Source organism: Chamaesiphon sp., from assembly GCF_041737865.1.
In the GTDB taxonomy this organism is placed as follows: Bacteria; Cyanobacteriota; Cyanobacteriia; order Cyanobacteriales; family Chamaesiphonaceae; genus Chamaesiphon.
Map to the genome: position 1 here is coordinate 1 of NZ_JBGSQZ010000318.1, position 52,423 is coordinate 52,423.

At 45.9% G+C, this 52,423-nt stretch carries 36 protein-coding genes and 2 pseudogenes; 16 read left to right on the top strand and 22 right to left on the bottom strand.

The genetic code is table 11. From position 1 onward, the window contains the following. Nucleotides 1–156: 156 nt before the first annotated feature. The 6 genes and pseudogenes from ACEW9J_RS24700 to ACEW9J_RS24725 all read left to right on the top strand — a co-directional run. A pseudogene (locus tag ACEW9J_RS24700) lies at nucleotides 157–2,322 on the top strand (NHLP family bacteriocin export ABC transporter peptidase/permease/ATPase subunit); the annotation flags it as partial. A 249-nt stretch (nucleotides 2,323–2,571) separates the two neighbouring features. Then, the gene (locus tag ACEW9J_RS24705; protein WP_373547722.1) at nucleotides 2,572–4,809 is read left to right on the top strand and encodes an ABC transporter transmembrane domain-containing protein; all 2,238 of its coding nucleotides are present in this window, start codon (nucleotides 2,572–2,574) and stop codon (nucleotides 4,807–4,809) included. A 51-nt stretch (nucleotides 4,810–4,860) separates the two neighbouring features. Continuing rightward, a pseudogene (locus tag ACEW9J_RS24710) lies at nucleotides 4,861–5,508 on the top strand (ATP-binding cassette domain-containing protein); the annotation flags it as partial. A 338-nt stretch (nucleotides 5,509–5,846) separates the two neighbouring features. Further along, nucleotides 5,847–6,785 carry a hypothetical protein gene (locus tag ACEW9J_RS24715; protein ID WP_373547723.1) on the top strand — a complete coding sequence of 313 codons (939 nt, stop codon included), beginning with the start codon at nucleotides 5,847–5,849 and terminating at the stop codon, nucleotides 6,783–6,785. A 182-nt stretch (nucleotides 6,786–6,967) separates the two neighbouring features. Then, nucleotides 6,968–7,861: a bile acid:sodium symporter family protein gene (locus ACEW9J_RS24720; protein ID WP_373547724.1), complete on the top strand. Its 894-nt coding sequence runs from the start codon at nucleotides 6,968–6,970 to the stop codon at nucleotides 7,859–7,861. A 341-nt stretch (nucleotides 7,862–8,202) separates the two neighbouring features. Next, nucleotides 8,203–9,369: an FAD-dependent oxidoreductase gene (locus ACEW9J_RS24725; protein ID WP_373547725.1), complete on the top strand. Its 1,167-nt coding sequence runs from the start codon at nucleotides 8,203–8,205 to the stop codon at nucleotides 9,367–9,369. Between the two features lie 100 nt (nucleotides 9,370–9,469). Here ACEW9J_RS24725 and ACEW9J_RS24730 read toward each other — a convergent pair whose 3' ends face one another. Next, a complete protein-coding gene (locus tag ACEW9J_RS24730; RefSeq protein ID WP_373547726.1) occupies nucleotides 9,470–10,384 on the bottom strand; it encodes a DUF3365 domain-containing protein in 915 nt (304 codons plus the stop codon). Between the two features lie 57 nt (nucleotides 10,385–10,441). Next, nucleotides 10,442–11,761, bottom strand: coding sequence for a serine/threonine protein kinase (locus ACEW9J_RS24735; protein WP_373547727.1), 1,320 nt, complete (start codon nucleotides 11,759–11,761; stop codon nucleotides 10,442–10,444). Between the two features lie 391 nt (nucleotides 11,762–12,152). Here ACEW9J_RS24735 and ACEW9J_RS24740 point away from each other — a divergent pair, with 391 nt between their 5' ends. Further along, on the top strand, nucleotides 12,153–13,043 hold the full coding sequence (locus ACEW9J_RS24740) for a phosphate/phosphite/phosphonate ABC transporter substrate-binding protein (protein WP_373547728.1): 891 nt from the start codon (nucleotides 12,153–12,155) through the stop codon (nucleotides 13,041–13,043). A gap of 124 nt (nucleotides 13,044–13,167) precedes the next feature. On the opposite strand, the gene ACEW9J_RS24745 is transcribed toward ACEW9J_RS24740, so the two are convergent. From ACEW9J_RS24745 to ACEW9J_RS24775, 7 genes are all read right to left on the bottom strand, one after another. Continuing rightward, nucleotides 13,168–13,821, bottom strand: a complete 654-nt coding sequence (locus ACEW9J_RS24745) for a Coq4 family protein (protein ID WP_373547729.1) — start codon at nucleotides 13,819–13,821, stop codon at nucleotides 13,168–13,170. Between the two features lie 15 nt (nucleotides 13,822–13,836). After that, nucleotides 13,837–15,159: an MFS transporter gene (locus ACEW9J_RS24750; RefSeq protein WP_373547730.1), complete on the bottom strand. Its 1,323-nt coding sequence runs from the start codon at nucleotides 15,157–15,159 to the stop codon at nucleotides 13,837–13,839. A gap of 10 nt (nucleotides 15,160–15,169) precedes the next feature. Further along, nucleotides 15,170–15,340 (bottom strand): hypothetical protein, encoded by a 171-nt coding sequence (locus ACEW9J_RS24755; protein WP_373547731.1) that lies wholly within the window; start codon nucleotides 15,338–15,340, stop codon nucleotides 15,170–15,172. 382 nt (nucleotides 15,341–15,722) lie between these two features. Further along, the gene (locus ACEW9J_RS24760; protein WP_373547732.1) at nucleotides 15,723–17,135 is read right to left on the bottom strand and encodes an NCS2 family permease; all 1,413 of its coding nucleotides are present in this window, start codon (nucleotides 17,133–17,135) and stop codon (nucleotides 15,723–15,725) included. A gap of 43 nt (nucleotides 17,136–17,178) precedes the next feature. After that, nucleotides 17,179–17,904, bottom strand: coding sequence for a pentapeptide repeat-containing protein (locus ACEW9J_RS24765; RefSeq protein ID WP_373547733.1), 726 nt, complete (start codon nucleotides 17,902–17,904; stop codon nucleotides 17,179–17,181). Nucleotides 17,905–18,118: 214 nt separating this feature from the next. Further along, nucleotides 18,119–18,910: a DUF3598 family protein gene (locus ACEW9J_RS24770; RefSeq protein WP_373547734.1), complete on the bottom strand. Its 792-nt coding sequence runs from the start codon at nucleotides 18,908–18,910 to the stop codon at nucleotides 18,119–18,121. 321 nt (nucleotides 18,911–19,231) lie between these two features. Further along, nucleotides 19,232–20,302 (bottom strand): IS630 family transposase, encoded by a 1,071-nt coding sequence (locus tag ACEW9J_RS24775; RefSeq protein ID WP_373547735.1) that lies wholly within the window; start codon nucleotides 20,300–20,302, stop codon nucleotides 19,232–19,234. Between the two features lie 148 nt (nucleotides 20,303–20,450). On the opposite strand from ACEW9J_RS24775, the gene ACEW9J_RS24780 reads away from it, so the two are divergent. Next, a complete protein-coding gene (locus ACEW9J_RS24780; RefSeq protein ID WP_373547756.1) occupies nucleotides 20,451–21,296 on the top strand; it encodes a transposase in 846 nt (281 codons plus the stop codon). 85 nt (nucleotides 21,297–21,381) lie between these two features. On the opposite strand, the gene ACEW9J_RS24785 is transcribed toward ACEW9J_RS24780, so the two are convergent. From ACEW9J_RS24785 to ACEW9J_RS24830, 10 genes are all read right to left on the bottom strand, one after another. Then, nucleotides 21,382–22,062 (bottom strand): response regulator, encoded by a 681-nt coding sequence (locus ACEW9J_RS24785; RefSeq protein WP_373547736.1) that lies wholly within the window; start codon nucleotides 22,060–22,062, stop codon nucleotides 21,382–21,384. 288 nt (nucleotides 22,063–22,350) lie between these two features. Further along, nucleotides 22,351–23,457, bottom strand: a complete 1,107-nt coding sequence (locus ACEW9J_RS24790; RefSeq protein WP_373547737.1) for a response regulator — start codon at nucleotides 23,455–23,457, stop codon at nucleotides 22,351–22,353. A 236-nt stretch (nucleotides 23,458–23,693) separates the two neighbouring features. Beyond that, entirely contained in the window at nucleotides 23,694–26,447 is a 2,754-nt protein-coding gene (locus ACEW9J_RS24795) for a DAHL domain-containing protein (protein ID WP_373547738.1), read from the bottom strand. Then, nucleotides 26,444–27,481 (bottom strand): cytochrome-c peroxidase, encoded by a 1,038-nt coding sequence (locus tag ACEW9J_RS24800; RefSeq protein ID WP_373547739.1) that lies wholly within the window; start codon nucleotides 27,479–27,481, stop codon nucleotides 26,444–26,446. The genes ACEW9J_RS24795 and ACEW9J_RS24800 overlap by 4 nt, the downstream gene beginning before the upstream one ends. 2 nt (nucleotides 27,482–27,483) lie before the next feature. Further along, nucleotides 27,484–28,095 carry a hypothetical protein gene (locus ACEW9J_RS24805; protein ID WP_373547740.1) on the bottom strand — a complete coding sequence of 204 codons (612 nt, stop codon included), beginning with the start codon at nucleotides 28,093–28,095 and terminating at the stop codon, nucleotides 27,484–27,486. Nucleotides 28,096–28,258: 163 nt separating this feature from the next. Further along, a complete protein-coding gene (locus ACEW9J_RS24810) occupies nucleotides 28,259–29,317 on the bottom strand; it encodes an alpha/beta hydrolase family protein (protein WP_373547741.1) in 1,059 nt (352 codons plus the stop codon). Nucleotides 29,318–29,484: 167 nt separating this feature from the next. Then, nucleotides 29,485–29,610 carry a hypothetical protein gene (locus ACEW9J_RS24815; protein WP_373547742.1) on the bottom strand — a complete coding sequence of 42 codons (126 nt, stop codon included), beginning with the start codon at nucleotides 29,608–29,610 and terminating at the stop codon, nucleotides 29,485–29,487. After that, on the bottom strand, nucleotides 29,607–30,971 hold the full coding sequence (locus ACEW9J_RS24820; protein ID WP_373547743.1) for an SGNH/GDSL hydrolase family protein: 1,365 nt from the start codon (nucleotides 30,969–30,971) through the stop codon (nucleotides 29,607–29,609). The genes ACEW9J_RS24815 and ACEW9J_RS24820 overlap by 4 nt, the downstream gene beginning before the upstream one ends. Before the next feature lie 719 nt (nucleotides 30,972–31,690). Then, the gene (locus tag ACEW9J_RS24825; RefSeq protein ID WP_373547744.1) at nucleotides 31,691–32,905 is read right to left on the bottom strand and encodes an alpha-1,2-fucosyltransferase; all 1,215 of its coding nucleotides are present in this window, start codon (nucleotides 32,903–32,905) and stop codon (nucleotides 31,691–31,693) included. A gap of 141 nt (nucleotides 32,906–33,046) precedes the next feature. Then, nucleotides 33,047–34,441, bottom strand: coding sequence for a cytochrome P450 (locus ACEW9J_RS24830; RefSeq protein WP_373547745.1), 1,395 nt, complete (start codon nucleotides 34,439–34,441; stop codon nucleotides 33,047–33,049). A gap of 171 nt (nucleotides 34,442–34,612) precedes the next feature. On the opposite strand from ACEW9J_RS24830, the gene ACEW9J_RS24835 reads away from it, so the two are divergent. Next, complete coding sequence (locus ACEW9J_RS24835; RefSeq protein ID WP_373547757.1) at nucleotides 34,613–35,989, top strand: AAA-like domain-containing protein; 1,377 nt, start codon at nucleotides 34,613–34,615, stop codon at nucleotides 35,987–35,989. A gap of 103 nt (nucleotides 35,990–36,092) precedes the next feature. On the opposite strand, the gene ACEW9J_RS24840 is transcribed toward ACEW9J_RS24835, so the two are convergent. The 3 genes from ACEW9J_RS24840 to ACEW9J_RS24850 are packed head-to-tail and all read right to left on the bottom strand — an operon-like array spanning nucleotide 36,093 to nucleotide 41,194. After that, a complete protein-coding gene (locus ACEW9J_RS24840) occupies nucleotides 36,093–37,256 on the bottom strand; it encodes a SagB family peptide dehydrogenase (protein ID WP_373547746.1) in 1,164 nt (387 codons plus the stop codon). Between the two features lie 6 nt (nucleotides 37,257–37,262). Then, entirely contained in the window at nucleotides 37,263–39,524 is a 2,262-nt protein-coding gene (locus ACEW9J_RS24845) for a TOMM precursor leader peptide-binding protein (RefSeq protein ID WP_373547747.1), read from the bottom strand. After that, nucleotides 39,521–41,194 (bottom strand): Dyp-type peroxidase, encoded by a 1,674-nt coding sequence (locus tag ACEW9J_RS24850; protein WP_373547748.1) that lies wholly within the window; start codon nucleotides 41,192–41,194, stop codon nucleotides 39,521–39,523. Before ACEW9J_RS24850 ends, ACEW9J_RS24845 begins: the two co-directional genes overlap by 4 nt. A 210-nt stretch (nucleotides 41,195–41,404) precedes the next feature. On the opposite strand from ACEW9J_RS24850, the gene ACEW9J_RS24855 reads away from it, so the two are divergent. The 7 genes from ACEW9J_RS24855 (at nucleotide 41,405) to ACEW9J_RS24885 (ending at nucleotide 52,204) form a co-directional block, all read left to right on the top strand. After that, the gene (locus ACEW9J_RS24855; RefSeq protein WP_373547749.1) at nucleotides 41,405–41,707 is read left to right on the top strand and encodes a hypothetical protein; all 303 of its coding nucleotides are present in this window, start codon (nucleotides 41,405–41,407) and stop codon (nucleotides 41,705–41,707) included. A gap of 143 nt (nucleotides 41,708–41,850) precedes the next feature. Beyond that, nucleotides 41,851–42,564: a phytanoyl-CoA dioxygenase family protein gene (locus ACEW9J_RS24860; protein WP_373547750.1), complete on the top strand. Its 714-nt coding sequence runs from the start codon at nucleotides 41,851–41,853 to the stop codon at nucleotides 42,562–42,564. A 338-nt stretch (nucleotides 42,565–42,902) separates the two neighbouring features. Continuing rightward, nucleotides 42,903–49,064 (top strand): AAA family ATPase, encoded by a 6,162-nt coding sequence (locus tag ACEW9J_RS24865; protein ID WP_373547751.1) that lies wholly within the window; start codon nucleotides 42,903–42,905, stop codon nucleotides 49,062–49,064. 118 nt (nucleotides 49,065–49,182) lie between these two features. Beyond that, complete coding sequence (locus ACEW9J_RS24870) at nucleotides 49,183–49,599, top strand: element excision factor XisH family protein (protein ID WP_373547752.1); 417 nt, start codon at nucleotides 49,183–49,185, stop codon at nucleotides 49,597–49,599. Further along, complete coding sequence (locus ACEW9J_RS24875; RefSeq protein ID WP_373547753.1) at nucleotides 49,587–49,922, top strand: XisI protein; 336 nt, start codon at nucleotides 49,587–49,589, stop codon at nucleotides 49,920–49,922. Before ACEW9J_RS24870 ends, ACEW9J_RS24875 begins: the two co-directional genes overlap by 13 nt. 18 nt (nucleotides 49,923–49,940) lie before the next feature. Then, complete coding sequence (locus tag ACEW9J_RS24880) at nucleotides 49,941–50,915, top strand: tyrosine-type recombinase/integrase (protein WP_373547754.1); 975 nt, start codon at nucleotides 49,941–49,943, stop codon at nucleotides 50,913–50,915. 251 nt (nucleotides 50,916–51,166) lie between these two features. Next, entirely contained in the window at nucleotides 51,167–52,204 is a 1,038-nt protein-coding gene (locus tag ACEW9J_RS24885; protein ID WP_373547755.1) for a tyrosine-type recombinase/integrase, read from the top strand. Nucleotides 52,205–52,423 lie beyond the last annotated feature (219 nt).

Below are 52,423 nucleotides of genomic sequence, written 5' to 3' on the forward strand. Positions count from 1 at the left end.
TCAAGGGTGTCTGTTCTACAAATTTTTCAAAGATGTCACTAATCATCTTTAATTCCCTCTCTGCTTAGGTTTTTAGCTTTTGAATAAAATTATACTCGGCTTTTTGCCCCATAGTACAACAGCTCACCTTAACAGGGGTACGCCAAGCCACCCAAACAATTCAGTCGCAAGCGTACTCCCACAGTATTGCAAATGGAGGCGGTCGAATGCGGGGCGGCGGCACTAGGCATTATCTTGAGCTATTACGGTCGGATCGTGCCCCTGACAGAATTGCGAGTCGAATGTGGCGTATCCAGAGATGGTAGTAAAGCATCGAACGTCCTCAAGGCTGCTCGGTTGTATGGTTTAGATGCCAAAGGATTTAAAAAATCGCTCGAAGATGTCCAAACCATGAAACCGCCGTTTATTGCCTTCTGGAACTTCAACCACTTTTTGGTGGTTGAAGGATTTGTCGGCAAAAATGTCTATCTTAATGACCCAGCCTCAGGGCCAAAAAAAGTTACTTTCGATGAATTCGATCGCGGATTTACTGGCGTAGTGCTAGTAATGGAACGAGGGGCGGAGTTTCACAAAGGTGGAAAAAAAAAGGGACTGCTCCCTAGTTTAGCCTCCCGCTTGAAAAGCTCGCGGCAGGCTTTGATTTTCTGCTTGCTGACCGGACTACTCCTGACGATTCCCCGAATGGCAGTGCCCGCCTTTATGCAGGTATTTATCGATGAAATCCTCATCGAAAATCGCACTGATTGGTTGCGTCCGCTGCTAATTGGGATGGTGTTTACCGCATTGCTGACGGGACTATTAGCACGCTTGCGGCTGACTTATCTGCGCCGATTATTGCTCAAGCTTTCTGTTACTCTATCAGGTCAATTTTTGTGGCATACGATCCGCTTGCCAGTTGGGTTTTATGCCCAACGCTTTGCGGGGGAAATTAGCAATCGCGCTCAACTCAATAATAAAGTGGCAGCAATCCTCTCTGGCTCGTTAGCAACCACGGTCATCGATGCGATCGCGATGATTTCTTATGCCATCATTATGTTCTTCTACGATCCGCTGTTGACCTGGATTGCGATCGTGTTTGCCGCTGCCAACTTCATCGCATTGCAAGCCCTCTCTCGCAACCGCGTCGATGCCAATACTAGACTATCTCAAGAAACGGGCAAAGTTGCTGGGGTAGCGATTAGTGGCATTCAAACGATCGAAACAGTCAAAGCCAGCGGTTTAGAAGCTGACTTATTTGCCAAGTTTGCCGGATACTATGCCAAAACCATCAACGCCCAGCAAGAATTAGGACTCTTCACCCGATTGCTAGGGGCATTACCCACCGTATTAACATCGCTGGCTGTCACCTCGATTTTAGTCCTCGGTGGCTTCCGAGTGATGGAAGGTACCCTCACTATCGGGCGACTGATTGCTTACCAAGCCCTCACCCAAGAATTTCTCAAGCCTGTCAACAGCTTGGTAAATTTTGGTAGCACCTTGCAAGATCTAGAAGCCGACTTAACCCGCTTGGATGACGTATTAGAAAATCCGATCGATCCCGAAGCCGATCGAGAAATCGATGCTGGGAGTAGCTTACAAGTCTATAGCCAAGATTCCTTTAAATTGTCAGGCTATGTGGAATTGCAAAACCTCACCTTCGGCTACAATCGCCTGGGAGAGCCACTGATCCAAGATTTGAATCTAACTCTCAACCCTGGGCAAAGAGTCGCCCTCGTCGGCGGTAGCGGTTCGGGTAAGTCTACTGTGGCTAAGTTAGTAACCGGACTCTATCAATCTTGGTCGGGAGATATTCTTCTAGACGGGATTCAACGCCACCAAATTGCTCGCCCCGTCCTCGCTAACTCCCTCGCAATGGTCGAACAGGAAATATTTTTGTTTGCTGGCACTATCAGAGAAAATCTCACCCTCTGGGATCCCACAGTACCCGAAGCAGATCTGATTAAAGCCTGCGAAGATGCCGCCATCCACGATCTGATTTTGAATATGCCAGGGGGCTACAACTGCAAACTGATTGAAGGCGGCCAGAATTTAAGTGGCGGACAACGCCAGCGGCTAGAAATTGCCAGAGCTTTAGTCAGAAATCCAGCCGTATTGGTACTCGACGAAGCAACAAGCGCGCTTGATGCCGAAACCGAACAAATTATCGATCGCAATCTCCGCCGTCGCGGTTGTTCCTGTATCGTCGTCGCCCACCGACTCAGTACTATCCGCGATTGCGATGAAATTATCGTCTTAGCACAGGGGAAGGTGGTACAGCGCGGCACCCACGAGGAATTACGCAGCAGCTCTGGCGTTTATACCCAATTAATTGGCACTCATTAAAGGTTGGATAAATTCGATCGGGATAAGGAAAATCAATCTGCTTCGTTCATGCACCGCCCTGAACTAGAAGTTCGGGCTAATAGCTCAAGTTCTCTGAAGAGAACTACCAGATCGATTAGTTCGTTTTAACGAACTTTTGCTATTAGCCCCAAATTTATTTGAGGGCGGTGCAGAAACGAAGCTAGTAGCCGTTAAGTGGATTTCCTCCGAACTTTCAAGAAACAAAATAATTAATTTTGGATAAATACTATGACTACTTCTATCCAAGGACGAATTGTTAAAAACAACGAACCATTATTATTAAACGATCCTCAAACAATTTGGATCGTTAAATCTGGATCGCTAGTACTGCACGGCGTTTCGATCGACCATCAAGAACTAGTCGGCAATCGGCGATTTTTATTTAATATCGGTGCAGGCGAAGCCCTCTTTGGCTCCACCTTTGCCCCAACCGCCAAACCGGGCGAACGTCGAGGGATGATGGCAGTCGCGATCGAACAAACAGAACTGCACCAAATTCGCTTATCATATTTAGTTGAAAAAGTCAAAGCTGGAGATCGAAACGCGATCGATTTAATCGAAGGCTGGCTGTGTCATTTGGGTAGATGGTTGAGCGCACAACCCACCATCACCCCCGCGCCGACAAATAGTGTCGTCGCCGCAGGCACCCACTACTTATCATTGCTCGAAGACCAAACCCTGATTCCACCGCGCCCGTCCCCAAATAACGGACAGGTTCACCAAGCAGTTGCCTGGGTAGATGTCCGGCAGGGAATTACCCACTGGCAAGGCATCCCAGATCTCCCCGTCGATGGAGATAACCCACCGATGCCGCTGATGTTCGGCACCTGGTTGACGGCGGAAAATGCTGTCGAAGTATACACAACGCCCACCCAAGAACTCGAATCGCTCGATTTACTCCCCGCCAGTCTCCGTCAGTTACACGCTTATTTTTGGCACTGTTTCAACCTGCTAGAACAGCAGCAGATCGAGTCAGAATTTCATCGCTTCCAGGCTCGACAACAGCTCAATCGCCAGACGATCGACAGCTCGATGGCAGAATTGACTGGAGTATTGGAAGTCACAGCCACCGAAGTTGCTCCCGTCGGCAGTCACTTGTTAATGGCGGCGGGGGCAGTCGGCAAAGCAATGGGGATTGAGATCTTACCGCCACCAGCATCCGAAGACACAGCTCGGATCAAAGATCCGGTAGAAGCGATCGCCCGTGCTTCTCGTTGCCGCACTCGCCGCGTATTATTAAGTGGCGAGTGGTGGAAATCCGAACACGATCCCTTGCTCGCCTACACCAAAGACGATCTGCCAGTTGCTTTATTACGATCGGGATCTCATTATCTAATCTTCGATCCAGAACAAGCGACCAAAACGAGTGTAGATGCCGATGCAATTGCCAATCTCAAGCTCGAAGCATACACATTTTACCGACCGCTACCCCCATTTGTCACCAACGCGATCGAGATTTTTCGGTTTGGGACTAAGGGCTATGAAAAAGATATTGTCGCTATTTTTGCCCTGGGGATCTTCGCATCGCTACTGGGGATGGTGACACCCCAAGCCACCGCAATTTTAGTCAACGATGCCATCCCCGACAGCAATCGTACCCTCTTAACCCAACTCGGATTGGCTTTATTTGCCGCCGCTTTCGGCCAAGCCGCTTTTGGTTTAGCACAGCAAATTATTACCTTGCGCGTAGAAAGTGCCGCCGATGCAGCACTCCAGCCCGCTGTCTGGGATCGGATTCTCAAATTGAGTCCCGCCTTTTTTCGCGAGTATTCCTCTGGCGATCTCGTCAATCGGCTGCTGGCGATTGGTCAAATTCGCGCTCATCTGAGCGGTTCTACCCAGCGGACGCTTTTGAGTGGTGTCTTCGCACTTCTCAATCTGGCGTTGATGTTTACTTACAGTGTCCAACTGGCATTGGTAGGACTGGGATTGAGTTTATTAGTTGCGATCGTCACGATCGTTTCCAGTCGGATGTTGGTCAAAAAACAGCGGGTTCAAGAGCAAATCGATGGCGATATTAATGGACTGACAGTGGAACTCATCGATGGCGTATCCAAGTTGCGGGTAGCGGCGGCTGAAGAGCGGGCATTTGGCTCATGGGCAAAAAAATACAGTCAACGCATCAAGTTAGAATCGGGCATCAAGCACGTTGATGATAGTCTGAGCGTGTTTAACGAAGCCATCCCCGTGGTTAGTTCTGTGTTGATATTTTGGTTTGCAATTCTGTTTATCCAAATTGCCGCTACCGAAAATAAGCCTGGAGGACTATCTGCTGGTTCGTTTCTCGCCTTTAATACGGCCTTTGCCGTCTTTCTCAATGGTGCCACCGAAATTAGTAACACCCTGAGCAACGTTTTAGAAATCATCCCCTTGTGGGAACGCGCCAGACCGATTATTCAGACCCCATTGGAGTCCGACCCCTCTCAGGCAGATCCAGGGCGGTTGACAGGGCGGATTTCGCTCTAACACGTCAACTTCCGCTATCGGGAAGATGGCCCACTCACCCTCAATAATGTCAGCATCCATGCCGAACCGGGCGAATTTATCGCCCTCGTCGGGCCGAGTGGGAGTGGGAAATCGACCGTGTTTCGCTTGTTACTGGGCTTTGAGCTGCCCGCTAGCGGTACGGTTTGTTACGACGGACAGGATCTCGCCGGACTCGACGTTCAGGCCGTTCGACGGCAATTGGGCGTGGTCTTGCAAAATGTCCGCATCGCAGCCGCTTCGATTTTTGACAGCATTTCCGCTGGCGCGTTAGTAACTTTAGAAGAAGCCTGGGAAGCCGCTCGGATGGCAGGTTTCGAGGCAGATATTCAAGCGATGCCGATGGGAATGCACACGGTGATTAGCGAAGGTGGTACCAACCTTTCGGGCGGACAACGGCAACGGCTATTAATTGCGCGATCGCTAGTATTAAAACCCAAAATTCTGCTGATGGATGAGGCGACAAGTGCCCTAGACAATCAAACTCAGACAATTGTGACTGAAAGTTTAGATCGGATGAATGCGACGCGAATTGTCGTCGCTCACCGCCTCAGCACGATTCGGAATGCCGATCGGATTTATGTGGTGGAAGCAGGGATTGTCGTGCAGTCAGGTACTTTTGATGAGTTGGTAAATCAAGAGGGGCTATTTGCTCGATTAGTCGCCCGACAATTGGATTAATCTCGATCTTTTTTAGACGACAATTCACCAAAAAAGTAAAAGTCATGCGGGTGAAATCCCCTTCTCCGATCTTAGTTAGTCTCCTGAGACTTTTACTCCTGACACCGACACCAGATCTGACAACTGACAAAAGAAACACATAAGTCAGTCATAAGTCAGTCATAAGTCAGTCTCGAATTTAGTTAGCAATCGAGTTTAATGAATATTAGGTTCAAACAAGGGTTGCTGAGATTTACTCACGGCTCTAAACAACCCGATCGATATCCATGAGAATCTGCGATCGAACAATTATCACACACTAGCACACTCTACGTAATATATAAAGGATCGATTTAAGTATGGCAATTATTCAAGGCACTAATGGGAATGATATCCTCACTGGGAGTAGTGACGACGATCGAATTATCGGTTCTGCTGGTGATGACACCCTCTCTGGTGGTGGCGGCAACGATACACTCGATTATAGCGAGCTGGGTAAACCGATTACAGTTTTTCGGGGAGTCGTAGATAAAGGTGGTTTAGGAACCGATCGAATTACTACCTTTCCGAATCTTGTGGGTGCGACTGGTCAGGCGAATACACTTGATGCGACGGGTGCTCGTGGTGGAGCTAAGTTCGATATCGACCTTACCAAAAATACATTTAATGTCAATTCATTCCAGCTAAACGGCGTTACCATTCCAGTCCCAGAAATAAAAGTTTTCAACTTTGTCAATGCGATTGGTGGGCCGAATGACGATACACTCGTCGGTAGCAATACTGGTGGTAAATTGACTGGTGCTGGCGGCAACGATAAGATCGTAGGCGGTAAAGGCAAAGATATCATCACTGGTACCGATAGTACTGCTCGTGGCGTAGGTGAAGTCGATATCTTAACAGGTGGCGGCGGTCGCGACAGGTTTGTCCTGGGCGATCGTAATGGTGCCTATTATGTCGGGCAAGGTAATAATGACTATGCCACGATTACTGATTTTAATCTCCGCCAGGACTCAGTCGATCTTGGTAATGCTAAAAATATTAGCTTCAAGATTGAATCGTCAGGTACGATCGATCTTTTCTCTGGCACAGATCCCAGTAACCGCGATCTCATTGCCAAAATTCAACCCAAGGGCGGATTGTCGGCGATCGAGCGTGAATATCAAATGGGTATCGGCGATCGAAATACTTGTATGAGTGGCGATTTATTAGCTAAGGGTGGGATGTTTAATAGTGATAAAATTGGATCGCAATTCAATCTTATTGTAGATGGGTATGATGCCAACACTCTTCAAAGTTAGGCTCGAATAATAATGTTATTTAGCATTGCTGGATCGAGGGTTTCATACCTCGATTCAGCAACGCCTGTTTATAGATAAAACAACGATAAGCTGTTTTACATCTAATTTTTTTAACTGAATCCCTTGCTGCAAGGGTTCTAGAGGACAAAAAGAGTGTTTTAAATGTTTGACAGCTTACATATATGCAAGAAAGTATTCTCACAACGCTAGTCTTACCCGTCGCCTTAGCATTAATTATGTTGGGGCTGGGACTATCACTTAAAAGTGATGATTTTTTACGGATTTTTAAATATCCAAAAGCTGTAACGATCGGATTAATCGGTCAGTTGGTTATCTTACCAGTTATTGCCTTAGCGATCGTTAAAATTATCCCCATGCCACCTGCGATCGCGGTCGGATTAATCGTGCTCGCGCTGTGTCCATGCGGTGCATCATCAAATATGATTACCCATTTGGCTGGTGGGGATGTGGCATTAGCTGTCACTCTCACGGTGTTTAGCAGTATTATTACAATCTTTACAATTCCCCTATTTGCTAGTCTGGCTGTGAACTATTTTCTCGGCACAAGTGCGGTCGTCTCCTTACCGATTGGGATGACGATGGGACAGATCTTTTTAATTACAGTTATTCCGATCGCCCTTGGGATGTATATCCAGCATCAATTTCCCGAAATTGCCCGACGATTAGAGAAAGTTACCAATAAGTTGGCAGTGGGGTTTTTAGTATTAATTATCATCCTCCTAGTTGCCAAAGAATGGAGTCGATTACCTGGTTTTATCGTACAGGCTGGCACGGGGGTAATGTTACTAAATATCCTCGGCATGGCTGCTGGATATGCGATTAGTAAAATGCTTAAACTGAATATTGCCCAACAAATCTGTATCGCGATCGAAGTAGGCATTCAAAATGGGACTCTAGCGATTGCGATTACAGCAGGCATCTTAAAAGATGCTGAAATGGCGATTCCAGCGGCTATTTATAGCTTATTTATGTATCTCACTGGATTCGCCATTATTTTTTACAGTAAAAATTTAGCCGCTCGCGGAGCGTCTCCTGTGGAGAATCGTCAGAAGTGAGAAAGCCCTGAATAGTTGCTCCCAAACTCATCTACTCTAAGTATATTTACTTAGCCAAAAGTCAATAATAATTAATCTCCTTTGTCAACTTACTATCGCGACGTTTTTCAGATGTTTGCTTTGAATAAGATCTCTAAGATCTAGATAATTAGCTCGACAGATCGATTTAAAGTTATGCCTAATCATCCTAAAAAATCTACCCAAGAAATAGTATTGTTATCTTGCGGCACGATTGTTACTTGTATTATTGTCACATTTAGTTTTTCAGTTGTATGGAAAGAATGTTCGCGTCTATTTACGAATGAGTTCTCCTATCCATCATCTTGGCGGTAAATAATCCTATGAATATCGCAATTATCGGCAGCGGAATTGGCGGTTTGGCAACCGCAAATGCTTTGCTCAAGAAAGGCTTCAACGTGCAAGTTTACGAACGAGCACAAGTTTTACGTCCCATTGGTGCAGGTCTGACGTTGACTCCAAACGGTCTGAATAGTCTTAATGCAATTCAACCAGGCATAGTTGAGTCATTAATTAGCGCAGGTAGTCCATTGCAGACACTGATATTGAAACGCAGCACTGGAGAGACGATCGCCTCACAGCCGATCGCCGCCGTGGAGCAATATGGACAGCCCACGCTCAATATTCAATGGTCAAAGCTGCAAGCCATCCTCGCATCAGCACTACCGTCCGAAATCATTCATCTCCAGCATCGCTGTGTCGGCGTTGAGCAGCAGGGCAACCAGGTTAAAGCCCATTTTGAATCTGGAAAAACAGTCCAGGCAGATTTGTTGATTGGGGCAGATGGCATCAATTCTGTCGTCAGACAGGGCACAGTCGGGGATTGTCATGCTACTTATGCCGGACGAATGTCTTGGCGTGCTGTCATTCAATATGCACACGAGCAATTGGCTCCTCACGTAGCGACCTTACTGACGGCCGATCGTCAGAATATGTTTCTAATCGATCTCGGTGAGGGCTACACGTTTTGGAGTGCCAGTGCGCTACTGACACGCGATGCTCTTTCTCGCCGACATATCGATGCCAAGGAGCGGGTGCTAGAGCTATTTGCCGGGTGGGCAGAGCCTGTGGAGGCAATGATCGCGGCAACGCCTGAAGCGGATATTATCGAGCGACCAATTCGCGATCGGCTGCCCATACACCACTGGAGCAACGGTAGAGTGACGCTGATGGGGGATGCGGCTCATCCCGTCGTCCCCTCCCTCGGACAAGGGGCAAATATGGCATTTGAGGATGCCTACGAACTGGCGGAGTGTCTCTCTAATGCACCGGATATCGAAACTGCACTTCATGTCTATGAAACCAGTCGCATTCCGCGTACCGAAGTCATTTACGATCGCAGTGCCAATCTGGGTCGTGACTCCTATCAATCGGATCGTGAAACTACCTTCACTAAAATGATGAACCCATCTCAGATGGATCGGGATAACTTTGAAGCATGGCTCTACAGCTACAACCCTTCTCGACTCGCGATCCCGAATTTACGTTAACTACGATCGCATCGATGTTTTAGAACTAATTACAGTAATGCCTCGATCGGTTATTTAAAAACCCGATCGAGGCATTTCTATCGATCGACTAATGGTACCATTAAATCGATCGATCTTCCCCTATATCTAGAAAACTCATCGAAATTTTGAGACTCGATTTCATCCGGTCAAAAGCAGTAGCGAGTAACCCAATTTCATCTTTGTTCTGATGCTCAAATTCAGCATCCAGATCGCCCAAACTAATTGCCTCAGCAGTTCTGACCAAATGCCGAATTGGTCGAATCACCGCGCGGCGTAATAGATAATTAATTGCTAAGACGATCGCCCCAAAGACACTCAATAAAACACCCATCACCGTTTTGAGTGTATCTTGGGCTTTATTCAACACATTCTCAGCCGGAACCGAAACAACTTGAGCGGCAACAATTTCCCCTAGATTCCACCCAAAACCATGCTCCGAGCCGTAGGTATTAATTTGACTTTTGGGTGCTCGATCGGGTGTGGAGTGGCACCGCAAGCAACTATTTTTGTTCACCGTTAACGGACGAGCGATGTAGAAGATTCGTCCGCCTGGTAGATCCCGAAACCCCGATAATCTTTTAGTAGCGGGTTCGTTCCGAAACTGTTCTACCAGAATTTTTTCAAACTCATCAACTTTATCGCGCAAATTAGTTGGATTGAGTGTGGCTTCTTTATAGAAAAAACTCCGATAACCCTCATTTTTGCGGAGTTTCTGAAATATTTCAGTTGCGGCAAATGCTGGCACCGTCTCAGGCAGAAAAGCTGGCTCGGTTTCTAGACTGTCTTTGAGTAATGGTTCGATATTGCTATCAGTATAATCTCGAACGGAGTTCATAGTTTCAACGATCAGTTTTGCTTTGCCCGTTATTTCGGCTTCGGCATTTTGCTCGAATACCCCATATAATAGCAAGCTGGCAAGCGTCAATGCAATGATAAATACGATCGCTAACAACCCATTAAATTTAGATTCTAATTTAAGATTTTTAATTAACATTTTAATAAGTAGTGATAATAGATTTAGTGGGCTGACAATTACAATTGCACGCTGCGACTATTTATTTATACATTTACGGAGCTTGCTCCGAAATTCATCGACCTGACGGGTTTGGGGAATATGTTGGGCGAGTAGCTCGATTAAGTCTGCTGGTAAAATTTGGGGATTTTTGACGATCGCATTTTGCACGAGAAATTTACCAATCGGCCCTAAATACTCGATCGATTCTCGTTCGCATTGAGCAATAAATTCGGATGAGAACTGGATTGCTGTCGGTACTTGCGGACGCATCACCGTTGGGAGTGATTGGGGTACCGTCGCGCCAGTGGCTGTTGTCGCTGTGGGCAATTGCGGGCGCATCACCGTCGGGGCTGAATTTAGGGGCGCAATTGTCGCTTGAGATTCCGGCATCAACTGTTCTAAGTCAGCCAAATTCGCCGCCGCAGTTTGATAGCGATGGCTGGGATTATCTTGCAACATCCGATCGAGAATTTCCACCAAGCCATGACTGACTGAATGCTGCAATTGCCACTCTGCTTGAAGCAATAGCCGACGATTGAAAGCTTGGAGATCGCAGCCACTTAACATCACCACTGCACTAACGGCGAGGGCATATAAATCGCTACTGGGGAAACTTTGCCCCAGCCAAATTTGTTCGTAGGGCGCGTAACCAATTTTGCCAACGATCGACTGGTTGGTCGGATAATCGCTCGCTGGGGAGCCATTTTGACCTGGAATTAGGGCAGATCTGCCAATTCCAAAATCAATCAATACAGGCAGATGGCTATCGTCATGTCGCATCACATTATCGAGCGAAATATCCCGATGCAAGATTTGGAGATCGTGAAGATATCCCAACACAGGCAATAGATCTTTCAACCATTTAATAACTTCTAGTTCCGAGAAAGTCTGCCCTTGCTGTTTGCGTTCGCGCAAGATCCGATCGTAAGTCTGACCTTGGATATATTCTTGAACGAGAAATAGCTTGCGATCTTCTTCAAAACAGGCAAAAAACTTGGGAACTTGAGCAGAATCAATCCGATCGAGAATTTTAGCTTCGCGCACGAATAATTCACGAGATTTTCGGATCTCATCATCACCATGCTGCTGTGGCAAAAACTCTTTGACAACACAGAGTCGATCGAAACAATGTCGATCGAGTGCCAGAAAAGTTCGACCGAAACCACCTTGTCCTAATATCTGTTGTAGTTGATAACGATTGGCGAGTAATGATTTGCGATCGTTAGTTGGTAGAGCAGCCATATTTTCCGCACTAGCATATTCCGAACCATCCCCTAGATCTGGGTTTATAGATGCTGTTTCGGGATGATGATATTTTAATTTCAAGGAAGATTCATCTGCTCGATGCTCATTCACGATCGCCTCGCTTGTTACGACTAGATTAGGTAGCACATCCTTCACTTTAGAGTCCTTACCACACTATAGAGAAAAAAGCTCGAAACCCGAACACTCACGTAATCTGGTAATTACTACAATTAGCGCAAGTTCTTAGATTATAAGTCTAAATCGAATGTCGGCTGGTGAATATTAGTTCAGGAAAAGTCAGTATTGTTAAGGATTTCTCTAAAATCATTCGATTTTGCATTATGCTGTATTTATGATTTGATTTTAATTATCAAAACATTAATGTGTGTTTTGAAAGATCGTGAGATCGATACAAATTATTTCCTGTAGTAATTAAATTATTGATTACATGTAGATCGCCTATCTATCTAACGAGCAGCATTTTTCGATCGTTTAAAATTGCATGTTAATCTCAGAAATCATCCAGACATTACCATTCTCCGTCAAAGCTTCACGGCGGTTATTTCTAGCTGGCTTGTTTTTATCTAGCTGTGGAGTCAGACAATCGATCGGGCGGGAGCAATTGACGATCGGTACCCTCACCTATGGAGCGGGAAACCAAACGTCCCAATATGATGGACTCAAACAGTATCTATCAGAAAAATTACAGTCCATCATCCAAATCGAACCTACTTTTAATGAAAATAAGGCATTAGAACGCATCAAAGCTAGAGCTTGGTCGTTGGTATTCGCACCGCCCGGACTAGCGGCAATTGCCATGTCTCAGTATCGGTATACCCCTCTAATTCCTCTCGATGGCAATAGCAATTTAAACTCGGTTTTAGTTGTTAAAAAAGATAGTCTATATCAAGATTTGAAATCGCTAGCGGGGAAGAAATTGGCGATCGGACAACCAGGTTCGGCGACTGGATATTACTTCCCCATCTACAACTTTTATGGTTTAATCCTGGCAGAACTAATTCCCTCGGCAACTCCTAAAGCAGTGCTAGAAGCTGTTGCTCAAGGACGTGCCGATGTCGGTGCATTATCGCTCCAAGAATTTAATACTCACAAAACCGAAATTTCACAGACCGAATTCCGAGTCGTGTTTGTCGATCGGCATCGAGTCCCCGCAGGTGCGATCTTAGTGAGTCCTGACATTGAGTTAAAACTGCAAGATTCAATCCATCAAGTTCTCCAAAATACCCCTGCTCTAATTGCACGACAAGCTGGTTTTATCCCTCAAGGCACAGTTCCAGATTATAAATATATGGTGTCAGTTGTCAAGCGGGTCAGATCGATTTTGCCGACAGATCGATCGCAACTTACGCAGAAACCAATCCGGCTATTTTGAGCTTAGTAGTAAGCAACCAATACATCGATTTAACCCCACTACAACTAAGTTCGAGACTAAGAATGACTAACTTGTGCATAACTTATCTAGTCAACCTGAATGTCTACCTGTAGAGATCGGGCAGCTACAAAATACTCACATTTAAGGAAGCCCGAACTTCTTCGATCGGTGTTTCCCATAAATTAGACCAATTAACTCCGAACAAAGGCTGCGCTTGATGACCCATCATCCAGCCCTTAGTAATTACTTCCAGATACCGATCGGCCATTTCAATGTCATACAACAAAGATTTTAAAAGATTCTTAGTAATCAATGCCAGCCAAAAACGGGACATCTTTAGCTGTGCGATATACAATGCCTCTAATTGAATTTCACCCAACATATCTGTATTGGTACCAGTGACAACATGCCAAAGATCGTGAGTTTCGGTAATATGCACATTCAGAAAGTCTAGATCGCTTTGGGGCTGTAAATCCGATCGAATTGGTTCGAGCAGATCGTGAATAATGCGATCTGCATATAGACGACCGAGTGTATTAACGGCAAGCTTACTCAGTCGGTCGAGATCGATCGTACCCAAGCGCAAACGGTTGGTAAAAGCTTGCTTTGCTGGGGGATAAAGACACAAATGCTCGATCGTCAACTGCATACTCTCATCATCATTACTGGCTTCAAACAGTTTGGCGACTACTGTAAAATCACCATCTTTGGTGTTGACCAGCTCTAAAAAACTGGATATCAATAATTCAGATTGTGGCGTTTGGTTGGGAATAATCATTTTTTTATAACTCGTTTAAACAATTAAATTTCCAAAACTTTTTGTATTCCAAGGTGCTATAAATAACAGCATTACCATCCCTGGTATGGCAATGATTATTGTCCCCAAAAAGAAGCCGCCCCAATAAACCAATCCAGCCCCGCTAGTCCCAACCCCGAACTGAGTGGCGATTTCTCCCGCCGCTGGCCCAGCGATTAGATCGCGACCGATCGCCATTAGACTAGATAACAGTGCAAACTGAGTAGCTGAAAATTCGGGATCGCACAGACTCATTAGATATCCCACCAACCCAGCTAACGCTAAACCACTACAGAAATTTTCGATATTAATCGCCAGTACCATCACCGAGAGATGCTTGCTAGTCAAAGCCAGAAAGTAATAAGCCCAATTACTCATAGCTTGTAAGCCGCCAAAAATCCACAGAGAGCGATTGATGCCTAATTTACTCAACAAAGAGCCACCAGCGAGAGTACCGACGAGCGTGGCAATCGAGCCGATCCCTTGGTGGATATTCCCGATATCTGTATCGCTAAAGCCCAACCCGCGATCGCCCAGAAACGGCACCGCCATTTTAGCCACCATCCCATCACCAAGCCGAAACACGACAATAAAGATCGCCACTAAAATCGCTTTTCGGGTACCCAAGCGGCGGAAGAAGTCCCGAACAGGCTCTAATAGGGCGGCGGTCAGACTTTTGGGGGCGAGATTAACTTTGGCATTGGGAGCGAGGAAAGTACCCACGATCCCGATCCCCAAACATCCCGCCATTGCGCTGTAAACCGCTGCCCAGCCAATCCAATCGGCTAAAACGAAGGCAATCCACCCCGTCAGCAGTAATGCCACCCTGTAGCCCCACAGAGCCACCGAAGCACCTGCGCCCACTTCCAACTTGCCTAACAGATCGGTGCCCATCGCAGCGATCGCCAGATCCTGAGTCGCACTCAAAAACGCGATCGCCACAGCGGTAATCGCGATCGATTGCAGCGCAGTGTTTCGCCCCGCAGCATCCAATCCCACAATTACACCCATCTGACTAGCCAAACCCAAAATCGCGATCGTCAGCCCGATTTGAGTCGCCAGAATCAAGCCCCGTCTGCGTCCTAGCCAGGGCAGCCGAAATCGATCGATTAATGGCAACCAGAGAAATTTGAGGGCATAAGGCAATCCTACCAAGCTCAACCAACCAATGGTTTTGAGATCGAATCCAGTCTTCGTCAGCCATGCTCTAAACGCATCTTCACCTAGCACTGATGGCAAACCAGAAGCAAAGCCCAGTAGCAAGATTGCTACCATTTTTCGACTATTAAATACTGCCAGGTATGAGGAGATTGACTTCATGGTGCATTCCTTAACCCAGTGAATTAAATTCACGGCGATCTAGTTGTGCTAATTCGATCCGTAAATCGCCACCCATTTGGGTATGTAGCGTCTTGAAAACTTCATACCAAATCCAAGCGTCATCAGGGTTAATCGATATCGATCGCCAGATGAGATTCACTATCTTAGTAAGTTTTTTCATTTGAATTATTTGTTGTTTTACAAACTAAATCTAAGAATACTTAGGTGACAACTGGCGCGAAAACTATAATACCAATTGTTTGTTCGAGATTTATTTATCTTATAATTTCAACCCAAGCTAAACATCTGAAAAACGTCTCGATGTGGAACGACTAAAGACAGTAATCGCTTACAACCTTTGGTGGTGGCATAAGTACGATCGCTTAATACTTTAGTTAATATCCTTCGACCCGCAGCCAAAAATCCGATCGATTCGAGCGTTCGATAAAGTACAACGTTCGGGCTACATTGCTATGTCTAACCTTCCATCTTTCAACCAAACGATCGCCGAACTTCAACAGTGCTAGGCTGCTTCGATTGCGGTTAAACGGTTCGCAAGTGCATTACGCTGGCATGGCGATCGACGCAAAATAAGCGGTGGAAATTGCAGCCAAAATTAAACTCGATCGCATTGTGTGCCAATCTCCCCGAGCAACTTTTGCCACCGCATGAGCGATCGAACCTGCTGCAACTCCGTTGGCGATCGAAAAAGTCAGGGGTATAATCAAAATGACCAGAAACGCTGGAATTGCTTCTGCTGAATCATTCCAATCGATGGAACGAACGCAACTCATCATCATTACACCGATCGTAATTAGCACTGGAGTCGTCGCAAAAGCTGGAACGGCAGCAAACACAGGAGCAAACACAGTTGAAATCAGAAATAAAACTGCTACGACGATCGCCACAAACCCACTCCGTCCACCTTCAATAATTCCCGATGCAGATACCAGATAGGGAATCACCGGAGTACTGCCCATCAATGCTCCAAATACTGTCCCCAGACCGTTGGCTAATAGAGCGGATTGAGAACGGCGTAATTCACCTTCAGATGTCAGTTGGTCGATCTGATGCCCCAACACGTTGAATGCACCAATCGTATCCGACAGAGACACAAATAACAAAATCAACACAACCGTAATAAAGTTCCCTAACTGCGACCAACTGAGATAGTACACTCCAGCGATCGCTTGTCCCATCAAATCCTGTGGAAATCGCGGTAGTGTGAAGATACTCTGAGGCAAAGGAGCAACACCACAGCCCCAACCTAATAGAGCAGTGCCCGTAACTCCCAACAACAAAGCACCTTTGACTCGTCGAACGGTCAGCAGTGTGGTCGCCAGAATTCCAACAATAGCAATTAAAGTTACGGGTTCCTTTAAGTTCCCTAACATCGTCGTGGTTGCAGTGCCCGCGACAATAATGCCTGCACCTAAATGGGGCGGAGTCACCTTTCCTGACAGCCCAAGATAGGCTAGAAATAAACCCAAGCCAACCACCATTGCTTGCTTGAGCGAACTGGGAATCGCATCGTTTAATTGGCGACGAAAGGGACTCACCGACAATGCAGTAAACAGAATGCCTTGGACGAGAGCGGCGGTGAATGCTAAACGCCAATTCATCCCCATTCCTAGCACGATCGAAAAAGCAAACAGTGAGATCGTGCCTGTGCCCGCACTCATCGCAAAGGGATAGTTTGCAAAGACACCGACCAAAAAGCTAGCAAGTGCCGAACAAAGTGCTAGTGCTACTAAAATCTGCTCGAATAAATCTCCGGGTTGTTCTAGAAAAACAGCACTTCCCAGAATCCGAGCATTCACGACTAGCAGCGGAGCGAGTGACAGGAATGTCGTGAGGCTAGCGAGCCATTCGGTGCGATAGTTTGTGCCCAATCGTTCAAACTGGAAATAATGGCCGATTTGTTCTGGCAATGACGACAGCGGCGATTTGAAGGGAACACTTCTTTGCTTGGGCATGGAGAGATACCAATAAAGGATGGGGGCAAGGCACGCACAAAGTCTAGATCGCTACCTCAGACTTCTCCTGCCAAGGGACGGGAGGAGAAGCTTCAATCAGTTGCCACAGGAGAGGAGTGAGGTGTCTCCATCGATCGGGATCTCCGTCTCGAACCACATTGTTGTGTTCGATCTTCTTCCACTCTTGCAAACTCTTGCGCTCAGAGTCAGTACAAACAATGATTTCGTCTGCCGCATCGTAGTACCACACGACGGAAACTAACTCGAAGTGCATCGATTTCACCTCGCCCATATTTCCGATCGCGTAATGCAAGTTGGTATAACTCAAATCGGCAGAACTCAAGTCGATCGAACTCAAATCGGCATAACTCAAGTTGGCATAACTCAAATTGGCATGATGCGAGTTGGCATAACTCAAGTTGGCAAAGCTCAAGTTAGCATGATGCAAGTTGGCAGAACTCAAGTTGGCAGAACTCAAGTCGGTAAAACTCAATTCGGCATTACTCAATTCGGCATTACTCAAGTTGGCATGATGCAAGTTGGTATTACGCAAGTTGGCATAACGCAAGTTGACAGAACTCAAATCGGCAAAACTCAAGTTGGCATTACTCAAGTCGGCGATCGCGCCTTCTTGCCCGTTCGACAGCATCCATAAGCTGTGCTGTTCGATCTTTGCTTTGATGTTTTCGTTGATGATTGCCACGATCGATCTCCTTTGTGGTGAGGCTACTATGGACAAAGGATCTGATGATGTAGCCTTTGTTCTCATCAGGTTCGGTTGCAGCTTAACTGTCTTTATCGTAGAGATTCAGCTCAAGCGAAACATCTCAAGAACCTCTCGACTCCCACTCAACGAAGTAGAGTCAATCCGGTTAACATTAGTCGATAGGCTGAGTATAATTACTTAATACTTTTGTTGATGAGCGATCGATTCCGCACCGTCAGATGATTCAGTAAATGCGTCACATACGAGTGAATTCGCGCTAGGAAGTCGGCTGCAAGGTTGCAGAAATTAACTCTATGAACGTACCTGTATTATCATAGTGAGCTGCAAGATGCTGCAACTGATGGTCTGCTGTTCGATGACCTGCTGCAAGCTGAATCGGTTGATTAGCATTGATGCTCTTAGAAACCTGTACAATCGTGTTGCCGGGAAGACAAATTATTTGGCGATCGTCAATGGTTCGATCGAAGGATACTCGAACATCTTCTTCAGGTGAAATGCTCAAGTCAGGAGTCATGGAGCGTTTCTTTCCAATCCAATTTCCTGAAATTTCCGATCGCTCTTCACTGAGCAATTCATCAGAGAAACAGCCCCTGTGTTCTCGAATGTGTGTAATTCGATCGAGCTGGCCGTTTTCTCCATAGACAATTGCAACACTCATTCGCCATTCGTGATTCCTAAAGAAAAGTTCTAGACCGCAGGCGTTTCCGAGAATGAGTTTGTGTGAAAGCCAAGCCGATCCACCACCTGCTCCAAACGACAACGTTCGCATTGAGGATATAGCAGGATGACTCAATCCACTCGGCTGATTCCAGGTATCTCGATCGATTTGCCAGCTTTTTTCATCAATAACATTTCCATCAGCATCCAGGTAGCGATTGGTATGAGTGATGGCTGTCTGGTCTATATTCGAGCGAAAACTTCTGACCGCTTGTTTGCTCTTGATTAATTCCTGCTCAGGAGAGTATGAATTCCATTGCCCATGCCAAGCAGTTTCATCGGTCGTATACTCCCCGAACAGATTGTTCCAATTTCTATCTAGATTATTCATTTGTGGTCGCTCTATCGATCTAATTGTTTAGATCTTAGAGATCTCACTCAAAACAAACATCTGAAAAACGTCTCGATCGTAAGTTGACAAAAGAGATTAATTCTTGTTAACTTTTGGCTAAGTATATTCATTTGAAGATTCCTAAACATAAATCGCTTCACCCTTGACGATTTGCCATCCCAAGTATTGAACCTCAGTCAGGGTTGGATCGACAAGGGGAAGCGATCGCTAACCTTCTAGAAAATCAAGAAGCGGCTCTAATTGTATCCTCGCTTCGATCGATCGATTGGATGTTTTTGCAGGTCGAAGGATATAGCAATCCTAATTGATTTCCTGAGAAAAGTGATACTTGTGAATCTTGGGAAAATTAAATCTTGAAGAGTCATAAAACAACTCAAACAGCTTTTTGATAGCCCAAAAGGACTTGCATAAGTACCAGTATTTTCTCAAGAAGTTCTTCCCTTGCAACCAAACATCTTCTACCGGATTTTGTTGGGGTGCATTTGGAGCAAACAGAATACAAGTAATCTCTAAACTGTCTGATAAACTCGATCGATTCACTTCGCCTAAATATTCTCGAAATTCGCCGAACCTATGGTAGCTAGCCCCATCCCAAATTAATACAATTTTTTTGTTTGGATATTTGCGTTGTAAATTCTTGATAAATTTAACGGTTGATTCACCATTGCCTGCTGGAGCAGCTTCAATTGTAAATTCTTTAGTTTGATAGTTAAGTGCCCCAAAATAAGTTTGTCTCTCTTTTTCATTTTTAATAGGGATTTCAATCCTGCTATTAGTCTCACCCCATACATATCCACAAATATCTCCACTACGTAAATGACACTCATCTATAAATAGTACTGCCATTTCTCCTGTTTCAATCTCTGCCTTGTGTCTGGCTAAAAAAGTATTAATTTCCTCTCTCTTTTTTTTTACTAACTCGTCATCAAATTTAGGATTGCTCTTTTGAGATCTTTTCCAGCTAATTTTCCCTAATTCAAACAGATCGTAATAACTTTGTTTGGATTTGTAAACAACATCATACTTGTCCTCTAAATGGTTGACTAACTCATCTAAATGCCAGTAGTTTTTAGTCCTCACCCACTCAATTATTTCTGCTTTCTGTTCGCTAGTTAATTTCCCCTTCGCACCTTTATATCCCAACTTAATTCCTTCTATTCCTCTCACATTAAAAGCTTTTGTCCAATCTCTAATAAAACTTTTGCTTACGCCTAATATTTGTGTTATTGTCTGATGGGAATGTCCTTCAATCGACATTTTTACAGCGATCGCTCTTTTAAGTTCTCTGGGATCTGGATCGCTCTCGATCGAAGCTTCTAAACTAGCTATTTTATTATATTCTTCTTCCTGTTTTATGAAAGGATTATTCATTACTTAAATATGAGCTGTTAATTAATTAATATCATTGTACTGTAAAATACGTAACTCAATTAGGATCGCTATAGCAGCATTAAGTAAACACAAACATTCGCGACTCTACTTGGCGATTGACACGACAGTACTCTGGGATAAGTACTGCATGATTCATCTAGCGGTAATCTGCTGTGGGAGAGCTATTCCCTTGTTATGGAAGGTGATTGAACACGAGAGTGCGACGGTGTCTTTTGCTGAGTACAAGCCTATGTTGCACTTGGCTCATCAATTGCTAGCTGATTACCCAGACATTATGCTGCTCGGAGACCGGGCTTTTGCCTGCCATGAACTACTGGGATGGTTGCATAATCACTATTGGCATTACGCTCTGAGGTTAAAGACAGATGTTGTCCTCCGAGGAATCAAGCGTCATCGGTCTGCAACTGTTGCAGACCTTCTGCCTGGGCGCAATCAAGCTACTTTCTTTCGTAATGTTGGTCTTTGGTCAGATGGACTCCACCGCACCAATCTAGTTCTAGCTACTGCCGCTTCGGCGAAGGAGTCTTGGGCGGTTATTACTGATGAAGAGCCTTCCCTAAACACGCTGTGGCAATATGGTCTACGCTTTTGTATCGAAGAACTATTTCTCGATAGCAAATCTGGCGTATTTCAGTTGGAAGGCTCACATCTTCGCTGTGCTAAACGTTTGAAGCGTCTATACCTAGTCGCTGCTCTAGCAATTTTGTTTGCTACTACTACTGGCATGGCTGTTCAGGTGGCTGGCTTGCGGCAACAGGTTGACCCTCATCGGCACCGAGGATTAAGTTATTTGAAGATTGGACTGCGCTACCTTCAAGGTGTTGTGCATAAGGGTCGAACACTACTGCGCCCTATTCCCCTTTTTCGCCAAGATCCAGCACCTTGCTTTGCCTCCAAGAAGGCTAAAGAAGAACATGACTACGCCTTTGATTTTTCCTTTATCCGAGTGATTACCTGCTATGCCCCTTCATAGCTTAACTTTTCGGAGATGTGTCCGGCAGTCAGATGAACCATCGTTGGCGATAGCCTCTTTATTAGAAAATCGCCAATACCAACGGTCAAATTTCGCACTTCATCACCGAATTAGCAAAAATCGCCAGTTGCGATCGATTGTTGAACGTCAGACGGTTGAGCAGGTGAGTCACATAGGTTTTGACCGTTCCTTCCGCGAGGTTCAATTTAGCGGCGATTTCGCGATTCGTGCAGCCTTGACCGAGCAACCGCAGGACATCGCGTTCTCTCGGCGGTAGCTGCTTCAGGGTTTCTGGCTCGATCTGCGGCGGAACCTCATCGTCAGGATTGGCAACACTCGTCACTAGTTTTTCCATCAAACCTGGAGCCATTTGGCTATAGCCGCGATGCACTAACCGAATTGCATCTGCTAGTTCTTGAGCTGGCATATCTTTGAGCAAATAGCCCTTGGCACCTACTCGCATCGACTGAGCGATATCCCGATCTTCATCAAATGTACTCAGCATCAACACCTTGACCGTCGGAAACCGCTCGGCAATCAATCGAGTCGCCTCAATCCCCGTCATGACGGGCATCCGAATATCCATCAACACCACATCTGGCTGTATAGATGGGACTCGATCGTTAGCGAAGCCTTCCAGCATGGAAATCGCGACTCGCCCATTCTCCGCACACCCAACTACTTGCAAATCGTCTTCCTGGTTTAGAATGGCGGCTAAACCCTGGCAAATCAAACTTTGGTCGTCTACTAGTAATAAGCGAATCATGGTAGTACCTCTGGGGGGAGTGGGGAGTGGGGAGCGGGGAGTGGGGAGCGGGAGACTGGGAGACGGGGAGACTGGAGGAGTGAAAAGCGGGGAAAATCCCCTCCTCGGAGCGAAAAGTGCGGTCTTGGGGTTTCCCCTGTCTTGTCTCACCCTTTTTGACGGGGAACCCGTCCAAAGGTGAGCCGCAAGTGAAGCACCTTTTCAAGACAGGGGTGCCCGTAGGGCGGAGTGGGTAGATCCCCGCAGCAACTCTCATAACTCATGCGTGAGATCTAATCGAGGATCTGCTCAGATCTCCAGTAACACCGGAAACTTCACCTGAATCTGACAACCAGATCCCGGTGATGTCGTCAGGCGAAACTCACCGTTGAGAGCGGTAACTCGCTCCTGCATTCCCTGGAGTCCAAATCCAGTTGCTTGCTGGTGTCGATCGAATCCCCGACCGTTATCGACGACCTTCAGGTGAATAAAATCGTCTTTCGTCACCACATAAATTTCCACTTGGGTTGCCTCCGCATATTTAGAAATATTCGTCAGTGCTTCCTGCACGATCCGATAGAGTGTTTTCGATACACAGGCAGAAATAGGTTGCGTCAATCGAGCGCGAATAGTGGGGGTAATCCCTGTCACCTGTCGAAACTCTTCTGCCAAATCGGCGATCGTGTCTGGGAGCGGCTGTTCGGGGCGTTTGTCTGTCCGCAGTGCCCCAACCGATGCTCGAACTTCCTGGATGGCAATGGCACCCAACCGCTGGGCTTGAGTCAAAAAAGACTGAGCTTGAGTCGGATCGGTCAGCAACAACGTCGCAGCAGCTTGGATCTGAACATTTAGAGCCATCAGCGAATGTCCTAACGAATCGTGAATCTCGCGGGCAATCCGATTGCGTTCTTCGATCGCCGCCATTTCCTCGATCCGTTGTTTGAGCGATCGCTCCTGTGCTAGAGCCTGCACTAGTTCCGCCTGAGTTTGCTGCAATCGATCGTGCCGATCCTGAAGTTGAATTTGCAGCCGTCGGATCGTCAGTTGATTTTCAATGCGAGCGCGAACTTCCTCGATGTGAAACGGCTTTTGAATATAATCAACGCCGCCACTATTAAAAGCTTTGACCTTATCAAAAACCTCATCCAAAGCACTGACAAAAATCACCGGAATCTCGCGAGTATTCTGATGCTGTTTCAAGCGTTGACAGACCTCATAACCGTCCATATCCGGCATTTTGATATCTAAAACGATTAGGTCGGGCGGAGCCGCTTGCGCGCCCATCAGAGCCATTGTCCCGTTAATCACACTCCGCACTTTGTATCCAGCTTCCGTCAGCGTAGAAGATAGCAAGCGCAAGTTATCTGGCGTATCATCGACGATCAGAATGTCGCCTTTGGAAGAACTGGGATTCATAAAACATTGCTCCCTTCAGTTGAGGCTAGGGTAGAAAATCCCCTCCTCGGAGCGAAAAGTGCGGTCTTGGGGTTTCCCCAAGTGAAGCACCTTTTCAAGACAGGGGTGCCCGTAGGGCGGGGTGGGTAGATCTCCGCAGTAACTCCAATACCCCCGATCGAAAGGTTAATGGTGGGGTTGGGCGGGTTTGTACGAGAGTTATCGTTAAATCGAGATTTGCTAGCATAAACCCGCCCCTACGGATGGTTTGGGGAAGATCGGGTTAATTCCACAATCCGATCGAATCGATAATGGTTCATCAAATCGGCGATCGCCACAGCCAGCGGCGAATATTCTGGCGGGATGAGATCGATCGACCTCAAAATTTGCTCGGCATCGACTTGAGTAGCGGCTTGGTAGAGTTGCGATCGCCATTCGACAGGCATCTGCTCGATTAACAACAACGCCGCCGTCAGATCGGCTGGTGTCGCTGCTGGAATGCTAATGGGGTCGATTCCCCAAAGGGGACGCTCCGCGAACGATTCGTAGCGATAATGCACCCCCAAATAGTGCGCCATCTTCGCGAACAGTTCCTCTTCGCGAAAGGGTTTGCGAATAAAGTCATTGCAACCCGCCGCGATCGCCTGTGGGCGTTCGTCTTCAAAGACACTGGCTGTTAAAGCCAAAATCGTCGTTTTGTCGCCTTGTGGCTGCGCTCTAATCTGTCTGGTGGCTTCATAGCCATCCATGACAGGCATCCGTAGATCCATCCAAATCAAATGGGGGTCAAAAGATTTCCAGCGATCGATCGCTTCGCGTCCATTCTCGGCTTGTTGGACTTCAAAACCCAATGTCTCCAACATTTTGACTAGCAATTGGCGACTTTCGCGATTGTCTTCGACTACTAGCAGCCGATAGTGCTGTCCTTCGGCTAAACCGATCGTGTGTTGTTGCTGGGGTTGCAGCGGCACAGCCTCAACTGTGTCGGCATTTACCAGCGGCAAATCGAACCGAAAGGTGGTGCCCTGTCCGAGCTGAGTTATTAGGGTCAAATCGCCACCCATCAGCCGGACAAATTCGCGACTAATCGCCAGTCCCAGTCCCGTTCCCTGTTGCGATTGGCGACCCGATTCGGTTTGAGCGAAGGCATTAAATAACATCGCTACCTCGTCGGTGGCAATGCCTACGCCAGTATCCTCAACCTCAAAACATAACCGTTGGCTAACCTGTCCCACCCACACTCGCAAACTAATCCCACCCGTTGCCGTAAACTTAATCGCATTCGAGATTAAATTCATCAAGACTTGGCGGAGTTTCCGCTCGTCGGTAAACACAGATTGCGGTACCTCTGGTTGTTTCAGCACCGTCAATTGCAGCCCCTTTGCTTTGGCTTTGGGTTGCCACATATCTGCTAGCGTCTGGAGTTGCCGATCGAGATCGAAGCTGGTTGCGTTGAGAATCGTCCGCCCTGCTTCAATTTTGGACATTTCCAATACGTCATTAATCAAGTCCAACAGATGTTCGCCGCTCCGGGCAATCGTATTTAAATATTCTTGCCGTTGGGCGACGAGTAGACTTGCGGCTTGGCTGCTATGGCGCGAATCGCGGGCTAATAGTTGGGTAAATCCGAGAATGATATTCAGCGGTGTGCGTAGTTCGTGACTCATATTGGCGAGAAACTGGCTCTTGGCGAGGTTGGCAGTTTCCGCCGCCTGTTTAGCTTCTCGCAGAGCTACTTCTACTCGTTTGCGATCGGTAATATCATCGCTAGCTATCAAAAAACAATCTCGTCCATTCAGATCGATCGTTTCTGCTGAGAGTAACACGGTTCTGACTTTTTTTCTGTTGGTGCAAACTTCTACTTCATGATGCCGAATCGCCCCTTTTTTGAGCAAGATCTGAAGAATACTGACTCGATCTTCAGGATTTTGATAAAGATTTAACTCCAATCCATTTCGCCCGATCGCTTCTGCGCGGGTAAAGCCACTTTCGCGACAAAAACTGTCATTGACTTCGAGCAGGGTAAAGTCTGGGATTGTCGCGATCGCCAGTGGGTAGGGAGCGAAGCGAAAAGCTGCTAAGAATTTTGCTTCGGAAGCTGCTAAGGCAGCAGCATCGCGGCGAATCTTCAACACGATCCAAGTCGCAATTCCCATTAATAATGCGATCGATAGTAAGTAAAACCAGAGTCGATAGTTGTTAGTGGTATCGATCGCTTGTTGATAGCGCAGGTTATAAGCTAGAGCCAACTTTTCGCTGCTTTTGGCTGTAGGCAATTCAATGGCAGTTTCGACCGAACCATTAACCAGAGCGCGGCGATTGAAAATAATGCGGGCGTGAGTCAGTACCATTTCGATCGCCTTCCTTTCAGTTGTCGGAGTCAAATTTGCCAATACTTGTTGGATTTCTCGTTCTATCTTTGCCGCCGAGGTATTATTGGTATCGATATTAAATAACAAAATATCCCGCAGCAAGTTATTTAAACTATCTTTTAAAGTTGGAGCCGTGCTATCTTTAGCAACTACATCGGAAATCGCGATTGGAAAATAAGTCAACGAGTTAAGTAACACGGCATTTTGTGATTGAAATTTCAAGATGCTGTCTTCTTTATTTAGCCAAACACTAATGTGTATTTGCAACAATCGCTCTATTTCTTGCCGACTTTCCTCGCCCAAAAAACTTGGCATTTGCCGGAGAGTGGTCTGTAATTGGTTGAGTTGAGCCAAATCGTTGACGATCGGATCGTAATTTTTCAACAATCCATCTCGCGCCTGCAATACATTTCGATCGATCCGCGCATCTAAGGTTTGTATTTGACGCAAATGAGCCAAATATTGATTGTGACGGTCGTTATCGATCGCGATTGACTTAATCCATAAAATTGCTAATACCACCAGCACAACGGGCAATAGATAGCCACTCCATGCTAAAAACATCTGGGCATAATCTCTTTTTTGGCGCGGTTTATTTGAGATCGCCGTTCTAATTTTTTGGTAAAAAGCTATTTTCATAACGGCTTACCTCGATACTCCCCAGTGAGCGTACCTAAAAATTCAGCGATCTGTTCGATCTGTTTTTTTGCTAGCGAACGACCGAGTTGATATTTAGTCATCTGTTCGATCGCCTTAGTCAAAGTCTGCGCCGAGCCATCGTGAAAGTAAGGTGCTGTTACAGCGACATTCCGTAGGCTCGGCACGCGAAAAACATAACGATCGGCTTCATTTTCACTGACATTAAAGTGTCCCAAATCTGCGGGTTTAATCTGACCGCGATCGATTAAATAATTACCGATGACACCAAAGGGTTGAAACATATTACCGCCGATATTCACACCTTGATGACAACTAACGCATCCATAATTTTTAAATAACCGATAGCCTTCTTTTTCTGTTGATGTTAATGCTGTTTTATCACCCAACAAAAAGCGATCGAACCGCGCATTTGGCGTATTGAGCGACAACTCATAAGCCACGATCGCGTCTTTAATATTGGTGGCAGTTACGCCATCAGGATAAATCTGACTAAAAGCACGCACGTATGCTGGCACCTGTTGGAGCGATCGAATTGCGGTTGGCCATTGAGTACCCATTGTGCGCGGGTTACTCATCAGCGCATCGAGATGATCCGCAAGATTGGTAAATTCGCCATCCCAATTAAATCGAAAGTTAAACCGTACATTAAATACTGTCGGGGTATTAACTTTAGTATTGGCTCCGTCGATGCCGATCGAATGCGCGATCCGATCTGCACCGCCCAAGCTAAAACTATGACAACTCAGGCAAGATTTTTGACTATTTTTAGACAGGCGCACGTCTTGAAATAATTGCTCGCCCAAAGCAACTTTCGGTTTATCTGTCGCAATTTCTAGCGGAATGGGTTGAATCGGCTCGTCAGTTTTAGTTATTTCTACCTGTGCTGGCGTTGTGACGACTGGCTGGAGCGTAGTAAAGCGTTGCCACAGGATGACAAGGAGACTCGCGACTAAAATTAAAGCCAGCCAGCCCATCCAGCGGCGAATGCGGCGATTGACAGTTAATAATCTCATTGCTATTTCCAGTAGTACTGTTGGGGCAGCAGATCTTCAGGAGCGAGTAGCTGCGAACCGATCGGCACAGAAGCCCTGTCGTAATAAGATTGGAGCAACTCTTCAGTCTCTTGCCGTTCGCGCTCTGAGAGATTGCGCGGCGTGACAATGCCGATTCGTCGATCGGGAACTGCCACATAATAACCAGCCGGAAAATGTGGTTTGAGATAGCCAGACAGGAGAATACGGGACGAACCAAACCCATCATCGTGCATCATTAGTGCCATCAGCAGGCTGCCATCCGGGCGGAGCTGGCGATGCGTCCACAGTTCTCTAGATGCCACTTTGAGATTGATGACTGCCCGTCGCTGCCAATCAATTCCAGCGGCTTCCCAGACTGTCACCATTACCGCACTTACCTCCTGACTACATTGCGATCGATCTCGATCTAAAATCGACCAAGTGAGTTCATAGTCTGGCATGAGTAGTTTTTGATGGGGAAAATCCCCACGGCAGGCGCACAGGCAGTTAGTGTATCTGTTTAGTGTCTCCTCTGTCGGTACGATGCTCCTCGGTAGCGGCTGTACCAACGATGGGATGACTCGATCTAGCGCGTCGATGATGGTGTGTGACATAGCTCAAATTCTGCTGGTTTGCATCTCACATATCCATTTAACTCGACTCCTATCTGAGTTCGAGACTACGAATGACTAACTTGTGACTGACTTTTGGATATCAAATGACTATCGATCCCCAAGGCTCAAGTGATGTATTTTTGGGAACGGATCTCACCAGACACTACGGCAGATTCAAGAATTGTCCGAAGTTGGGACTTTGACTGATGACACTCACATTGAGATCGAGAGCGTCACCAGTGTTGTAAATATAGTCAAAAGCACCTGAACTACCTTGCAGATGTGCCTGTAAAAATATCCCACTCCAGCGAGCGATCGTTTCTGTAGCAGTAGATTGCGCTAATGTTGGTCGATTGGGTTCGCGAATTAGATTATCTAGATTGGTAATCCCATAGTGATTAGCACCCTCGACTGTAATTAACGCCTTGGGAGGATTGAGAATCAGATCGTAGGTTTCAGCCGTAGATCCAGGTTTAATTACGCTATCCCGATCGCCGATAATTAAGCCAATGGCAATGTCCTGGTTGTTTAATGGTAAAACGGCATCCGTAACGGGATTTCTGAAGCTAGTGCCATAAAAGATCCCGGCTTTTAGTTCGGGCGGTTGGACATAATTTGGAGAACTAATGCCAGGGATAAAGATGTCTTCTTGACTAGCAACCAATCCGACGCTCCCCCCAAAGGAATGTCCCAGCAATCCCAATTTATCTGAATCGACAATTTTAGCGATCGGCGAATGAGGATTGGCATCCTCTGCTACCATCCAATTCAAAACGTCATTAACCTGTCGCTGTTCGGGAAACAATCCTGTAATTGTTTGTCCGGTTGGCGCAGTCAAAGTTCGTTCGTGATTGGGAACTACCACAATAAAGCCATAACTTGCTACTTGAGACGCAAAATTAGCGTAATCAGCTTTATCGACTAACGCCCCTTGCATCAGCAGTGCAATTGGAAATTCCACAGGACATTTGTTTGACTTGGCAATAGGGTAATAAATATCAGCAGGATCTCCATTTGTGGCGATCGTCGTGGTGTAGCTTTTTATCTCCTTGTATAAAGGTTCGGGACTAAACGCCGTTTTTTGTTGCCAAGGTAAATCTTTACAGATGCTCGAATGAGGAATATTAACATTAGACGATCCCGATCGGAACGGAGACAAATAGTTTTTTTGCCGAGCGATCGAGTTTTCTAATTGAGGAGTAGCTGAACGCAATTTTTCCATTAACACGGTCGAACCTTCCTTTTAAGTAAATGTTTATCACACCTCCATCTAACTCGACTCCTATCTGAATTCGAGACTAAGAATGACTAACTTGTGACTCACTTGCGTTGGCGATAGCCTCTCCTTGGAGAATCGATCGTCAGATCTCGATCGATCGAGTAGTCCGGTTAAAACTGATAGCGGACTGTGGCATTGAGATAATTATCGCGAAAGTTATCTTTACCGACGATCGTTTCATAACCCAAATTCACAAATAAACTGCTGGTAAACTCCGTTTGAAAGCCAGTACTCAAGCGAATAAAATCTCGATCGTTCGCACCAATTTTCGTGCGGATGGGGATTTGGGTTTAGCAGTGGCTTGGGTAAAACCTGGTACCTGAATATTGCGATCGATATTAAAGTTGTTCCAACCATAATTAATCAGGGCATCGGTGTAGAATTTGTCCTGAGTATAGTTGCCATAGACAGAGACAGAGGTACTCCCAACTGAGACTTTCCCGCGATTATCATTGAGTTGGTTATTAGTACTTGCAGAACTCACCGCTAAACCTACAGCGAGATTCTGAGTGACTGGATAATCGGCACCGACGGTAAAACCTTTGGTATCGATATTAAAACCCGTATTAGTATTAGTGGTCGATCGAGATCCGAAATTAGTGTCACCATTGACAAATACACCGACCTGTCCGTTTATCGGACGCGCGGTAGTTCGCAGTGCGAGTAAACGACCGTTAATATCGCGGGTTTGGCGGTTGGCATTGCCCAAAGCAGTCTCAGTCTGAGCGGCGATCGATCGTCCCGCCGTAACAGTATCTAAAGCATAGGCAGAGATTAGTCTATGACCCGCAGCAGTGGGGTGAAGTGGATCCCAGAATAGGGATGTATCGGGACTAGCACAAACAGCCCCAGTGGTCGTATTTAAGCAAGGTTGCGTGACATTGGTAAAGCCAAATCGAGCGGGATTGGTAATGACGGCATTAAATAATGCTCCCATATCGGTCGGCACGATCGACAGATTGGGATTCTGTTGGGACAGAGCTTGGAGAGATGTTCTCAAACCGCTATTGTGAGCTGCTGATAGTTGGGAAAGTCCGGCACTTTGCACTGGCTCTGCCGCACCAGCAGGAATCTTACCTAAGTCGGGAAGATTGGGGACGACTATTTGCTGCGCTCCAGCGTTTACCAATCTTTGAGTAGCTGTAGATAGATTACCAACTACGGTGGCTGGATTGGTAATACCGCCGCCGAGATAGTCATTCGCACCCGCCCAGATGACAAATAACTGGTTGGGATTGGCGGTGGGTGAGAGGAGTAAAAAGCCATCAAGTTGAGTCGTTAAACCTGGGAGCGCGACATTTATGGTATTTCCCGTACCGCTAGTAGCTCCGCCCACTCCGAAGTTATTAGTCGTTCCGGCTGGTAATTTTAACTCAGTAGAAAAACCTTCGACCCAAACAGGGCCATTAGAAAAACGTCCGTTAAAATAAGGTGGACTGGGCGGAACTAGTCCCCCAGTTGCTTTAAAAGCGTTGCCATTGTCTACTAGGCTATCACCAAAGATATTTATCCCCTCGATACTTTGTGCTAAGACTGGCAGCGGTAACAAGCAGGATAAGAGCAAACCGAGTTTGATAATAAAAAGTTGTTTTAGCATAGTTGTTACCGATATTCTCAGAAGCCAATTTATTCTGTAATTAGACCGATTATCGGATTTTTGTTCGATCGGTAAAAATCTTCTGCTCGATATTGAAACAAAATGTAATGTCGATCGAATGAATGAATGCAAGTTAACGAGATCGGTTTGTGACCCATCGCCAAGAGGAAGGGTAAATGAGATCATTAGTTATTAGCCGCGAACATTCTTTCCATAACATAGTCAAGCCAACCATAGTAGAACTAATAATAATCAGTACGCTAAGAGATGATAAGAGAATCTCTTTGGTGGATCGTCTGGAGTTATTCGGCATAGTTTTTTAGATTAAAATTTAGTTAGTTTCAGTCTGTTATATGGATTAAACTCCATCACTAACTAAGTTTGAATCTGAGAACGATTGAGTTGTGACTAACTTATGAGTAACTTACCAACAACTTTCAACTAACTTCTTAGTTAAAGAATTTTTCGGCAATGTTTATTTTTTGTTCGATCTAAAAATGAAGGCAAAAACGCGCCTGCGGGTCGAGCGTCAAGTCCCAGGCTCATCAATGTCATCGCTTGGACGATCCGCAGTTCTTGCTACAATCAGGAGAGCGATTGTTTTCGGGGGAGCAAGGGCGGGCTAACTCAGATTTTTGGTAGGGACAATTTGCTAAGAACCAGATCCAGAGACATCTTACTGGAGCGCAGATCTTCATCTCCTCCCAAAAGAATCACTCTTAAAAGCAATCGATCGCGCCGATGATGCCATTAACTTTGTAACGTAGATATGCTCGAAGTAGCCACTCTCTGATAAGACTCTTGGGAAGGTATACAAATATAGATTTGAGCATTGCCCAAATACCTTGCGTAAAATAAGTAGTCCGAACAATCTCCGTTAGATTTTTCAGTAATTTCGGCTGTCCTATATATAAAAGTGGGTGGCTATCCCAAGGATCGAAGACAATAAACCTCGATGAAAAATCCCAGTGTGGACGGAAAAATATCTTTGCTCGTTGATTGAGCATACAAGCAACAAAGCTAAAATTGCTATTGCTACTACAAACCATATCACATTGACTTAGCATAAAGAAATCAATATAAAAGTCTAATTCTTTCATTTCTGCTGGTAACTGAATTTTTAAGTCACTTGTAGTCACAGGTGAAAATTTGGCAAAGTCAGCAACGATACCGTCTAAATCGTCACTGCATAGCAAAAGAATTGGGTTTTCTAACTCATCCCAGATCCCTTCGAGCCATTCACAATACCACTTAGTAGGAAACACTAGCGTGAAACCCATTCGTGGTTCTTTGAGATAATCGCTGCGTCGAATGTGAATACCGACGATCGTGCTACCTTTCGATCGCAGAGTATTTAAACCCTCCTCTAAAGCTATTTTCAGGTTATCTACAGGTTGAAAAAGCGAACGAAAGTATTGCTGATGAGGTTTGAAATATCGATTGTGAAATTGAAAGAAACCCCATAAATCGACATTGGCAAGACCAGTATTTAGAGCCTCTACACCTACCCGCAAACTCTTCGCATCTGCCAGTTTTTCGATATAAGGAATAAATTCTGGAATTACATCGAAGAGATTTTCTTCCTCATCCTTACACTCGATTGCTGGAGGTAATCGCTTGGAAATAGGTGCATCTTGATGTCCGAATAGAGTTTGACCAACCCAAGCAGGACACTCTACTCGTGCGCCACTTTTTTCGGCACAAAGCCTTAAAAAAGCATACTGAAAAAGCTGGTTGCCAAATCGACCCAATTGCCCGATTGAGGACATTGTAAGAACTGGTTGCCGATCGCTCGTAGTATCTTCTAATGATAAATTTTTGGTTTCTTCAGCATCTTTATAGAAATTCTCAAACACGCTGAATAATCTCTCTGTCTCGCTCTTGGCAGTGTATTTACTACTGGCAATTGGATCCTCTGATTTATCGTTGGACATTAACAATTCCTCTTACACTAAAATTTTGGGTAGGTGATTTAATGTCACGATCGCGATCGTTAGTTGGGTAAAAGATGAGTTCAAGAGGACAATCGAAAAGATCGGGATTTTTCATCCTCCAAGCAGGGGAAGTCAATTTCGCTAGGCGAACGCTCCGCGATCGATTGCCTGGACTGGGTGGAGATCGATCGCAGATCGCTGACTTTTTACCAGTAGTTGGATCGGGCGTTCGGGAGCCGTAACCAAACCTCGGCGTTTGGGATGGATATCCCGCTTATCTACCAATTCCAGTTCCCACCGCGAGAGGATCTTGGCAAGGGCAAGCTTCAGTTCCATCATGGCAAACGCACTACCGATGCAGCGTCTGGCACCACTACCAAAGGGCAAAAACTCAAACGGAGAAAACTTTCGCTCTAGGAAGCGTTCTGGGCGAAATTCCTGGGGTTGGGGATATAATTCTGCTCGCTGATGGGTTGAATAAATCGATCCCAATATGGTTGTCTCTGGTGGTATTTCGCGTCCGGCAAGCGTTACAGATTGGAGGCTAACTCTAGGCAAAGTCAACATTGCTACCGGATAAATCCGCAGGGTTTCATTACAAACAGCTTCGAGATAGGGTGCTTTGACGATCGCGTTGACATCTGGATCTGCACCCAAGTCATCGATTTCTGCGACTAGTTTATCCCTGACGGCTGGCAATTTGTGCAGCCAATATAATGCCCACGCTAAAGCTGTCGCCGTCGTCTCATGTCCGGCAACTAGCAGCGTCATCAATTCATCCCGCAATTCAACATCGGTCATCGATTCACCCGCCTCATCCTGCGCTGCCATCAATAGGCTGAGGATGTCTGTACGGGAGGGATCGGGGTGAGTCCGACGTTCGGCGATCTCGGCGTAGATTAAGGCATCCACCGCTCGCTGAACGCGCATTTGGATCGCCCAAGGGCTGATGCCACCCCATTCCTGTTGGAGGATCGGAAAATATAACATCGAGACACTTAGAGGAGAACCGCCGCGATCGAGCAGTTCGCTTAATAGATGTGCTAGTCGTTCGGCACGCTCGCCACGATCTAGTCCAAATACCGCCTGCATAATTACCCGCAGGGTAATTGCTTGGGTGGTCGTTCGCACGTCAAAGGTTCGACCGATCTGGACTTGCGCGAGCGTTTGCGTCGTGACTCGATTGATGACATCACTATAGCTTCGCATTCGATCGCCATGAAATGGTGGCATCATCAACTGTCGTTGGCGTTGATGTTGTGCCCCACTCAAACAAATTACCGAGTTGTCACCGAGCAAGGTTTTTAGTAAACCGTTCAGATCGCCTGGAGCATGAAAATCTGCTTTAGTATCTTGAGTTAAAATTTGCTGCAAGGCTTGAGGATTGCTGACAAAGACTAGATTATTTTTACCCAGATTGAGGGTATACATGTCTCCAAAGCGACGAACGCATTCGTCCATAAATGACATCGGGCTAAAAATCCAGCGCGTGAGCTGGACAAAAGCGGGGGTTTGGGGGCCTAAAGGTAGTTGCATAATCGATTCCCAATACATTTTAAGTAGATTCGGTTCGAGCGCATTCGATACATCTATCAAACTCGACTCCTAACTAAGTTTGAGACTACGAATGACTAACTTGTTTATAACTTATGTATATCTAACGACTACTTTTTGCTTGAATTATATTGTAAGATTAGAACATCTACAGTGAGAGGTGATATGTCCAGATCTCTCAGAGTTCGAGAAAATTGCATCGATCGAGTCAAACTGGCACTCAACCGCAATGGTTTTCCCAGTCAACGCTCCTTGGCTGAGGATGTCGGCTTTGCACTCGCTACAGTTAATAAATTTCTGACTGGCAAAGCTGTTGACTATACAACTTTTGAAGAACTCTGTCGGAAATTAGAATTAGACTGGCGAGAAATTTCAACGGTAGATATGCGATCGCCGCAGACTTTCCAGCCTGAATCGATTTGTGCTGGTGGGAACGAATCGATCGTCTTTGAGACAAGCTTCACCAACGATATTCCGACACCAGACACATTACCGCGCTACCCCGATGGTGCAGTCCCGCTCGGCTCGCCATTTTATTTAGAGCGCACCCCATTTGCAGCGCAGATCGATCGCGAAATTACCAAGCCAGGAGCATTGGTGCGGATCAAAGCACCGCGAGAAATGGGTAAGACATCGTTGCTACTGAGGGTACTGGCATCGGCGCAAAGCTTGGGCTACCATACTGTCAGCCTCAATCTCGCCCAAGTTGACGAATCGATTTTGAGCGATCTCGATCGATTTTTGCGTTGTATCTGTACGAATGTGGCTCGTCAGCTCCAACTCAAACCGATGCTCGACGAGTATTGGGATGAAGATCTCGGCAGCAAAATTAGCTGCACTGAGTACTTCCAACACTATCTATTAGCAAAAATTGCTACGCCCCTGGTATTGGTATTCGATGAGCTGAATCAAATTTTCGAGCATCCGCAGATCGCCCATGATTTTTTGCCGTTGCTGCGCTCTTGGTATGAAGAAGCCAAAATCCTCCCGATTTGGCAAAAGCTCCGCTTGATTGTGGTTCACTCGACAGAAATTTACATTCCCCTTCAGCTCAACCAATCCCCCTTTAATGTCGGCTTGCCAATTCAGTTAGATACTTTCTCGTTAGCAGAGGTACAGCAGTTAGCTCGATGCTATGGACTCGACTGGGAAGATGGAGTAGATGCTGGGCAACTAATGGAGCTGGTGGGGGGACATCCCGCACTGGTGAATATTGCCTTCTATCATCTGAGTCGTGGCGACATCACTCTAGCGCAACTACTAGAAACTGCCGCCACAGCTAGTGGAATTTATCACCATCACTTACAACGTCATTGGGTAACGCTAACAGAACAGCCAGAATTAGCTCAAGCTCTCGATCGAGTCATGAGTGCCACTATTCCGCTCGTCCTAGCTCCGATCCTAGCTTATAAGTTGAGCAGTCTGGGTTTAATCGATCGAGTGGGAGATAAAGCGATTCCTGGTTGTGAGTTATATCAGCAGGCGTTTAAGTTAGTCGATCCTGCGGCTACGCATAGTACAACAAGTTAAAATAGCCTTATCTTCTTTGGTATACTAGCGATGTTTCAATCGGAACTAACTGGTAGCGCGATCTTGAGATCGAAAATCCTTATTAGCGATCGATCGTCTGCTGCTATTTCGATTTGCTACCGAGTATAAACTCACCGATCGAAGTCTCATCCAAATAATTGATGCCAGTCGCCTGAGCAAACAAGTCAGAATTTCCACCACCAATGGCGCAAGGAGCCAGTTCCATCGCTGTTGCAACTAGATACATACTTTGGTATAGAACGCCGACATGCTTCAAAATCAGGGCATAGGCAAGAGCATGGTATTTCCAAGTTACTCTGGGAAAGCGGGCAGTAAAGATAATTAAGATCTGCGGTAAGCCCGATCCGATCGCGGCTTGGCAGGAAAGCTGATAAACTGCCACCGTAGACCCACTCAATCGCCTCAGAAGATGTTCTCTGGGACAGTAATGGTAAAATCCTGGTTCGATGCCTTGACAAGCATTAATCGCCAAATACAGCTCTAATTCATAACAAGCACCACCGCTAGGATATGGTCGATCGCTAAATTCGTACTCGACGGATTCATTGGTTTCGATCGATCTAATCCGGGTAGTACGAAATAGAAACTCGCCTAATTGTTCGATGGTAATTGGCTGTTTGCCATGTAATCTGTGGGATCGCCTTTGCTCCATTACCTGCGTAAAGGGGAGATCTAGATCGATGATGGCTTCAATATTGGGCCGATCTAGCGGAATTGTTAGCAATGAGTTCGACGATTTTACCGCAGGCAGGGGTGCGATTTTACCTAAATGAGCATCGCTTTTTCCGTAAGGATAATTATGTCTTCCTAAGCGACTTCTAGCATGAAATAATAGGTCGTGAAATTCCCACAACTGTAGCGATGGCTCTTCCTCTTGTGTGCCATTTTTATCGGAAACAGTCAAGAATTCTGCTCCTAGTAACCAACTTAGTAATGTTGAAACGATCGCTTGAGGAATATCTGCAAATTGGTTACTTAATTGTGTCAGTGTTTGAGGAGAAGAGAGTGCGTGGAGGATATCAATCGATTGCCGATCGTGCAAAATTACTCGACAATGAGCTAACGGAGATTCCAGCACCATTTGGCTATCTTGAGTGTGAATGTAGGCAAAGCGTGAGAGTGTATAAATGTGATTTGGATCTGGCGGATCGGGAGTAATTATTTGCGTAGCAAACGGAGCGATCTCAACTAAAGTCGTCTCTAAAATAGAGATAACAACGTGCTGCTGGTTTGATGAGTCACTCATATTCAGTTAAAAGAAAATGGGCTGAGGGTTAAATTGTTCCTCTGTTAACGGTGCTGTTAAGTAATCCATCTTAACGGGAATATCGTATAGTCGCCCTGGTGCAAATCTCGGCCAAAAATGTCGCAATCCTGGCACGATAACTTTGACAACTGACAATTCAATATCCGGTCGAGTCAAATCTAAAACTAGCATTTCTAGACCCTTGGAATGAGCTAACTTAGCACAATTCATCACATCAGTTTCAAGGTTATTACTCCAATTGTAGAGATAATCTGCTGCTATTTTCGATTTAGCAGTACGATCGGGTATTAAATAGGGCTGATTTTCAATTGTGGCTGTTTGCCACCAGGCCAAGGCTTCAGGGTAACAATCTCGGTAAGCACGACTTTGTGCGTACTGGTTAAATAAGACAGCTGGGAGTGACTGATTGAGTTCGGTGAGGGCGCGGAGGATGGCAATTTGCGGGTCGAGATGCGTCCCAAATCCGAGAATAATATTTTCCACCGCTGTATCGTTTCGGCGCGAAATGGCAGCAAAGGTCGGAATATTTAAATCGCTAGTAATATCTAGTACCCACAAGTCGCGGTGGTGCTGTTGATAGAATTGCCCTAATTCTTGAAAGTAGGGTTCGTTAAAGGCGGCAAGATCTACCGCAGGTTTGGGCAAACGATTGTACCACCACAACGCTACGCTATCCCGCTCGACCAACTCCAAAAAGCCTTGCAAGATCGCCTCTTCCAGGGTATTGCCAGCCGCACAGCCATTGGAATCAGCCCTAGTAAACTCGATCTGATGCTGTCTGGCATATCCGTAGTAGCAATAGGCAGTAGGCAGATATCGAGGTTGGTTATCGGTTAAAGACCACACGGGACTCCAATCAATTTCTCGCTCTCGATCGAATGCTTGGGGCACCCAAGTTAGATGAGACGAGTTGGCAGTCCCCAGCTCCCGATTTTGGAACTGCCGATCGCTAAATAACATACAATCGTTTGGATGAATTGGCCGATCGAGGTTTTTGAATCGATCGCGGATGCGGCATTCATCGCCCTGAAATCCGCCAGCATAATGTTCGATCGCTTCACCAATCGCACTAACTTTTGCCTGAATATCACTTTTTCCCTTACCGCTAGCCGATCGATTTAGGCTGTGGCGGAGCGAGTCTAAATCTTGGCTCCAGTCGCTAAAAATGCCATGACTCAGGTAAGCGGGAGTGAGTTCCTGTTGGTGTTCCCAGCCATGCGGTGGTGTCAGCAAGCTGATGATGCCTGTAATGGGGCTAATCTGCGACTGCAATCGATCGAAGGTTGCTGCTGGCGAAATACTGCGATGTCCCCCATCAGTCGTGAAACTTTTGGGACGACTTTGGAGAACTGGCGGAATTGACTGTACTTGCGCCATCAGATCGGGCTGTCCGCAAGCAGCACATTGAGGGCGACGAATCAAGCGATGATTGCGGCGATCGAGGGTGAGCATATTCAGCGTGACGATATTGCCCTCAAGCGTGGGATTGGTGCCACTGACGATCCATTTTACGACTTCTGTAGCTGCCAGACTGAGGGCTGTATGCCAAGTAGATGGTAAAATAGCTAACGGTGCGGGGAACGGATGGTGCGTCTGCTGTTTGTGCTGGAGATAGGTTTCGACCTTGCGATGACCCTGTATTCTTACTCTCAGACACTCCCAGCAACCAGTTTGACCGGGAATAAATAGCGGCCCCAACCAAATTTCTGTTCCTACGGGTTTGACCAACATCCAAGGCTGATTTGCTGCCAAGGCTTGCCGATTGAAGTCTGCCAGTCCTACTTGGAGATAATCGTCAGTCAGCACGATCGATCGTTCCCCATCAGGACTGACTCGCACACCCACATCTGCGATCGTGGACTCGAACAGAGTCGGATCGAGATCGCCGTAGGTTGTTACCGATAGAGAGGAACTTTGCAACCGTTGGGCAGCCACTTCCGGCTCGATGCCGAGCAGTTCCCAAAAAGCTGCTTGCTCCACAGGCATTGGCGGCGGAGTATCAACCACATACTCCCTAATTTGCATCAACAGGGAGAAAACTTCTGGTGAAGACATTTGATGCTGAAGCAGGGCAATAATTTCGGCTATAGTGTGCTGTCCGTCCAGCAATTGTACCAATTCAATGAAGGCAGGATTGGCAAGGATCAAAGATTGGTTTTCCGCCAGCAATACCACCCCTTCCGAGGGAATAACTTCACACCGAAAGCAAGACTTCAATCTGGGTCGATAAAGAGGGATCTGGCTCATGCTGCTTTTAGCGATCTCAGAAAACTCAGGCTGGGCGTGAAGAAATATTCACCCCCTCTAGGAGTCACATACCCAAAAAAACTGGCATCCTCAATAGGGTTTTTTTTATCTCCCCACTTGCTCGGCCAGGTCTGACTCGGCCATTGTTCTTCTTTACCTTGTTGCCCTGCGATCGGGTCTGCTCCTAGATTCCTCTGTTGATTTGGTCCAAAATCTCGATCGTTCGCGTAGTCTTGAAGCTTATTAAATTGGGCTTGAATATCGCTTTGGAAACAGAAAAATAGTGTTCCTTCTTTACCCGCTGCGAGTTTGACTCCTAGTTGTTCGCAGAGATGTTGGTAATGGGCTAAATTTTCTTGCGTTGATGCTGATAAGAGGAGGGCGCAATCTTCTGTGGGTAAGCCGTAGGTTGTGCCCCGCCGCGCGATTCGTCTTTGACGTTGATTTTCAGCGGTATCATCATAATTACTGCCAGAATATACCTTATCGCTGTTTGTTGCCCGCGAAGTAACCTTCCGAATATGAGCGTGAAATGGGCATTTCCATTGAGATGTATCTTTAAAGTCCGATCCCGCTCCATAGTTAAAGTTATTTAACTCTATTTCACTTCCTTCAGGATTGCCGAGATTGACATACATCGCCACAGGTCGGCCATCTTCTCGAAACCGACCCATGCTATAAGCTCTGGCGAGTTGCTCTGTTTCTTCTTGGGGAGGGGCATCGCTCCCGCGATTTTCTAACTTACGAGCTAACTTGGTGATTTCATTATTGAAACCCTTTACATCTTGTTCCAGTTTTCGATAAACCAAAAAACTCCCAAAACTATATTTAGTGCCTTTTCTATCGGTAAATTTTTCGCCGAAAGGATCGACATTTAGCACCAACCGCAAATTAGCACTTGGATCCCATTTATCTTTATTTGTGACTTCTTCGATATCTGTTTTCAGAAATAAAGGCTGGCTGATGTTATCGGCAAAACCAAATGGTTCTACAGGCATATCTAAATTGTTTCTACGGACAAAGCCAATTTCTGTTTTGACAATTTTAATGGTAGTAGAGCTGTTTTCTTTTATTTCTTTGATGATGCTACTTGCTTTCTCAAAAAGACCATCGCGATCGCTATCGGCTAGCAAGATTAAAGCATGAATTTCGTCGTTAGCTTGCAGATACTCTTCTTCCCAATCACTCCGCTTATCTTTGAGAGTACCTATGTTTTCGATCATTCCCTCCTCGAAGGGATGTGAGCCAATAAAATTAGTTTCTATAGCTTTTAGTTTTTGCTGATAAAGTTTGAGAAAATTAGTCTTAGCATCTAATCCTAATGCTTCATACCCTTTAAATGATAAGGAAAAATTCACAAATAAGTTTTGAGGTAGAGCCACCGCATTTTGATTACAGAGTTCTCTGTATGCTCGACTTTGTGCTGCTTGCTGAGTAGCCGATCCAACATACTTTTGGGCGAAATCCCCAATCCAGTTTTTGGTAGCTTCTGGTTGCTTGTTGTCAAAGTGCAAGAACAGATAAATAGAATAAGTTCTGCCGTGACTTTTGAGGATATTGCCTTGAATATCCTCCAACAGGGGCAAATCGGCTTCTACACTCGATTGTGCCAACAACTTATAAGCTTCGTCATAATTATTGTTTGGCTCTTGACTGGTATTATTTAGCATATTTTTTCCCCAGAACAAAATTGTGTCTCATTCCCGATATGAAGCTTACTTGACACGATCGGGTAATTATTTATATATTGTAGATAATTTAATTCAAAAGTAAACACATCACCCTGGTAAAAGTAGAGTTTTCGTGCGTGGATCTCATCCAGATCGATCGAGGCTATGTAATTTTTTTTACTGACCCACTTACCCCACTTACCAAACAAGATGTCAGACATTCTCTCCTCAAACGAACAAGATCAATGGGCTAGATTAATCGCTCATGCCTGGAAAAATCCAGTAACCTTGGCAAAATTACGGCAAGATCCCAAAGCAGAGATCGAGCGACTCAAACAACTCCCAACAACAGACCCAGATTATCCTGGGGATATCAGTGACCTTGGCTCCAACGGCTATTTTACCTTACCTGGTTTACCTGAAGGTCTGGAGCAATTAAACAAGCAGGACATCGAAAAGTTTCTTGCGGAGAACCCAGGCATTTTTGGGATCATGCAATTTTGTTGCGTTTGACTCCAATTCTGCTAACAAAATTCGATCGGAAATCCTCACTCTAAATCCGCAGCGTGAGGGATAGAAGCTATACACAGCCGCTACTAACCAACGTTAATAGCGGTTAATTGTGCTAGTTAACCCTAGTGGCTATCTACAAAGTTATGCAAGACCGAGTGAGTTTTGACATCCAAGATGAGCGAGTCAATATCTTTTGGCAACAAGGATTCCTGAGTTTAGACCGAATTACTACCGACGATGAAATTGAGTGGCTCAGGGGGATCTACGATGAAATCGTCGCACAGATGGCAGGATACTCCCCAGCAAAAATCGCTCTACTTGCTGGGCGACAACAGCTCCCGCTTGCTGATGGGAAAGAAATCCTGGTGTGGATTCCATCTCCAGAGTTAGTCTTTCCTCAATTGCTCGATACGAGATTCTATCGCAATGCGATCGAGATTGCCGCACACCTGCTTGATGTCGAGCCAACAAAGATCGTCGGTAGAATACGTGTCTACCTCAAACCAGCCCACTGTGGAGCCGAGATGCCCTGGCACCAAGACGCAGCCTATCCTGGCTCCGTAGATCTCCTCAAAATTTGGATGCCTTTAGATCCTGCCACCCCCGAAAATGGCTGCTTGCATTTCATCCCTGGTTCTCATCTGAGAGGGATCGAGCCGCATCGCCCCTACGAAGGCTCCGGTTTAATCGCAGAAGGGGTAGACACATCTCAAGCCGTTGTTTGCCCATTGCCGCCTGGAGGTGCAACCGTGCATCATTGCCACACATTACATTATTCCAGACCCAATCATACAGACAGCCAACGTCGCGCATTGGTAATTAGCTGTAGAGTAATCGAATCTGAGTCGATCGAATAATCAGGAAATAACTCAAGTTGCTACCTGTGAGCAAAGCGGTTAGAAACCGCTCCTCGGAGTGCAAAGTCCGCCTTCGCGGACTAATCAATTAGTCCGCGAAGGCGGACTTTGCATCATTAGCCACGATTTGCGGAAAGTGCGTTCTTGGGGTTTCCCCAAGTAGAGCACCTTTTCAAGACACAATCGTTGGCATTCAAGTAGTTTGCTATAGTATATCTATAATTTTGGATAAGTAAATAGATCCGACTATTTTTTGAATACCCGTTTGCTAGCAAGGCTTTCAGCAATTTTATCCGCGATTTAGCTCAACCACACATCAACAAAAGGCGATCGTAATCATGGCAACTATTTCAGGCTATCAGGCGATCGAAAAGATCTATGAAAGTACCAATTCATTGGTGTATCGTGGGCAGCGGGTAGAAGATGGGCGATCGGTTATTCTCAAAACACTCAAACAAGCCTACCCATCTCCCAAACAAATAGCCTGGTTTAAACGAGAGTATACAATTACCAAAAACCTTCAGGTTGAAGGTGTCGTCAATGTCTACGATCTGGAAAACGAACAAAACTGTTGGGTCATAGTCCTAGCAGATTTTGGCGGTGAATCTCTAGCACGATTGATGCACGATGGTAGACAATTTACTGTAGCTGAGTTTCTAAATATTGCGATCCAAATTGTTGAGATTCTCGGTCGAGTCCATCAGTGTCAAATCATTCACAAAGACATTAACCCATCCAATATAGTTTTCAACCCCACCACAGGTCAGATCGAGCTGATTGACTTTGGTATTTCCACCTTCCTCTCACGCGAAAATCCCAACTTAGGCAATCCCACTCAGTTGGAAGGTACATTAGCCTATATCTCACCCGAACAAACTGGACGGATGAATCGAGAAATCGATCGTCGTACTGATTTTTACTCTTTGGGGGTAACTTTTTATGAGCTATTAACTAATCGATTGCCCTTTGCAACTACTGATGCAATGGAGTTAGTTCACTCGCACATTGCCAAACACCCCACCCCACCGCACATACTCATCCCAGAGATTCCGCTCTGCTTGTCTGAGATTGTGATGAAGCTGATGGCTAAAAATGCTGAAGATCGTTACCAATCAGCTTGTGGTCTTCAGGTAGACTTAGAAGCATGTCACAGCCAATGGTCGCAAACCGGACGTATCGATCCCTTTGGGTTGGGAAATCGAGATATTGCCGATAAATTCCAAATTTCTCAAAAATTATACGGGCGCGAACGGGAAATCGAGCAGTTGTTGGCTGGCTTTGAGCGAGTCAGTCTAGGGCAAAAGCAAATGATGCTAGTCAGAGGTTATTCTGGCATTGGTAAGTCAGTTTTAGTCAAGGAAGTATATAAACCAATTACGCGGCAGCATGGCTACTTTATCTCTGGCAAATTCGACCAGTTCCAAAGAGATATTCCTTATTCTTCTTTGGTACGAGCCTTTCGCAGCCTAATCAAACAACTCTTGGCAGAAAATGATGTCCAGATCGCTGACTGGCGACAAAAATTGTTAGCTGCTCTTGGTAATAATGGTCGAGTAATTATCGCTCTAATTCCCGAACTAGAGCTGATGATTGGTGCCCAGCCTGCCGTAGCAGAACTAGCTGCCGCAGAAGCCCAAAATCGCTTCAATCTAGTATTTAAAAACTTTGTCTGGGTGTTTGCGCGATCGGCACATCCCTTGGTGTTATTTTTAGACGATCTGCAATGGGCTGATGAAGCTTCTTTGTTGCTGATGCAACTGCTCATGACCGAAACTCAGGGTCATTATTTATATATTATTGGTGCCTATCGAAATAATGAGACAAATCCAGCTCATCCCTTAATATTAACCTTGGACGAGATCGGTAAAACTGAAGGATTGGTCGATTATATCACCCTGCAACCTTTGGAATCGATCGAGGTAAATCGGTTAATTAGTACAACTCTTAAAGTTGCGGAAGAGACTGCCGCACCACTGACAGAATTGGTGCTAGCTAAAACTAATGGCAATCCTTTCTTTGTCAATGAGTTTTTGAAATCGCTATACGATCGAGAATTATTGGTATTTGACTACCAGCTCAACCATTGGCAGTGGGATTTAGGGGAAATCCAAGCTCAAGCCATCACCGATAATGTGGTCGAACTGATATCCGCTAACGTTCAAAAGTTGGAAACGTCCACCCAACAGGTATTAAAACTAGCAGCCTGTATTGGCAACCAATTCGATCTCCAGACGTTGGCAACTGTATCCGCACAATCCCCCCATGCAACCGCAACAGAACTGTGGCCAGCTATTTTAGCTGGTTTAGTTTTACCGCTGAGTGATGCTTATAAACTGCTCGAATCTGACACACAGGACTTGTCACAGAGCATTACTATCGAATATAAGTTTGCCCACGATCGCATCCAACAAGCAGTCTATTTGCTAATTCCAGCAGCGGATAAACAGGCTGTGCATCTGCGGATGGGTCAACTGTTAATGCAAACTACGCCCCTAGCAACACAAGAGCAAAAACTCTTTGAAATTGTCAACCAATTAAACTTGGGTCGGCAACTAATCGAGCGACAACAAGAGCGAGATGAACTGGCTAGATTGAATCTCAGAGTTGGTAAAAAAGCCAAGCAAGCGGTAGCTTATCAACCAGCATTCAATTACTTTCAGGTTGGATTGAGCCTATTAGGAGCAGACTGCTGGCAGTGTCAGTACGATCTCATCCTCAAACTGTATGTAGAAGCAGCCGAAACAAAGTTCCTGCTCGGCGATCTGGTGCAGATGGAACAGTTAGTTGAGATCGTATTGCAAACAGCCAACACATTGCTAGATAAGGCGAAAGTTTATAGCCTGAAAATCCAAGCTGCTTCCTCACAGAATCAGCTAGTGGAGGCAGTGAGTGTCGCGCTGTCAATTTTGGAGATGATGGGGATAGTTTTCCCCACCCAACCAAGCCCATTAGATATCGAGCATAGTTTAGCCGAAGTAAAAGCTGCTTTAGCGGCGAGAGGAATTAAGGATGTCGCGGATTTAGTCGATCTACCCGCAATGACCGATCCAGAAAAGCTTGCAGCCATGAATTTCATGTTTGAAATGATGCACAGTTGCTATGTGACCTCTCCTCCTCTGTTTGCCCTAGTAGTGACGAAAATGGTCAGCTTATCGGTTGAGTATGGAAATGCACCTCTGTCCGCTAGGGCATATGCGACCTATGGAATAGTTCTCTGTGGAGTAGTAGCAGATCTTGATGGAGGTTATCAAGTCGGTCAACTCGCTTTGAAGCTGATCGAAAAATTTAATGCCAAAGAACTTCAGCCGAGTATTCTCTTCTTTGTAAATTGTTTTATCAGACATTGGAAAGAGCACGTTAGGGCAACTCTCATCCCTTTTTTAGAAGGATATCGAATCGGTCTAGAGACTGGGGATTTACATTTTGCTGCTTGGGGAATACATTCTCACTGCTACCTCGCCTACTATAGCGGCAAGGAACTAGCAGAGCTAGAACGGGAGATGGAAAAAGCGAGCGTTGCCATCGCTCAAATCCAGCAAAAGCATATCCTTGAAAGACACAAAACTTACTGGCAAGCGGTCTTAAATCTAATTGGCAAATCCGAACATAATTGTCGTTTGGTCGGAGAGCACTACGATGAAGAAACAATGAAGCAAGTTTTTGTGGAAATAAACGATCGCAATGCCCTATGTGAGCTGTATCTTCAAAAACTCATTCTTTGCTATCTTTTTCAAGAATATCCTCAAGCAATTGAGAATGCGATCGCCGCAGCCGAATATGTCGGGAATACAATTGGGACGATTAATTTTGCGATCTTCCATTTTTATGATTCGTTAGCTTGGTTGGCAATATTTGGTGACGATCCACTGCAACAACCGCAGATCCTGGAAAAAGTAGCTCATAATCAGCAAAAAATGGAGCATTGGTCGCATCATGCACCGATGAATTATTTGCACAAATATTACTTAGTTGAAGCCGAACTTGCTAGAGTATTAGGCCAAGACAAAGATGCCAGAGAATATTACGATCTAGCTATCTCTCTAGCCACAGAAAACGAATATACCAATGAAGTAGCTCTAGCCAACGAGCTTGCCGGACGGTTTTATTTGGGCAGAAACCAAAAGCATGTAGCCAACCATTATCTATTTGATGCTTACTACGCTTATCAACGTTGGGGCGCGATAGCAAAACTTAAAGATCTCGAAACTCGATATCCACAGTTTTTGGATGTCAAATCATCCAGAACTCCAGGTAGTTTTCCAGTTTCCACAACTGGTGGTAGCACGGGTGAGGCTTTAGACTTAGCTACAGTAATGAAAGCTTCGCAAACTATTTCTAGCGAAATTTTACTGGATGAGTTATTGAAAAGATCGCTCAAAATAGTCATGGAAAATGCTGGTGCTCGAATTGGATTTCTGATTTTAGAAACAGCAGGTGAATTATCGATCGTCGCCCAAGGTTCGAGTGAACCAGAAGAGATAAAAGTAGATCGCGCCACCCCCGTCGCCACCAGCACAGAGTTACCCATCTCTCTATTGAATTATGTAGCCAGAACCAGAGAAGATGTAGTAATAGCAGATGCCAGCGGTGAGAGTATATTTGCCACAGATCATTACATCATCCAAACCCAACCCAAGTCGATCTTATGTACTCCGATCGTCCATCAATCCCAACTAATCGGTCTGCTGTATTTAGAAAATAATCTTACTATCGGTACCTTCACACCCGATCGAGTAGAAATCCTCAAGCTCCTATCTGCTCAAGCCGCAATCTCGATCCAAAATGCCCAACTTTACGTCGCCTTGCGTGAAAACGAAAGCAGACTGAATAAATTCTTAGAAGGAGTGCCCGTGGGTATTGGTATCCTCGATGCTGATGGCAAACCTTTCTATGCCAATCAGATCGCCCAGCAGCTCTTGGGCAAAGGGATTGTCGCCGAAGCCACAGCCGATCGATTGTCGGAAATTTATCAACTCTATCAAGCCGGAACCGATCGACTCTACCCGACTCAAAATCAGCCCCTGATCCGAGCATTAAGTGGCGAACGTAGCACTGTTGACGATATCGAAATTCATCAAGCTGACAAAATTATTCCGATCGAATCTGCTGGTACGCCAGTCTTTGACGACAATGGTCGAGTTGCCTATGCGATGGTTGCCTTTACCGATATATCCCTTCGCAAACGAGCCGAAGCCGAGCGGATTCAGTTCGCCCAAGAGCTAGCACTCAAAAATCTTGCCCTCGAACAAGCCAGAGATGAATTAACCGAATACAGCCGCACCCTAGAACACAAAGTCCTAGAACGCACCCAAGAACTCTCTCACACCCTCGGTATCCTCAAAGCCACCCAATCCGAACTCCTGTTTGAAAACGAGCTACTCCGCAGTGCCGAATCACCCACCACCTTTGACTATCAAGTCGGTGGCAGCCTGCCGATGGACGCACCCACCTATGTCGTCCGTGCCGCCGACAGGCACTTGTACAAAGCAATCAAACGCGGCGAGTTTTGCTACGTCCTCAATCCCCGCCAGATGGGTAAATCCAGCCTGATGGTACGGATGATAAATCACCTCCAACATGAAGGGATGTGGTGTGCCTCGATCGATATGACTCGGATTGGCAGTGAAACCGTCACCCCCGAACAATGGTACAAGGGCATCGCCTCCGAATTAGGCCGACATTTCGAGCTACGTGGTAAAGTCAACCTCAAAACTTGGTGGCAAGATCGCGTCGATCTCTCCCCAGTCCAGCGATTGAGTGAATTTATCGAATTGGTTTTACTCGTAGAAGTCGGCACGCCCTCAACCCAACTCGTCATTTTCATCGATGAAATCGATTGCATCTTGGGCTTAAAATTCCCCGTTAATGATTTCTTCGCCCTGATTCGTTCCTGCTACAACCAGCGCAGCCTCAACCCCAAATATCAACGCTTAACTTTCGCCCTCTTTGGTGTCGCCACCCCTTCCGAGTTAATTACCAATACCCAGATTACCCCCTTCAATATCGGCCAATCTATTCAACTCGAAGGCTTCAAAGAACACGAAGCCCAACCCTTACTACAAGGATTGGCAGAGCGAGTCACCAACCCTCAAACCATCCTCAAAGCAGTCCTATCCTGGACGAACGGACAACCGTTCCTCACTCAAAAACTCTGTAAGCTAATTCGCAATAGTCCCGATCTCATTCCTCTCAACCGCGAAGCCGAGTGGATCGAGCAGCTAGTAAGGACGCAGATAATCGATAATTGGGAATCCCAAGACGAACCAGAACACTTGAGAACCATTCGCGATCGGATTACCAAAAGTCGGCAATCTCCGCAACTGCTCGCGCTCTATCAACAAGTTTTAGAACAGTCAGAAATTGCGATCGCCAATAGTCCCATCGAACGGGAATTACTATTATCGGGGATTATCGTCAAGCACCAGAACACTCTCGTGGTTCAAAACCGGATTTATGCCTCGATATTTAATAGTGATTGGAGGGTGGTGAGCAGCATTTAAATCAAAATCTGGGTTAACGATGCTTTAGCTTTAATGGGTCAGACAAAATTCATTGTCGTACTCTTATTTTGTGCTAGCATAGCACTATCGCTAGCAATCTCCGCCAACCAATTATCCGATGCCAGCTAAAGATATCTTCCACGATTGCTTCAAAGCCGCCTTAGTCAAAGATGGCTGGCATATCAGCCACGATCCGTACAACCTCAAGGTTGGCAAAAAAGATCTCTTCATCGACTTGGGAGCTGAAAAGTTACTGGCTGCGGATAAAGGATCTCAGAAAATTGCAGTTGAAATTAAAAGTTTTGTCAGTCCTTCGGAAATTAGAGATCTTGAAGTCGCTCTGGGTCAGTACGTTCTCTATCAAAATGTCCTAGCCCGAATTGAGCCAGAACGCACACTTTATCTGGCTATTCGCGAATCAATTTTTCTAAAATTGTTCGAGCAGGAGATCGGACAGATCCTACTTGAAAATCAAGTTCTCAAACTCTTAACTTTTTACCCTGAAACAGAGGAGATCGCTCGATGGATCGGTTAGATACTTACCGTCAAATTATCCGCAAGGTGCTTAAACCCTATGTCAATATTGTCTACGCCAACGTTAGCGTCAAAAATCACCAAATCTTCGATCCCGAAACCGATGGATACTTAATCCTCTCAGAGGGTTGGGAACGTCAAACTCATCTTCATAGTTGTTTGATTCACGTCGAGATTATTGACAATCGAGTCTGGATTCAGTTAGACAATACTGAGGATGGCATCGCCGACGAACTAATCCAACAGGGCATTCCCAAACAAGATATCGTCCTCGGTTTTCATGAACCGGAAATCCGTCCTTACACTGGATTTGCAGTAGCCTAATCCCTGGAGCGTCAGAAAATGGTCGTCAATATTAATGCCGAGCCACAGCCTACGCCAGAAAGCTCTTTAGTCTCGACTACATCTTCTGCCGTAACGGATATATTAGCCGAATTCCTGCGTCTGAAAATCTCTGCCAACACCAAGCGAAACTATGGTAAAGCGATCGCCGATTTTTGTCGTCGCATCTACAGCAGTGACGTATCTACCAAGCTCCTCTCTCAATTTCTCTGTTTATCTCAGCCCGAAGCAGTTTACCAAGCCCTACAATACCGACAACAACTCATCGAAGCTAAATTAGCCCCCAGTACGATTAACGTTCGGCTTTCAGCTCTAAAATCCTTCGTCGATTACGCCCGGACTGTAGAACGATGTAGCTTCAATCTAGCCGATGTTAGCTGCTTGAAAGTTGAAAGTTATGGTGATACCACAGGGATTGCTGTGGCTGGGTTTAGAGAAATGCTGCTTATTCCAGATCGCAGCACAGTCAAAGGGATCAGAGATTATGCAATTCTGAGATTACTTTGGGACAACGCTTTACGCCGTAATGAAATCTGTAGTCTCGACGTAGTTGATTTTAGCGAATCTGGAAGACTGGCGATTCTGGGCAAAGGCAAGATCCAAAAAAGCCAGATCGACCTATCGCTAGCAACCACCATCGCGATCTCACAATGGTTGGCAGCTAGAGATAACTATCAATCGTCCGATCCTCTATTCACCAGCCTAGATCGACGTAGCAAGGGACATCGACTCGATGGTAGCACTATTTATCGCTTGGTGCGAGAGTTTAGCGAAGCAGCAGGGATCGATAAAATAGTCTCTCCCCATCGGATTAGGCACAGTGCCATCACAGCGTACCTCGATGCCAGCGACGGTAATATTCGAGCCGCTCAATCCTTGAGTCGTCACGCCAACCTCAACACCCTCAGTCGTTACGACGATAATCGCCATAAATATCAAGCGATTGCTACTAATACACTAGCCGATTTGGTGTGAATTTGGCGAAAACCTCTAAAAGCTAGCAACCGATTGAAACCTAGTTCCAGCAACAACTATAGTCTCAAGACGTTCCGCTAAAGTGCCTTAGCGGCCCGTTGCTTTTAGGGGGGTGGGAGTGTGGGGGAAAGGGGAAAGGGGAAAGAAACTTTGCCCCCAGGGAATTTAGAGTGAATGTGGAAGAATTTGTTAAAAAATTACACTCGGATTCAAGTAGAATTTAGATACTAGCCTCCTTAAAGAGTGCCCCATTGGACGATCTAAATCCCACTGCTACACCTGACGTTTCAAACATCCCATCGGCAACCCCCTTTAATCTCAATGCTGATGAATTAATTGCCGCGTTTACCAATTTCCTCACCTTCGATGTTGGGGCGGGTGGTGCTAGTGCCGAAACGATCCGTACTTATTGGTGCGAAGTCCGCTACTATCTACTTTGGTGCCAGACAAATCAGCTTCAACCCCTAACTGTCACTAGGGATCAGATTAAGATCTATCGCCATCATCTTGTCTCTAAAAAATATAAGCCCACCACCATTTCCCTCAAACTCGTCGCCATCAGTCGAATGTACGATGCGGCGATGGAATACAGACTGCTGACAATTAACCCCGTCTGGGGCGTTAAACCGCCCAAACAGCGCAGCGATCCTGCCGAACGGATTACTTATTTAACTGCGGAGGAAGCCCAAGCCTTCCTCCAGGCTCCCTTGAGTAAACCTGCATCGCTCAAGACGTTGCGCGACCAACTGTTGTTGGGAATTATGACTTTAGAAGGCGCGCGAACGATGGAGGTGCATCGAGCTAACATCAAGGATATCGTGCGGGGGGTGATGGGCGTGGGGATTACCGTTACTAGCAAACAACAGCAGCGAATCGTGCCGTTAATTCCCGAATTAGTGGATTTACTCGATCGGTATTTACTCGCTAGAAAGAAGGCAGGGTACAGTATTGCTGGGATTACGCCGCTATTTATCAATCTTTATTACCGTCCCCGCAATTTAAATCCAGCCGAGCAAGATTTTCGGCTGTCGCGGCGGGGGATGAGAAAGATCGTCGATGGTTATCTCAATATGCTCGATCTCAAGTATGGCGAGGGTCGGACTTTATCGGCTCACTCACTGCGGCATACAGCGGGAACCTTAGCGATTCAAAGTGGTGCGTCTTTGCGGCAGGTACAAGATTTACTGGGACATGCCGATCCTCGGACTACGGCGATTTATACGCATGTCGGCGACAGGTGGCTGAATAATCCGGCTTTGAATTTAGGGATTAAACTTACTCCTGATTAATTGCCCAGAACGAACTAAAACTAGCCGAACGAGCATCACTGTGACTACCTGTTCGTGAGATGTACGTTCATTTTTTAGGGAGCGATCTCTCTAAAGTGCCAATGTTTTGGACGATCTTAACGGCAAAGATTATTGTAAGATAACCTCACTTCTCTGTCGTTGGCGATCGTCAATGCCAGATCGGTAAATTACCCGATCTCTCTAAAGTTTTTGGATTTA

Excerpts from the sequence above, each read along its gene's own strand:
- ACEW9J_RS24825 (WP_373547744.1), bottom strand. The coding sequence starts at position 32,905 with ATGTCCAACGATAAATCAGAGGATCCAATTGCCAGTAGTAAATACACT.
- ACEW9J_RS24730 (WP_373547726.1), bottom strand. The coding sequence starts at position 10,384 with ATGTTAATTAAAAATCTTAAATTAGAATCTAAATTTAATGGGTTGTTA.
- ACEW9J_RS24745 (WP_373547729.1), bottom strand. The coding sequence starts at position 13,821 with ATGATTATTCCCAACCAAACGCCACAATCTGAATTATTGATATCCAGT.
- ACEW9J_RS24705 (WP_373547722.1), top strand. The coding sequence starts at position 2,572 with ATGACTACTTCTATCCAAGGACGAATTGTTAAAAACAACGAACCATTA.
- ACEW9J_RS24770 (WP_373547734.1), bottom strand. The coding sequence starts at position 18,910 with ATGAATAATCTAGATAGAAATTGGAACAATCTGTTCGGGGAGTATACG.
- ACEW9J_RS24820 (WP_373547743.1), bottom strand. The coding sequence starts at position 30,971 with ATGCTAAAACAACTTTTTATTATCAAACTCGGTTTGCTCTTATCCTGC.
- ACEW9J_RS24875 (WP_373547753.1), top strand. The coding sequence starts at position 49,587 with ATGGATCGGTTAGATACTTACCGTCAAATTATCCGCAAGGTGCTTAAA.
- ACEW9J_RS24765 (WP_373547733.1), bottom strand. The coding sequence starts at position 17,904 with ATGAGAACAAAGGCTACATCATCAGATCCTTTGTCCATAGTAGCCTCA.
- ACEW9J_RS24845 (WP_373547747.1), bottom strand. The coding sequence starts at position 39,524 with ATGAGCCAGATCCCTCTTTATCGACCCAGATTGAAGTCTTGCTTTCGG.
- ACEW9J_RS24725 (WP_373547725.1), top strand. The coding sequence starts at position 8,203 with ATGAATATCGCAATTATCGGCAGCGGAATTGGCGGTTTGGCAACCGCA.
- ACEW9J_RS24785 (WP_373547736.1), bottom strand. The coding sequence starts at position 22,062 with ATGATTCGCTTATTACTAGTAGACGACCAAAGTTTGATTTGCCAGGGT.
- ACEW9J_RS24865 (WP_373547751.1), top strand. The coding sequence starts at position 42,903 with ATGGCAACTATTTCAGGCTATCAGGCGATCGAAAAGATCTATGAAAGT.
- ACEW9J_RS24790 (WP_373547737.1), bottom strand. The coding sequence starts at position 23,457 with ATGAATCCCAGTTCTTCCAAAGGCGACATTCTGATCGTCGATGATACG.
- ACEW9J_RS24830 (WP_373547745.1), bottom strand. The coding sequence starts at position 34,441 with ATGCAACTACCTTTAGGCCCCCAAACCCCCGCTTTTGTCCAGCTCACG.
- ACEW9J_RS24760 (WP_373547732.1), bottom strand. The coding sequence starts at position 17,135 with ATGCCCAAGCAAAGAAGTGTTCCCTTCAAATCGCCGCTGTCGTCATTG.
- ACEW9J_RS24840 (WP_373547746.1), bottom strand. The coding sequence starts at position 37,256 with ATGAGTGACTCATCAAACCAGCAGCACGTTGTTATCTCTATTTTAGAG.
- ACEW9J_RS24810 (WP_373547741.1), bottom strand. The coding sequence starts at position 29,317 with ATGGAAAAATTGCGTTCAGCTACTCCTCAATTAGAAAACTCGATCGCT.
- ACEW9J_RS24750 (WP_373547730.1), bottom strand. The coding sequence starts at position 15,159 with ATGAAGTCAATCTCCTCATACCTGGCAGTATTTAATAGTCGAAAAATG.
- ACEW9J_RS24715 (WP_373547723.1), top strand. The coding sequence starts at position 5,847 with ATGGCAATTATTCAAGGCACTAATGGGAATGATATCCTCACTGGGAGT.
- ACEW9J_RS24870 (WP_373547752.1), top strand. The coding sequence starts at position 49,183 with ATGCCAGCTAAAGATATCTTCCACGATTGCTTCAAAGCCGCCTTAGTC.
- ACEW9J_RS24850 (WP_373547748.1), bottom strand. The coding sequence starts at position 41,194 with ATGCTAAATAATACCAGTCAAGAGCCAAACAATAATTATGACGAAGCT.
- ACEW9J_RS24740 (WP_373547728.1), top strand. The coding sequence starts at position 12,153 with ATGTTAATCTCAGAAATCATCCAGACATTACCATTCTCCGTCAAAGCT.
- ACEW9J_RS24800 (WP_373547739.1), bottom strand. The coding sequence starts at position 27,481 with ATGAGATTATTAACTGTCAATCGCCGCATTCGCCGCTGGATGGGCTGG.
- ACEW9J_RS24880 (WP_373547754.1), top strand. The coding sequence starts at position 49,941 with ATGGTCGTCAATATTAATGCCGAGCCACAGCCTACGCCAGAAAGCTCT.
- ACEW9J_RS24775 (WP_373547735.1), bottom strand. The coding sequence starts at position 20,302 with ATGAATAATCCTTTCATAAAACAGGAAGAAGAATATAATAAAATAGCT.
- ACEW9J_RS24720 (WP_373547724.1), top strand. The coding sequence starts at position 6,968 with ATGCAAGAAAGTATTCTCACAACGCTAGTCTTACCCGTCGCCTTAGCA.
- ACEW9J_RS24795 (WP_373547738.1), bottom strand. The coding sequence starts at position 26,447 with ATGAAAATAGCTTTTTACCAAAAAATTAGAACGGCGATCTCAAATAAA.
- ACEW9J_RS24780 (WP_373547756.1), top strand. The coding sequence starts at position 20,451 with ATGATTCATCTAGCGGTAATCTGCTGTGGGAGAGCTATTCCCTTGTTA.
- ACEW9J_RS24755 (WP_373547731.1), bottom strand. The coding sequence starts at position 15,340 with ATGAAAAAACTTACTAAGATAGTGAATCTCATCTGGCGATCGATATCG.
- ACEW9J_RS24805 (WP_373547740.1), bottom strand. The coding sequence starts at position 28,095 with ATGTCACACACCATCATCGACGCGCTAGATCGAGTCATCCCATCGTTG.
- ACEW9J_RS24860 (WP_373547750.1), top strand. The coding sequence starts at position 41,851 with ATGCAAGACCGAGTGAGTTTTGACATCCAAGATGAGCGAGTCAATATC.
- ACEW9J_RS24855 (WP_373547749.1), top strand. The coding sequence starts at position 41,405 with ATGTCAGACATTCTCTCCTCAAACGAACAAGATCAATGGGCTAGATTA.